Genomic DNA, 49,350 nt, shown 5'->3' with positions numbered 1-49,350 from the left:
GAGGGGGGGTGATAAAAAGCGTTGGCCGCCTGACTTGGGGGTCAGATGGCCAATGCGATATTGTTTTCGGCAGCGATTCGGCGCATGTTCATGATGGCGTAGCGCATACGTCCGAGAGCGGTGTTGATGCTGACGGAGGTGGCTTCGGCAATCTCCTTGAACGACATGTTGCGGTAGAAGCGCATCACAAGCACTTCGCGCTGAGCGTCGGGGAGGGCCATGACGATGCGCCGGAGATCGGTGTCGATCTGGGTGCTGACCAACGTGTCCTCTATGTTTCCGTCACAGAGGTCGCGGCGGTTAAGGATGTCGGTTCCTTCTTCGTCGGCCGAGACTGCATTCTCGATTTTCTCCTGACGGAAGAAATCGATGATGAGGTTGTGGGCTATACGGGTGAGCCAACCGGAAAATTTCCCGTGCTCCATGTAGCGTCCCTGTTTGATGGTCATGATGGCCTTAACGAAAGTTTCCTGAAAGATATCGTCGGCGACATCCTTGTTTTTCACAATGTGTAAGATATAGGAATAAACTTTCTGCTGATGGCGTTGCAGAAGCACGTCAAAAGCTTCGTTATTGTTGTTGGCGTAAGCGGCGACCAGATCACGGTCCGCAAGCTTAGTCAGTTGTTTCATCTTGTCTGATTTGATTGGTTAGAGTAGATTTGCTTCAATAGGCGCTGTGTTTAGTTAAAAATAATAAAAATGTTAAAATTTAAGGAGTGGTGTCACAATAAATTGGTTTTATCCTTTGCAAAAGTATTACTTTTAGCTCGTTTTTCCAATAGACTTGACATAATTTAACCACGAAAAACGTCTAACCCATACAATAAATCCGATGTTTTGGAGTATATGCGCGAAGAAATAAAATCCGGCTACTCTCACGAGTGGCCGGATCGTAACCTATGATTCACTTATTAGTTAACGTAGGTTGTCTTCTAACATAATGCAATAGTTTAGAATAATACGTTAATTTGTGAATTTTAGGGTTTCGCAAATTGTTATGTATCCGATTTAATTGCTGAAAACAAAGGTAGGCCTTTCTTTCGAGAAAGCCTACCTTCAGAGGTATGTTAAAAAGCATATCAACATGCTTTTTAACAATTATTTAATTTCTATAGACGAAAAAGTCGTTTGTTTGGCGGATTTTATAGTCTGAGCCGCTTTGTTGACGGCCGGTAGACAGATTATTTTCCGCCGGGAGTGTTGATTTCACCGCCCTTTGCTTTTTCGGGACGCGGGGTGAGGCCGTGGGCACGCAGGAGGGCGTCGACCTTGGGCTCATGGCCACGGAAGCGCTTGAAGAGTGTCATCGGGTCTTCGCTGCCACCCATCTCGAGAACATTTTCCTTGAATGACTTTGCAGTCTCGGGGTCGAAGATGCCCTTTTCGGTGAAAAGCTCGAAACCGTCGGTGTCGAGGACCTCGGCCCACATGTAGGTGTAGTAACCTGAAGCGTAACCGTCGCTGCCGAAGATGTGTTTGAAGTAGGGTGAACGGTAGCGGTAGGCGATTTCGTCGGGCTTGCCGAGTTTTTCGGCCACTTTCTTTTCGAAGGCATCCACGTCGATTTCCTCATTGTCGGAGGGATTGAGCGCTCCCCATTCGAGGTCGAGGAGGGCGGCGGTCACGCGTTCGGTCATCTCGAAGCCCTGGTTGTGGGTCGATGCGGCCTGAACCTTCTTCACGAGGCTTTCGGGGATGACTTCACCGGTCTTGTAGTGGAAGGCGTATTCCTTGAGAAGTTCGGGTTCGAGGGCCCAGTGCTCGGTAATCTGTGAGGGGAGCTCAACGAAGTCGCGGTCAACATTGGTACCGGCCTGGCTGCGGAGCTTTGCTTTGGTGAGCATACCGTGGAGACCGTGGCCGAACTCATGGAACATGGTGGCAACTTCGTCGAGTGTAAGGAGGGCAGGGGTGTCGCCGGTCGGACGGGTGAAGTTACCGACATTGTAAACGATGGGACGAGCGGAGGTGCCGTCGGCATCCTCGAATGCACTGCGGAATTCGCTCATCCATGCGCCCTGACGCTTGGAGGGACGGGGGAAGTAGTCGGTCATGAAGACAGCCACATGGTTGTTGTCCTTGTCCTTCATCTCGTAGACCTTAACCTCGGGGTTATATTTGGGCGCGTCGGGGAGTTCAGTGAATGTCACACCATAGAGACGCTCTGCGAGGGTGAAAATGCCTTTGCGGACATTGTCGACCGAGAAGTAGGCGCTGACTTCATTCTCGTCGAGGTCGAATTTCTTCTGGCGCACTTTTTCGGCATAGTAATAATAGTCCCAGGGTGCGAGCTTGAAGTTCTGGCCTGACTGGTTGATGAAAGTCTGCATTTCGGCAATCTCTTCATTGGCACGGTCCTTTGTCGGGCCCCATATCTGGAGAAGGAGGTTGCGGGCTGCGTCGGGAGTCTTTGCCATCACATTGTCGGTCATGTAAGCGGCAAAGGTGTCGAAGCCCAGAAGATGGGCTTTCTTTGCACGGGCCTTGATGAGTTTGCCGATGACGGGACGGTTGTCGTAGGGCGCTGAAGAGGCGAGGTTCATGTAGCCCTGATACATCTTTTCGCGGAGGTCGCGGTTGTCGGCATATTTGAGTACGGGCAGACGGCTGGGGGCGTGGAGGGTGAAGACCCATTTGCCATCCTTGCCACGCTTGGCTGCTTCCTCGGCTGCCGTGCTGACGATGCCGGCGGGAATGCCTGCGAGTTGCGATGCGTCGTCGACCACGATTTCAAAGCTGTTGGTGGATGCCAGGAGGTTTTTGTTGAAGGTGAGGAAGAGCTGTGTCAGCTCGTTGTTGAGGGCTTTGAGTTCGTTCTTCTTGTCGGCAGAAAGGAGAGCGCCGTTGCGGGTGAAGTCCTTATAGGCAAGTTCGACGGCGCGTTTCTGCGGGCCGTCAAGGCCGAGCTGGTCACGACGGTCGTAGAGGTATTTGACGCGCTGGAAAAGCTTGTCGTTCATCATGATTTCATCGGAGGCTGCCGATACCATGGGGTAGGCTTTCTCGGAGATGGCAAGCATGTGTTCGTTGTTGTCGGTCTCGTCGAGGGCGCCGAACACGAGCATCACCTTGTTGAGCAGTTCGCCGCTCTTCTCCATGGCGAGAATGGTGTTGTCGAATGTCGGAGTGGCCGGATTGTTGGCGATAGCCTCGATTTCGGCTTTTTTGTCGGCAATGCCTTTTTCGATTGCAGGCATGTAGTCCCCGTAGGAGATTTTCTCGAAGGGAGGAATGCCGAAGGGGGTGTCGTAGGGCACCATGAACGGATTCTGTCTGGTCTCTGCGCTCATGTCGGTCGGGGTGCTTAGTGCCATCGGAAGCAGCAATGCTCCGAGAGCAGCGGTTAAAAATTTGTTCATAGCGGATTGGTTATATTGGGTATTGATTGTTCGGTTGATTGGGCTGTCGGGGTTTATTTTCCCGCTTGGTCAAACAGGAATGTGGTCAGCAGCGGATTGTGGTCGCTTGAGGCGATGTCGCCTCTTTCGATGTCTACAGCCTTGAATGGTCCCTTGTAGAGAACCTGGTCGATGCGGAAGTAGAATTTATCGCCGTGGTAGGTGATTGTCGGGCCGAAGGCCGCGTCGGCGTATGCGTCGTGCATGTCTTTGCCACGGATAGTGCGGACAGCGTAGCAGTCGGGGATGTCGTTGAAGTCACCGGCTACAATGAAGGGGCCGCCAATCGAATCCACTACTTTGCGGACTTCACGGGCCTGGAAGGTGCGTGTGCGGAATGCGTCGGCAAGTTTGGTCAGAAGTTGCGATTTCACTTCCTTCAGTTCGCGTTTCAACTCCGACTTGTTTTCCGGGAGGTCAAGAGTCTCTTTATACAGCTCCTTGTCTTCCGGTGTCAGGCCGATGGATTTGAGGTGGACGTCCATAAGGTGGATGTCGCATCCTTTCACATTTATTTTAAAGCACCCCATCACATAGGCGGCTTTCGGGTCAACATTTATGTCGACTTCTTCCATCGGATATTTTGAGAATACGGAGAGTTGTTGTGAGATTCCGATGAAATGGTAAGGGTAGCGCGCATAGAGTGAGTCTATCTGCGCTTGGGTGATTTTCCATTGTTTGTCAGGCTTCAGAATTTCGAACTCCTGAAGGCTGACAATGTCGGCATCAGTCGAGAGTATGTAGTCGAGGGTCGCGTTCTGCTCAACCCCGGGGTAATCCTCTCCACGGAAATCCCACAGATGAAGCACGTTGTAGGTAAGGAATGTGAATGACTGCTCACGCTCTTCGGTGTTGAGGGTGCGGTTCCATATATGCATGGGTGAGAACACGAGGATTGACGGCATCGCGACAATCCATCCGGCTATCAGTATCCAGATGAGGCGGCGGTCGAAGAAGAGGTTGACGAGGAAAAGCGCCCCTCCGGCAATAAGCAGGAGCGGCAACACCATTGCTGCCATTGCGGCTATCACTCTTTCGTCGGGGTTGAAGGTGCCCCCGTAGGCCGAAAATACCGTTACCATTGCCACAAAAAGGTTCAGACCGACCCCGATGGCGAGGACGGTCGACTTCAATGGCTTGTGTGGACGGGGTAAATTCACTTTATTTTCCTGCTGACATCGAAGAGGCGTTGGCGCTCTTCGGGGGTTAAGGCTGAATAGCCTGATTTCTTGATTTTGTCGAGGATGCTGTCGAGGACTTCACGGTCGTTGTCGGTACATTTTGGACCGGCAGATCCGGATGAGGTCGATGAGGTGTAGGAAGCGCGGCCGGATGCATTGCGTGAAGCGGTCTCACCGGAGTGCTGTGTCGGGGTGCGTTTGGTGGTCAGGCTCCCCCAGATGGTGGATGCGAAGCGGTTCCAGAGATTGGCCATGCGGTCAAAGCTCTGGTTGAAGGGACGGGTGATGTCGTGGCCGCGCTTCATGCGCAAGGCATAGATCGCTCCGACGGCGACACCTCCGATGTGGGCTATCTCGCCTCCGGCGTTGCTACCGGTGACACCGATGAGCACCAGTCCGATTGTGGCGATGGCTATCCATTTCAATGAGATTGAGCCGATGAAAAGGAGGTGCATCCTGAAGTCGGGCATCAATATGGCTGTAGCCGTGACAATGGCTATCACAGAGGCGGATGAGCCGATGAGCATGGCGCTGTGGAATGCGAATATCGGCATGACGGCATAGCACAGAAGGAAAAGCAGGGCTCCACCGAGTCCACCGAGGACATAGAGTGCGAACAGTTGGCGTGAGTTTGCCACCATCATGAAGAGGGTGCCGAACCAATAGAGCCAGAGGAGATTGAAAAGGATATGGAAAACGTCGTATTGGGCGAACATGTAGGTCACCACTGTCCACGGTCTGGTCAGCAGTACGGCAGGGCTGCTCGGCAACTGGACGTAGGCCATTATCGTGTTGAGGAAATCGGGGTTTCCCGCAAACATGCAGACGATGGCCGAGAGACGCAGGAGCACGAAGACCCCGATGTTGATCCAGATTATTTTCATCAACATCGAGGATGCGTCGAACGAGCGGCGCATCTCGCGTATGGTATCAGTAACCCCCATGGAACGTCCCTTTCTTTTTCCAATAAAGGATGATGAGGAAACCGAATATCATGCCGCCGAGGTGGGCGAAGTGGGCGACTCCGTCTGCCTTGCCGGAGGCTTCGCTCAGACCGATGAGCAGCTCGATGGCACCCATGCCGATTACCATCCATTTGGCCTTCACGGGTACAGGAATGAAGAAGAGGTATAGAGGTGCGTTGGGGAAGAGCATACCGAATGCAAGCAGCACGCCGTAGACAGCTCCTGATGCTCCGATGGTGACGAAGATGTTGAGGTTGCGCGCAAGGGCAGCCTTGCCTTCGGGACTGAGGGTGAGTTGCTGGATGTATTCGCGGGCTTCAGGGAAATCAATGTGGTAACTTGCGGAGATAAGGCGCACGAAGGTGTCCTCCCAAGTCAGCATCCACACGAGTTCCTGAATCAATGCGGCTCCGACACCGCAGGAGATATAGTAGAATAGGAAACGTGCGCTACCGAGGGTGCGTTCGAGCGTCATGCCAAACATCCAGAGAGAGAACATATTGAAAAATATGTGTGCGAAACTCTGGGTGGAGTGCATGAACATGTAGGTTATGAGCTGCGCGGGGTTGAAGTCGGCAGCAAGGAAGTAGTGGAGACCTCCGAAGTTTTCAAGTCCAGTCCCGAGTTTCCCGGGCAAGACGAACATCGCCAGCCAGACTATCAGGTTGATGATAATCAGATTTTTTGTTACCGGCGGTATTTGTGAAAAAAATGATGAACCGTTGTGCATAAGTGCAAATTTACGAATTCCGCGTCGAAATATCCTCTTGCGGATGATGAAAAGTGATTTTCTCTAAACTTATAACGCTCCGGAGAGGTGAAATTTCAATGGAAAATCTCATGTTAACTTAATTTAACTAATAAAACGGGTGTAAAATTTGGAGGTGAAATAAAAAGTGCCTACCTTTGCACCACGAAAAACGACATCGCGGGGTGGAGCAGTGGTAGCTCGTTGGGCTCATAACCCAAAGGTCGCAGGTTCGAGTCCTGTCCCCGCCACCAAGACAAGCCTTCCGGTTCACAACGAACCGGAAGGCTTTTTTTCAATTTGTCCGACATGGGCATAATCCAATGAGCGCCACGAAAAGAGATACAAACGAACGAAATAGGGGGCAAGCCGTAATTACGGCGCATTAAATCCGTCAACATCTGAAAAGGGTACATAAAGACAGAATGTCAGAAGATACAAAAAGATTAATTTCAGCAAATCATACTTTTGTTTATTCTGTTCTGTCATATAACAATTTGTCATATTGCTCTAAGCTAATGCGGAACGCGTTATAGCGACTTTTGTATCTCTTTTCATCTTACATGAACCGGATTTTCGGATTGAACCCCAAATAGGGGGCAGTCTGTTTTTTCCGTGGAATTGTTAAAATCCGGAAGGCAGTAAGTGAGCTGCGAAGTCCAAATGATGATTCCATCACCAGCTTAAATAAAAATAACAAACGGGTAGTTATATAGCAGCAGCGGTATGATGGTAGCCCCATCACGAGTGACTATGAAAAATGGAGGCCGAAGGCCGGAATTTTTCATGGTCGCGAGGCATGGGGTAGATGATAAATTTCATATTATGGGCATCGAAGATGTCCGATAATGCAGTTGCAATACGCGTTGTATTGGTCTTGTGATTTTCTCGATTCTAAGATAAGAATGGAATATAGATGCCCCTCAATTATAGATCTGTAAATCCGGCGGAAAGACAATGTGAACTATTATCGGACATCTTCGATGCCCGTCATGAAAGAATCCGCCATAACCCCATGCCTCGCGTCAAATGAAAAATTCCGGCCTTCGGCCTCCATTTTTCATTGCCGCTCGTGATGGGGCTACCATCACACCGCTGCTGCGCAGCTTGCTGATTGCCATCCGGGGCCTCCTCTCGAGATAAGATTCTTCCCTGTTTTGTGGTTTGATTCTTCCTGCTTTGCGGTTTGATTCTTCCTGCTTTGCGGCTTGATTTTTCCTACTTTGCGGCTTGATTTTTCCTGCTTTGCGGCTTGATTCTTCCTACTTTGCGGTTTTATTTTTCCTGCTTTGCGGTTTTATTTTTCCTGCTTTGCGGTTTTATTTTTCCTGCTTTGTGGCTTGATTCTTCCTGCTTTGCGGTTTTATTTTTCCTGCTTCGTGATGGTATTTTCCCGTATCATAATGGAATTCTTCCAGATTATAAGAATCTATGCGTTTAATTTCAAACTGAAATTTTATCATATTTCGTGCTATGTTATTGTAATATAATCCATGGGACGTTATTGAAATATAAAAAGAATACATGGATCAATGTGGTTGGATGATGCCATGTATTCTATCATATAACAAATTTGTTTTGCTTCAAGCTAATGCGGAACGTGTTATAGGGACTTTTGTATGTGTTGTATGCTTTGCCTATGCGGGGGCAGGGGTTGTTTCTGCGGGTTATTTTTAGAGTTGTTGTCAGAGGGGTTGGTGAGGCGCTCAAAGTTGTACTCTATTGAGCCACGTTGGGGACCCCAGCCTAACCATTGGTCGATGAGGGTGCGGTCGGGACCGAAGAGGAAGAAGGTGGGATAGCTTACGACACCATATTTCAGGGATGTGTCTCCGGAGTGCCCTTTGCCATCCCAGATTGTGGGCCAGGTGGCTTTGTCAAGTTCATGAGTCTTGAGCATTGATTTACGGTCATTTTCTGTGGAATAGCTGACAAATGTCACGCGGTCGCCATATTTCTCCACGAATCCCGGGAGTTCATTTCTTGCTGCCGCTCTACATGCACTACAGCCAAGTGAATTGAATTCCACGAGGATGTAGGGTGTGGTGAATTGAGATAATTTTATCGGTGAGCCATCTGCGTTTTCTCCTTCAATGTCATAATCCAAGAGTTTGGCTCCGGGAGCGATTTGTGTGATGGAGATGAGCTTTTCGAGGTGAAGGTTTTCCGGAGATTTCTTCAGATTTGCGGGGACATTTGACGCGATTTCCTGGAGTTCGGATTGAGTGAAGAGCTCGGAGTTAATAAGACCGAGAGCATCGGGGGAGTCGGGATGCGACCTTATGAAGTTTTTACATTCATTAAAGTATTCATCCTGCAGACGCATGATTTCAGTCCTTGAAAAATGTACTTTAGCGTATGTTGCAGAATCCATATCAATGTTACCATCCTCTGTTTTAGGACATGAACTTAATAATTTCTGTTGAAGTTTGCGGTGATGCTCTCTGCATTTGGTGTTGGTCCAATAGAACTTAGTCCAGTAATCGTGGGCGGTGTCCCACGGCGCACCGGCAAATGTCACGCTGTCTGTCGAGAAGCCGTCGAGATATGAGGTGACACGGTGGTTTATTCCTTTGCCTGCATAGAAATTGATGAAGAAATGGTCTGTTTTCGGTTGATCAGGGTTCTTTCCTGTAAGATAAAATCTGACGGGATAATCTTCCGTGATGTCAATGTCGAAATGCAGACGATTATCCGACGTGTAGACTTTTTGTTTGTATTTGTCATCATGGCTTCCAAGTGTGAAGCGGACACTGTCTGGAATGTTTTTGAACTGAACGTCAAGTGTATAGGTCTGGGCTGATGCCGGCATTGAAGCAGAGAGCAATCCCATCGCGCAGATCGCGCAAGAAATGATAACGGATAGTTTCATGGTGAGAGGATGTTACTTTGATATAGCTGTATGCTTTCCCTGCGCGGAAGCAGGGGGTATACGGATTATTCCTGAGAGTTGTTGTCGGAGGCTTTGGTGAGGCTGGTGAATTGTGCTTCTATGCTGCCGGGACCCCAGCCTGACCATTGGTCGATGAGGGTGCGGTCGGGACCGAAGAGGAAGAAGGTTGGGTAGCCGGTCACTCCATATTTCATAGATGTGTCACTGGAGCGTCCACTTCCATTCCAGATTGTGGGCCAGGTGGCTTTGTCAAGTTCATGGGCCTTTAGCATTGATTTGCGGTCTTCATCCACGGAATAGCTGACAAAGGTCACGCGGTCGCCATATTTTTCCAAGAATCCGGGAAGTTCTTGTTTTGCAGCAGCTCTACATGCTCCGCAACCAAGAGAATTGAAATCCAAGAGGATGTAGGGTGTGGTGAATTGAGATAGTCTTATCGGCGAGCCATCTGCGTTTTCTCCTTCAATGTCATAGTCCGAGAGTTTAGCGCCGGGGACGATTCGTGTGATAGAAACCAGTTTTTCAAGGCGAAGGTTTTCCGGTGACTTCTTCAGAGCTACAGGGACCTTTGACGCTATTTCCTCAAGTTCGGATTGAGTGAAAGCGGGGTATCTCCATCCAAGTAAATCAAGGGCATCCGGCGAGTCGGGATGCGACATGATGAAGTTTTTGCATCCATCATAAAACTCATCCTGCAGACGCATAATCTCAGCCATTAATGATTTAGCTTTGGCTTGTGATATAGAATCCATTTCTATATAACCATCCTCTGTTTTAGGACGGGACATGAATAATTCATCACGAAGTTTGCTGTAGTGATTCTTGCATTTGGTGTTGGTATTGTGGAACTTTGTCCATTGATTGTGGGCAGCATCCCACGGCGCACCGGCAAATGTCACGCTGTCTGTCGAGAAGCCGTCGAGATATGAGGTGACACGGTGGTTTATTCCTTTGCCTGCATAGAAATTGATGAAGAAACGATCTGTTTTCGGTTGGTCGGGATTCTTGCCTATGAGATAGAATTCGACGGGATAATCTTCCGTGATGTCAATGTCGAAACGCAGACGATTGTCCGACGTGTAGACTTTTTGCTTGTATTTGTCATCATTGCTTCCAAGTGTGAAGCGGACACTGTCTGGGATGTTTTTGAACTGAACGTCAAGAGTGTAGGTCTGGGCTGATGCCGGCATTGGAGCAGAGAGCAAACCCATCGCGCAGAGCGCGCAAGAAATGATAACGGATAGTTTCATGGTGAGAGGATGTTACTTTGATATAGTTGTATTCGTGAAGTGTAATGAATTATATCGGCAAATATACAACTAAAACCCTATTGTGGCTAAATGAGATTATGGTTTTTCACCGAAATTTAAAATAAATTAACTTCGGATTTATTTCTTAGCCTGCGCTTATGTCGGCATGTTTTCACCGGATGGTATCGACGAGTTTAAGCAGTTTTGCAGTGGGAGTATCCGGGAAAATGGATGATAGTTGACCGATGATAAGTTCTCTCGATTCCTGAGGGTCACGACCTTCGCAGGCTGTGAGGATTTCCTCGCCATAAAGCGCTTCCGGAGTGGTATAGCGCGCCACTCCCCAGCCGTATGGTTCGCCGGAGCGGGAGATGTTGTATTCGAAATCGGCGATAACGATGCGCGTCGACATCTGCAATCCTGTAAGCGCGGGTTCGAGTCCTCCACGACGACGGTTGACGGCGACCGGAGCGGGTTCAAGTGTGTCTATCAGGTCGAATTTCCGACGCTTGTTGGCTGATTTAAGTCCGCAGAGGTCTTTAAGTTCTTTGGACAGGAGTGATTCGTGGGCGCGTATGGTATCGAGAATCATCCTTTCGCTGATTCCTGTTTCCGGATTTGATGCACCCGTATCGACAGGGCGGAGTGACCGACGGTAGTTGGCAAAGTCGGGAAACCAGTCAAGACTGATATACCCGGCTTTGCCGTTGAAAAATTTACCGTAGGCGCAGTTCAGATTCCTTATGACCGGACCTTTCCACTCCCAAGGCCCTTCTTCGTCGGAGAACCATAGGCGTGGGTCGACCATTTCCTGTATGGAAAATCCACGGATGGAGTTTCGGAAAAAGGGGAGGAAACCGAGCTGCATTATGCGCTCTTCAAGCTCTGAGGCTGAACGGAGCATATTTTTTAGTATAGAGGTTAAAGTATAGAGTATAGAGATTAAAGTATAGAGTATAGAGGCAGGGGGCAGATGCGCTCGAGGACGGTTGCCACGAAGAGTATAGAGATTAAAGTATAGAGTATAGAGGCGGGGTCAGATGCGCTCGAGGACGGTTGCCACGAGGTCCTGGACGGCTGTTTTGTAGTTGGGGTTGGCATCGTTGTTCATGCGGTTGGCGATGATTGAGCATACGGTCATCGCACGGTGTCCCATAAGGCGGCCGAGACCCTGGAGGGGTGCTGATTCCATCTCATAGTTTGTGACTTTGCGTCCATTGTGGCGGAATTCCTCGATACGGCGGTTGAGGTCGGGGTTGGCGAGAGGCAGACGCAGTTCGCGTCCCTGCGGACCGTAGAAGCCGACGGCAGAAATCGTGTTGCCGCGGACCATGTCGTCGCGTCCGATTTGATTCACAAGCTCTTCATCGGCATTGACAACGTAGGGTTTGGCCCAAAGCGGATTCCAGCCCACCGACTCGCAGAAGTCATGTTCGAAATCAAGGTCGGCCACAAGATCGCGTCCGGCATAATAGTTGAGCACACCGTCAAAACCTATGGCTTTTTCGGCAATAACGGGGGTGCCGAGTTTGAGTTCGGGCTGAAGTGCGCCGGAGGTGCCGATGCGGACAAGTGTCAGACGGCGCTTCTCGTCCTTAACCTCGCGGGTCTTGAAGTCCACGTTGGCGAGGGCATCGAGTTCGTTGATGACGATGTCGATGTTGTCGGGACCGATACCGTGTGACAGACACATGATAGGTTTGCCGTTGAATGTGCCGCCGATGGTGTGGAATTCGCGTGACGAAACTTCAAAATCAGTGGTGTCGAAGAATGAAGCGACCATGTTGACACGTGCGGGGTCACCCACAAGAATCACGCGGTCAGTGAGTTGTTCGGGACGAAGATGGAGGTGAAAAACCGACCCGTCAGGGTTGATTATTAGTTCGGATGGGGCTATGATTTTCTTTTCCATGGGGGTTATGGTTAGTTGTTAGTTTTGGGTTTTGAGTTTTGAGTTTTGAGTTGTGGGTTTTGGGTTGTCAGTTGTGAGTTTTGAGTTGTCAGTCCAATTGTCGTTGAAGGTATGAAGTGCGTTAATTCTCAATTAACAACTAAAAACTGAAAACTCACAACTGAAAACTAATAACTCACAACTACCTCAGCCTATACCTGCCGCCGGGAATGTTCATGATTAATGAACGGAATTCCATGTCAATGAGCATTGCCATGAGGCGGGGAATGGGTATGTCTATTCGGCTGCTGAGTTCCGGCAGAGTGACTTCGCCACGGTCGGTCATTATTCCGATAACCGCTTCCTCTTCCGGTGTAAGTGTCGGGAATAGGCTTGGAGTTTCGGGTTGCGCACTTACCGTTGGCCAGCCGAGGTGGGCGCAGAGGTCTGATGCCGAGGTTATGAGCGCTGCAACATTATTGGCAATCAAGGCGTTGCATCCGGCGGAGTATTTGTCGGAAATCCTCCCCGGCAGGGCGAAGACATCGCGATTGTAGCCGGAGGCAAGACGTGCTGTTACGAGTGCACCACCTTTGGATGCCGATTCCGCAACGATGAGTGCGTCCGACAGTCCTGCGACAATCCTGTTGCGGGCGAGGAAGTTGCCTTTGTGTACCTGAGCCGACGATGGGTAGTCGGTCAGAAGCATACCGTTGCCGTGTATCATATCTACCGCAACCCTTCGGTGTTGCGATGGATAGAGCGTGTTGAGGCCGTGGGCAAGTACGGCTATGGTCGGAAGTCCCGCTTTGAGGGCTGCACGATGGGACGCAATGTCTATTCCGTAGGCGAGTCCGCTGACAATTACAGGTTTTTCCGGCAGGAGTGTGGCTAGATCGTCGACAAGACGTTCGACGAAATCAATACCATAGGCAGTGGCGTGGCGAGTGCCGACAATCGATATGAAGCGGGAACGGTTGAGGTCGCAGTCCCCGAGACCGTAGAGCATCAGCGGTGCGTCGTCACATTCAAGAAGCCGTTGCGGATACCTCTCATCGCGGAAATATATGGCTGATATTGAGTTGCTGTCGATAAAAATTCTTTCGGCTGCGGCAGCGGAGAGCGCGTCGGCGCGCAAGGACGATTTGAACAGACGGTTTGAGAAACCCATCATGGCCGACAGTTGCGATTCGGAGAACGCAAAGAAATTTTCCTCCGAGCCGACACGGTCGAGAATCGACGTTGCCAGCGCGGGGGTGAGTGAGCGCAGCGAGGAGAAGGCTATGCGGTATGTCAGTTCATCATGGGTCATTGAGTCCGTTGGGGTGTATCCGTGGATTATAGGTATTCGCGGAAGGCTTCTGCGAGGATGTCGCCACGCGAGAGCCGACCGTTTTCAAGGCAGACGACTGTAACGAGCGCATGGACAACATGTGCGCCGTTTCCGGCGTTGTAGATGTCCTGCACGAAGATGAAACGCGCACCTTCGCGCTTCATGCTGAGACGCGACACCATGGTCTCGCCAAGTGTCAGCGAAGAGAGGTATTCAATTTCAATTTTGCGCACCACCGGATCCAATCCCTGTTCCTGCATGGCGCGGAAAGATGTTCCGGCGTGTTCGCAGAAGTCATGGCGGGTGATTTCGAGGTAGTGGAGATAGTTCGCGTTGTTGACTATGCCTTGTGAATCCACTTCATAGTCGCGAACTTTGATGGTCATTTCAAAATTCATAATCCTGTTTTTTCAATAAGGATGTGTATGGACTTAAGCGTTATAGAGATAGCGTTTGATTGAGCGTTTAGGCGTCTTTTCAAACTCATTGGCGATGAGCTGGATGCGGTCGATGCGTTCGTAGGGCGCGACAAGCTTGTTGAGGTCAGCGCGCACCTCTTCCATCAATTCCGGGAGCTTTTCGTTTGCCACACCGTCGCGGTCCATGGCCTCATAGTCGGGGTATACGAGGGCCATGAGGTGTTTTCCACGCTCGACAACGAGGCTTTCGGAAACGTAGGGCATATTGTTGAGTTTTGCTTCGATTTCCTCGGGATAGATGTTCTGTCCGCTTGCTCCGAGAATCATTGTCTTGTAGCGGCCACGGATAAAGATGGTGCGGTCGTGGGAGATGGTGCCCATGTCGCCTGTATGGAGCCAGCCTTCTGCGTCAAGCACGGCTTCGGTGGCCTCAGGGTTCTTGAAGTAGCCGCGCATCACGTTCTCGCCTCTGACACAGATTTCACCGGGGATGCGTTCGGGGTCAGTGCTGTCGGCAATCTTGCTTTCCATCGAAGGCAGTGTGCGGCCGGATGAGCTGACGAGGAACTGTCGCCAAGGGGTATAGCTGATTAGAGGACCGCATTCGGTCATGCCGTAGCCGACGGTGAAGGGGAATTTGATGCGGTGGAGAAATTCCTCGACTTCGCGGTTGAGGGGCGCACCTCCGACAATCACTTCCTCGAATTCACCTCCGAAGGCTTCCACAAGCTGGTTGCGTATCTTGCGGAAAATCACGGTTTTCAGTCCGGGTATCTTCAGCGCGCGCCTGATGGCGGGTTTCTCGATAATCGGACGCAGCTTGTTGCGGTAGATTTTTTCAAGGATGAGGGGGACGCAGATGATGAGGTTGGGTTTCACCTCTGCAAATGCTTTGAGCAGGAGTTTTGGGGTAGGCAGTTTGCCGAGGATTGTGACATGGGTGCCGACGGCAAGAGGGGTCAGCATGTCGAAGGCGCAACCGTAGGCATGGGCAAGCGGAAGGAACGACAGCGCGCGGGAACCGCGGAAGTGCAGACGTGAGCGCACTCCGAAACGGACATTGCCGCCAAGATTGCCGAGTGTCAGCATGACACCTTTCGAGAATCCTGTCGTGCCGGAGGTGTAGTTGATTTCGGCAAGCTCACCTTCATCAATGTCCGGATAGTCAATGTCGGCGGTCGTGAAGCCGTGGGGATACTTTTTGCGCATTTTTTCCGGCAGACGGGCGAGGAACTTCTCTGCAGCACGGTTGGTGACGGGATGCTCGGCGAGCACAGCGCGGCGGTCGAGCGAGAGGACAGCCTTGACCTGCGGAATCTTTTCAAACTCCATGTTGTCGAAGATGCTTTCATTGATGAAAAGCATCACACTGTCGGAGTGGTTGATTATATGTTGTGCATCCTGCACATTGAAATCGTGGAGAACGGGGACAACGACAGCTCCGTAGGTGAGGGTTGCCATGTAGACTACAACCCATGAGAATGAGTTCTTGCCCATCACTGCTATCTTGTCGCCACGTTTCACGCCACATTCCTTGAAGAGCAGATGGAGTGCGGCGATGCGTCGGGCCATATCGGCGTAGGTCATCGTCTGGCCTGAGCCAAACTCAGTCAGTGCGGGGAGTTCCCAATTTTTGCGGAAGCTCGAAGCGTATATCCGGAGTAGATTTTCGTTGCTCATAAATAAAATAGACTTTTAATCATATAACGCTGACTGACAAATCATTGTTTTTGCCTTCAGGCTCTTTGAAACGTGAATTTTCTGCTGAGGTTTGTTCCAATATACAAAATAACTAAAAATCACCCGAATATGCAAATTTTCCATTGTCGGTGAATTCGAGGATGGATGTTGAAATAAAAGAGCAAAGGAAACAAAATCTTTTAGGACATGTCCGTCAGGCGGATTGCCAAAGAGATTTTGTTTCCTTTGCTCTTTTATCCTTCAAGCCCGGTTTTCAGTGTTATTCCGGACGGAGGGTTATGTTTTGCAATGCAGTTTCCCGGCCTGTAGCCGTGGATTCTTACATTTTCTTGAGATACTCGCGGAGTGCTTCGTTCTCGGGGTCGATTTCGAGGAACTTCTCGAAGTAAGCGCGGGCCTGTTCCTTGTCGCCGGCCTTGAGATAGTAGTTGGCGAGGTTGTTGTATGCGCTCTTGTAAGCGTCGGCATACTTGGTCTTGTTGGCGGGATCCTCATCGTATGCGGCAATCATCTGCTGATAGGTCTCGACGAGGTCGGGAGTGATCTCAGCACCGTCGCGGATCATCATGAGGGTAGCCTTGTTGCGGTAGAGGGGACCCTTGTTGGCTGCTGCCTCGATGGCCATGTCGACATACTTGATACCGTTGTTGGCTGCTTCAGCACGTTCGGGAGAACCTTCGGGAAGCGATACACCGAGGTTTTTGTAACGGTTCGAGAGGATGAAGTAGTCGTTGAGAGAGGCATCGCCTGCGTCAACATATTTCTGCATGTACTCGACAGCCTTCTGGTAGTCTTCGAGGTCGGTGTACATTGAAGAGATATTGGCGAGAATCTGCTTGTTCTTTTCGGGGTTGAGCTCGTAGGCCTTGGTGTAGGCTTCGACAGCTTCCTGCGGACGCTGGAGTTCGCCGAGGATGTCACCGTAGGTGGTGTAGTCAGTAGCGGTAAACTTGGCGTCTGCATGAGCGAAGAGCTTCTTGGCTGCTTCCTCGGCACCGGTGAAGTCCTTGAGGGCTGCCTTGTTGAGCATCACCATGCGCTGCATGTATTCGTTGTCGGGGTCGGCTGCAAGCACCTGATTTGCGACATCGAGAGATTCCTGATACTTCTTGCCGAAGTAGAGGAGGCCCGAATAACGCTGCTCGTCACCCTGGAAGTGGTTGGGGTTCTTGATGTATTTGCCATACTGCTCGGCAGCTTTGGTGAACTGGTTGCCGTCGTAGTATTTCTCGGCAAGCTCGCTCTGTGCAAGAGCTGAGGTGGGGAGCTTCTCGTTGAGTTCGACAAGTTTGCCGATAGCGAAGTCAGGGTTCACCTTGTTGTAGAGGTTGGCATACTTGACGTAGGCCTGGGGATTGATGTCGCCACCTTCCTCGTCGTAGATGATAGCCTGCTCGTAGAAACCGGCAGCCTGACCGATGTCAGTGCCTTTTGCCATGTCGCCTTTGAGCACATAGATCTGAGCTTCCTTGTTCTTTGAGACTTTAAGGGCGTTGGTGATGTTCTTGTCGATTTCCTTTGCGTAGAGGGTAGGATCAACGTTGAAGTAAGCGCGTGCGATTGCAGCCATCACGGACGAATCCTTCTTGTTGCAGTCGAGTGCCTGCTTGAAATACTGCTCGGCATCTTTCTTGTTGCCGTTCTTAAGGGCAATCTGACCAAGACCTACATAGTTGTAAGCGTAGGTTGCGTCAGCCTGGACGCCTTTGTTGAAGTTTTCGGCTGCTGCTGCAGTGTTGTTGTTGTCAAGTTCGAGAGAGCCGAGGTAGAAGTAGGAGACGGCCTTTTTGGTGGAAGGATCGTTGAGTGTCTTTTCGAGGATTGTCTTGGCTTTGTCAAAACGCTCGGCGTTGTAGTAGTCAACACCGTCCTGATAGCCACCCTGGGCGGAAGCGGCGAGTGCCATGCCTCCGAGTACGAAGGAACATAAAGTACGGAATTTCATGTCGATGGGTTTATTATTTATTTCTTGTTATTTCGTGTTTGTGAATTGTTTTGCTCTTTTCTTGTCGGATATTTCCGGACCGGCGTAATAGCTTTCCATCAATGCAGGTCTGACGTATGGACATGACGATATGATGGACTTTTCGCAGGTCTATCATTATAAATTAACGCAAATTACGCCATTTTATTTCCAATATGCAAGAAAAAATGTCGCTAATCATTCGACGGCTACCATTCGCGGACGTAATGTGGCGGGCAGGATGCCTGTCATCTGGATGAGTTTCTGGCCTTGGAATCCTGTGACGAAGCTGAAGAAGCGGTGTGTGGTGGTGCCGCCGGGAGCTGTCGAGATCATCCATACCGAACGGAACAGAGGATAGCTTCCGTCAAAGATGTATGCCTGATATGGTTTGTAGGCCTGGACCACATCGTTACCACGGATTTTCAAGACTTTCACGTCCTGATTGAAGTCGAGCATGGTCGTGTCGCTCTTCTCGACGGCCTGCGCGAGTTCTTCAACCGATTTCTCACGGCCTTTCATGTCGCTTGATACCCAGCTCACGCCGATGACACCCATTGCATTCTTGTTTTCAGCCACGGCCTTGAACACGTCGGGGTTTGTCTTCACAGCGGCTACGTTCGGGCCGAACGGTTTGCCGTTCATGATTGAATCACGCATGTATTTGACGGTCGATGAGCCCTGATGGTCGAAAATGACTGAAATATTGCCAAGTTTGCAAGGCTCGACCTGATCCCATCGGGTCACCTCGCCTGAAAGGATTTCGGCAATCTCCTTGCGCGAGAGGATTTCCACCGGATTGGCCGGATTGACGATAATGGCAAGCGCGTCAACAGCGATGCGCTGCTGATGCACGAGCTTTTTATGGCTGCGCAGATAGCTGACCTCTTCATCGGTGAGCGGACGGGCCACGACTGCCGACTTCACGCTGCCCATGGCCATGATTGAATCTATGCAGGCATTCTCAGGAAGATAGTATGCCACGACATCTTCTTTGGGATAGATGTATTCGTAGACATTGATTTCCTGCTCCATGATGTTTTCAAACGATTCGTCACACGCAACTTTTGCCAATGGAGCCGGTTGCATTGACGACGACTTCTTGCCCCCGCAGGAACTGAGGAGGGCAAGAAGCGTGAGAGCCGTGACAGCGGCTATGCTTTTGAATGCTGTTGTCATTATCGTGTTATGTTATTATAAGGTGTAGCGGAGAGTGGGGGAGTGCTGGGCGTTTCCGGGGAGGGGAGAAAACCGACAGTTAATCTTCCCTTTCATTACCATATCCGGGGTCGATGCCCTTGAACTGGCGGTAGGCACGCCACAGACCGTAGGCTGTGAAGAGGCCACCGGCAACCCAACGTATCCATGTCCAGCTCGGGAAAAGGATGTCGAAGTAGCCACAGAAGAAGAGGATGCCAACACCGACATAGATAATTATCATTATAATACCAAAAATGTTGCGCATTGCAGCGGGAGTTCCGGTGGAGTTTCTTTGAGCACTCATAGCTTTATAGTTTAAAACGTTAATTTTGATTTAAGGCGGTCAGCGAGCTGAAACCGCATTTATAAAATTAACAATCGGTCATGACTAAAGTTCGCGCTTCCGATGGGAGAATATGCCTGTGCTACGGACGTTTGGCGCACAACATTCTCCATCAGTGCGGTCTAACGCTGTAAAATTAATGAAAAAATATTAAAATGTACGGCTTGCTTTGTCGAATTTGAAACCTTTAACACTTCCACGGCTTTTCACAATTGTATGTTTTGCTGTTGGAAGTAAACTTTTTGATCCTCTTGCTCCTTATTTCTTTAAACCCATTTTTAATTTTCTCACGCTAATTAGAACAACTATGAGACTTAAAAGAAAAATATTCAATGCGACCCTTATGTTGACCGTAGGTCTTTCGATGCCGGCAATGGTTTCGTGTGGCAACAGTTCAAAATCGACAGAGAGTCGTGACCCCGGTCAGGAACAAGCCGATATGAAGGGTGGCGGCCCAGGCGTTGACAAATCTTCCGACAATACCTTACAGGAAATGATCAAGACCGTGGCTCCAAAATTCGCTCAGGCGGAATATCAGGATGCAGAATCAGGTCAGACTATTAAATACAATCTCTTTGTCCCGCAGAATGTCGACACGACAAAGACTTATCCGCTCGTGCTTTTCATTGCCGATGCCTCGACTGTCGGTGATGATGCTACCAAACCGTTGACACAAGGCTATGGTGCCCTCGTCTGGGCTACTGATGATTGGCAGTCACTGCATCCCTGCTATGTGCTCGTTCCGCAGTTCCAAGGGGGCACTGTAAACGACAAGTATGAGCATAACAGCGAGGTTGATGCGGCAGTCCGTCTGCTCAAAAAGGTTACCGCCGATAATTATGTCGATTCCAACCGTCTCTACACCACAGGCCAGTCAATGGGAGGTATGATTTCGATGTATTACAATGTTGCCTATCCCGATCTTTTCGCTGCCTCTATTTTCGTCGACAGCCATTGGGACACCTCGACATTCGATCAGCTTGTCAAGCATAAATTCATCTATTTCATCGCCGGTGATAAGGGGAAGGCTTACCCGAACCTCAAACCTCTTGAGGCCGCCGCTGAAAAAGAGGGTGTGCAGTACACTTTTGCCGAATGGAGTGCGAGACTTCCGGAGCAGCGTCAGAGCGAACTTGCCGCTACTATGCTTGGAAAGGGAGCGCCTGTGAATATCTTTGAGTTTGAGACAGGCTCAGTTTTACCCGAAGGTGTCAAGGGTATGGACCACATGTATTCATTCGACTATGCCTACAAGATTCCTTCAGTGCGCGAATGGCTTTTCAAGCAGCATAAATAATCGCTAAATCATCTTATACGATATTAAAGGGTATATGAACCGACGGTCTGAATGGCCAAAGTTCATATATCCTTTTCTTTGTTATATCTGATGTTTGGAAAGATGGAATGCCAACCGAGGCGAGCCGTCGTGGGTGAATATGGTACCGCAATGGCTGAAACCAGAACGTGTTATCCAGTTCAGCATGGGGCGGTTGTCGGCATGGGTGTCGATGCGTATAGTATTGATTTTTGACAGGCAGTATTCAAGCGCACAATCTGCCACACCCTTGTGTGTTCCGGCCGACGCTATGCGGTGGATGGTCCCGTATGGAGAGCTGTCCGGCCATTGGCCGATGATATGGTTGTATGTGGGATCCGGACCGATGATGAGGCAGAATGTCCCGACAATCTTTCCGGCCTCGTCTGTGACTACATGGCAGACTCCCGCTTCAATATCCTCTTCAATGCGATGGCGTTCGGGATATGCACCTCCCCATTGATTGGGATTTCCCTCTTCGGCCATGAATTTTTTAGCACGGGCAAAGATAGTCATTATTATGTCGGTATCATTTGGACAGGCTTGTCGGACGGAAAGCATTCGGATTAGAGATTTATAGGGTTGAAGTGATGCAAAAATACGGAAATCTGTTGATTTGTCCGTATATTTGTATCAATAATTCACTATTAAAGCAATCTCATCAAATATGAAGCTTATTGAAGATCTCCATAAAGGGATATGGGTCTATGGATTCGGCGAAGAAATCCGCGACATGCTGCTTGCCAATGAAGATCGCTGTTTCCGTCTCAATTCCCTCTCACCGCTGAAGGTTTCGGAGCGCTCAGCTATTATCCGTGAGATGCTCGGCGGTATTGAGGAACCCTTCACAATCCACTCACCCTTCCGTTGCGATTTCGGTAAACACATTTTCATCGGTCGGAATTTTGTGGCCAATTTCAACCTTACCATTCTTGATGAAGCCATCGTGACCATAGGCGACAACGTCTTCATTGGTCCCAACTGCGGAATCTACACCATCAACCATGCCCTGCTTCCTGACCAGCGTAATGAGGGGGTGATGCGCGCCCTCCCTGTGACCATTGGTGACAATGTCTGGATTGCCTCCAACGTTATCATCCTTCCCGGCGTGACCATAGGCGAAGGCGCAGTCATCGGAGCAGGAAGCGTCGTGACAACCGACATTCCACCCTTCACCTTTGCCGTCGGCTCCCCCTGCCGTCCCCGCCGCCAAATCACCGAATCCGACCGCATCGACATGTTGGATTGATACTTACCAAAATATTTTTGATATCCTTGATAGTGGCGTTCTATTTGTTTAATGAATTTGGATATTGGGCTAAAGGAAAAAGAGAACAGAAATTAGCCTATTTGTGATTAATTTTAATTAGGTTAAATTAAACTTTTAATGTTCAAAAGAGGTTATATTTGCAAGCCCGTTTGTGTGTTGTAGAGACATTCGGGCATTTTGACGTTTCAACTAAGTTCCAAATATGCAAATCATGGCAACACGAAGATTTTTCCTCGCTTTACTTGGCCTGTGGGCATTCGGAGCGGTCGCCCAGACTGCCACCGTGCCTGAGGGGAGCGTGCTTTCGCTCGAACAGTGCCGCGAAATGGCGCTTTCCAACAATAAGAATCTGAGGAAGTCAGCTCAGCAAATCAAGGTGGCGGGTTATGAAAAGGACCAGGCTTTTGCCGCCTATCTCCCCGCTCTCGATTTTGCGGGTGGCTATATGTATAACCAGAAAGGGGTGTCGGTCTTCGGCTCGGACCAGCTTCTGCCTGTCAAGACATTCAATCTTGAAAAGCAGGACTATGAGTTCGGATTGGTGAAGAATCCGGTGACGGGTGAGCCTGTCCTCGTCGACGGTAAACCGATTCCCGAACAGATGGCTTATCTGCCCAAGGAGGCGTTGAGCTATGATCTCCACAATGTATTCTTCGGTGCCGTGACATTGACTCAGCCGATTTTCATGGGTGGCAAGATTGTGGCTATGAACAAGATAACAGGTTATGCCGAGGATCTTGCCCGTGCGATGCACGACAATACCGCGCAGGATGTTGTCTATGCCGTTGATGCCGCCTATTGGCAGGTGGTGTCGCTCAAGGCAAAGCAGAAGCTTGCTGTCAGCTATGTCAATCTTCTCGACACTCTCAGCCGCAATGTGTCGCTGATGGTGGAGCAGGGTGTGGCTACGAAGCGCGACCAGCTCACTGTAGATGTCAAGCTCAATTCGGCTCAGGTCGATCTCACCAAGGTCGACAATGGTCTGGTGCTCTCGCGCATGGCCCTTGCACAGGTCTGCGGTCTGCCGGTCCATTCGGTGTTCAGCCTCGCCGATGAGGATGCCGATGCGATTACTGCGACAGCTCCGATTGCCAAGTCATACAACATGCAGGAGGTCTATGCCTCCCGCGAGGACCTGCGTGCCCTCGAACTTGGGGTGAAGATATATAAGGAAAAGGAAAATGTGGCCCGCTCGTCGATGATGCCCAATCTGGCTCTCGTCGGCAGCTACTCCTTCTCGAACCCAAATATGTTCAACGGTTTCGAGAAGAAATTCAGCGGCATGTTCTCGGTCGGCGCCATGCTCACAGTGCCCATCTGGCACTGGGGTGGCAATTATAATAAGGTGCGTGCCGCCAAGGCTCAGACAGTCGCCGCCCGTCTCGAACTCGACAATGCTAAGGAACTTGTGGACCTGCAGGTAAACCAGGCTTCATTCAAGGCTCAGGAAGCGGTCAAGACCTTCAACATGACCGAGACCAATCTCGCAAAGGCCGATGAGAACCTCCGCTGCGCCAATCTCGGATTCCGCGACGGTGTGATGACGGTTGACAATGTGATGGAAGCCCAGACCGCATGGCTCAAGGCCCATTCCGAGAATGTCGACGCCCGCATCGACGTCTATCTCTGCGATGTGTATCTCAACAAGGTGCTCGGCCGTCTGGACGTGAGCGCGCCGGTTGTAAAATAAGAAAGAAAAAACAGAAAAATCAACCTTATAAATCCTCTGAATCATGTCAGATACAAAGAATAGCCCCGCTGCCAATCCCGAACAGCGCGAAAACAAGATTCTCATGGTGGCCATGGGTGTCATGATGGTCATCTGTATAGTGCTTGCAATCCTCGGTTTCTGCTTCCTAAACAAGCCTAAGGAAATCGTCGAAGGTCAGGCCGATGCCACTTCCATCCGTATTTCCGGCAAGCTCCCGGGACGAGTGATGAAGATATATGTCCATGAGGGAGACCAGGTCAAGGCGGGCGACACGCTTGTCCATATCCATTCATCGCTTGCCGATGCGAAGCTGATGCAGGCCGAAGGCATGGAGACTGTGGCCCGTACGCAGAATCAGAAGGTGGATGCCGGTACCCGCAAGCAGATTGTGCAGGCCGCCCGCGACCTCGTAAGTCAGGCTGAGGCCGGGGTCGACATCACAAAGAAGACCTATACCCGAATGGAGAACCTGTTCAAGGAGGGTGTCATCTCCGAGCAGAAGCGCGATGAGGCAAAAGCTGCCTACGATGCCGCTGTGGCTGCCCACAAGGCTGCCCAGAGCCAGCTCGACCTCGCAGTTTCGGGTGCGCAGAAAGAGGATAAGGAGAGTGCTGCCGCGCTGGTCGATGTGGCCAAGGGCGGAGTGGCTGAGGTACAGAGCCTTCTCGAAGACCAGTATCTCATTGCTCCCTGCGACGGTCAGATTGATGCTGTCTATCCCGAGGAGAGCGAACTCGTCTCATTGGGTGCGCCTATCATGAGCCTCCTCAAACTGAAAGACAAATGGGTCACCTTCAATGTCCGCGAGGAGTTGCTCAACGACATGCCGATGGGTGGAGAAATCGAAATCATGATTCCCGCTCTTGACCAAAAGAAGGTGAAGGCAAAGATCTACTATATCCGCGACCTCGGCAGCTATGCAACATGGCAGGCCACCAAGGCTACCGGCCAGTGGGACAGCAAGACCTTCGAGGTCAAGGCCCGCACCATCGACACCATTCCGGCACTGCGCCCCGGCATGAGTGTGGTCTACTTCAAATAATATATGGTCATACAGAGGTTGCGGTACAGGCCGGGAATCCCCCGTCATATCAGCCGCAACACTCTCTAAAAACTTGTAACAGCCATGCTCTTACAGATAATAAAACGCGAACTCCGCCGGATCACATCACGCAAGATATACATTGTCATGATGCTGATCGTGCCCCTCGGCTTCACCTTCTTCTTCCTGAACCTGATGAATGAAGGATTGCCGTTGAAGATTCCTGTGGGTATGGTCGACATGGACCATACGTCCCTCTCGCGTCAGGTGGGCCGTGCGCTCAATGCCAGTGAGCTCATCGACATCTCGGCTGCGCCACAGGACTTCCATGAGGCGATGAGGCAGGTGAAGAGCGGTGAGACCTACGGGTTCTTCTATATCCCGCGTGAATTTCAGAAGCAATCCCTCTCCGGGGAGACCCCCACACTCTCCTTCTACTCCAACATGACAATCTTTGTCCCCGGTTCGCTTTCGTTCAAGGGCTTCAAGACCATCGCCGTCACTACGAGCGGTGGAATTGTCAAGACCACCCTCGTCGGGCTGGGAGTAGGGGAGAACCTGGCCGGTTCGCTTCTGCAACCGGTGGTCATACGGTCGCATCCGCTCAACAACCCCTGGCTCAACTATTCTATCTACCTCTCTCAGTCGTTCATTCCCTGTCTGCTTGCGCTCGTCGTTCTCCTTATGACTGTGTTCAGCATCTGTCAGGAGAAGAAGGCCGGGACATCAGTCGAATGGCTTGCCATGGCTAAGGGTAACATGGCCGTTGCGCTTCTCGGAAAGCTACTGCCGCAGACAGTGATATTCACAATAGTGGGAGTGACGATGCAGGCGATAATGTTCGGCTTCATGCACTTCCCGATGAACTGCCATCCGCTCAACATGATTTTTGCGATGCTCCTGTTGGTCATGGCCTCGCAGGCGTTCGCTACATTCATCGCCGAGATGCTTCCCAATCTCCGCATTGGCATGAGCATCGTGTCGCTCACGGGTATCCTCTGCTTCTCGGTGGCCGGATTCTCATTCCCGGTTGAAAAGATGTATGGCGGAGTGGCCATCTTCTCCTACCTTGTCCCCATCCGTTACTACTTCCTGATTTATATTGACCAGGCGCTCAACGGAATTCCTTTCTACTATTCACGATTCTACTATATTGCCCTTCTTGCCTTCCTGCTTCTCCCCGTGCTGGGACTGCGACGTCTTGCCAAGCAACTCGCACATCCCGTCTATGTGGCATGATCATCGTCCGAAGGTGCTGATAAAGATACGCTCCTATGAACTGGTTTAAAAGTCTATTCAGAGTCTGGCGACGGGAAACACGCCTTGTGTTTACCGATGTGGGTGTGCTTCTGTTTTTCTTCGCGCTGCCCATCGCATATCCTGTCGTCTACACGCTCATATATAATCCCGAGATTGTGAAGAAAATCGACACCGTTGTGGTTGATCATTCGCGCAGCTCGGAGAGCCGTGAGCTCGTGCGGGAGCTCGGTGCCTCGCAGTCTATAAATGTCATCGGCTACGCTTCCGACCTCAATGAGGCGAAGCGCGCATGGCATGAGAAGAAATGCTACGGCCTTGTGGAGATTCCTGCTGACTATGCCACCTGTATCGGACGCGGAGAGCAGACTGTGGTGCAGTTCTACAGCGACATCTCGCTGCTGCTGCGCTATCGCCAGTATCTCACATCAATCACCGATGTGCAGATGAACGAGACCATGCGCATCACATCCGACCGCCTTGCCATGGGGGGATTGCTTACAAGCAATATCCACGGTCTTCCCGTAAACTCACAGGCTAATTTCCTCGGCGACGTGACCCAGGGTTTCGCATCCTTCGTCATGCCGGGTATAGTCGTGCTCATACTTCAGCAGAGTATGCTCTTAGGTATCACGATGATTGCCGGAACTGCGCGTGACCGCCGTCGCAAGAATGGTGGCATTGACCCTCTCGACTATAATGCCGGACCGCTCGCCACGGTGCTTGGAAAATCGCTGTGCTACATGATGGTCTATCTTCCGCTCAGCTACTATATCCTTGAGATCATACCCTATATGTTTGCGCTTCCCCACGTCGGGACTTTCTGGAACTTCATGCCGGTGGTGTTTGTGGTACTTTTGGCTACAACTTTCCTCGGACAGACCATACAGGTGTTTGTGCGCGAGCGCGAGACGAGTCTGCTTGTGGTGGTCTTCACTTCGGTTGTGTTCCTCTTCCTCTCGGGACTCACATGGCCGCGCTATGCTTTCAATAAGTTCTGGTATATGATTTCCGAGCTCATTCCGTCGACCCTCGGCATTGAGGCGCTCATCCGCATCAACAGCAACGGTTCGACCATTTCGGATCTCGGGTCGTATTACTACGGATTGTGGATATTGGCCGGCATATATTTCATCACCGCACTTCTCCTGCGCTACTTCGCCACCCGCCCGCTCAACCCCCATACCTCCACCGAGAATGCAAGGGTGTAAATGCCGGAAGGGTACATAAGGTTTCGGCCGGAAGGGTACATAGGGTTTCGGTCGGAAGGGTACATAAGGACATAAGGCCAGAAGGGACATAAGGATTTTTCAGCTATTCGAACTACTGGAATAAAAATCAGCTATTCGAACTACTGGAATAAAAATCAGCTATTCGAATTACTGAAATAAAAATTCGGATTATTGAATAAACTTATGTCCCTTCTGGCCTTATGTCCTTATGTACCCTTCCGGCCGAAACCTTATGTACCCTTCCTGCAACTTCCTTGGATATATATTCGTTAGAATCTCATTCCGACTATGAGGTTGAGGGAGGAGAAGGTGCTGAAGTGGGTGAAGCTTGAATTGTAGTAGAGGGAGCCGTGGGAGCGGACCTGTGCCGACGCGAAAAGCGCACCGTGGTTGTAGACACAGCTGAGCGACAGCCTGTAGCTGTTGGCAAGCATGTTGCGCACCCCGTCAGTCGCGTCCTCGTATGTGCGTTTGTAGCCGAGAGCGCCCATCACCGTCATGTTGAGCAGCCATCTGCGCGGTTTCAATACCCAGTTTCGCGCATAGCCACCGAGCACAGCGATGTCTCGGTAGTGGAAAGTGTAGCTCGGATTGTCGAGCGGAAGGGCTTGCAACATATCCGGTGGGAGATTCTCGAAGTTCATGTGGATGTTCTGTTCTCCGAGATTTATGCCCGCGATGGCCGTTCCGGCTGTGCGGAGCTGATATTTTGAAAATGTATAGGCCGCCGCGTGGGAATACTTGTAATGGTTGAAGAAATAGTATGCGTCGAGATTGGTAGTGGTGATGTTTACGTCGTCGAAATCGTAGTGGATGTTTTTACCGTCGTTGAAATCACCGAAACGGGTCAGTATCATACCTCCCTCGGATGATACCTTGCTGTAGTTGATGAAGAAGCGGGAGCAGGTGAAGTCGAAATTGAATGTATGGCGCTTGGTGTCGCGGTCAAAGAGCTTATCCATGTTCCACATGTAGCCTATGCTGACCGCCATGAAGCTCAGGTAGCCGCCCGCGTCAGAAAAAAGGTTGGAGTGCATGTTGATGAGCGAGTTTTTCGGAAAGAGCATTGTCTGCGTCTCGATCCATCCGTAGCCCTTGCCCTGCAGCTTCCAGTTTTTGCCGGTTCCGACGACATAGTTGGTATCGTAGGAGTTGAAGGTCTTGTCGCCCCAGTTGTAGACATTGAGGGCGAAGCGGGGAAATGCCGGATAACATACGGTTGTGTCGTGGATTCGGAAGCCGTTGTCGATGAGCTGGCGTATCCATCGGGTGGAACTTTTCGGCATCGTGTCACACGGATTGCACTGCGCATGACTCTCCACACCCATGATCATTGACAAGACCATGCATGACACAATAATAATATGTCTCGCGAAATATCTCAGCATAGTGTTGAAATGGAAGAATTGCATTTCCGCATAGAAAGCGTGCAACAAGTCAATCTCAATAATATCCCTCTAAATCTACTGCAAAATTAGCGAAAAATCTTGCAACTTGTCAGGCTTTATGGTAAATTTGCTAAATCTATGGCCTATACGCCTAATATATACACTTGATTCATGCGCACACCAATCATTCTTCCGTTGATTCTCTGTATCCTTTTCGGGTGCATTGCCGCATCGTGCCGTGGTGGGATGGATGATTTTGACGCGCGTCTTTCGGATGTGGAGGAAATGATGGAGACCAATCCGGATTCGGCTTACAGAATGCTCCAAGATGGTTCGATGGTAGAACTTATGCACAGAGGCTCGAAACGCCAATATGCCTTGTTTTGCCTACTGTTGGTCAAATCAAAATTGGCGGTGTCCAAGGAGATTCAGGATGCCTATCATCTCAGCATGGCATTGGACTATTTCGAAGAGGAGGGCCCATCTGTGAACTATGCGGAGGCATTGCTGCTCCAAAGTTATTTCTTTAGAAGTCAAGGCGGATATGCTTTCGCGGTAGTTCCGGCCATGCAGGCATATCGCATGGCTGAGTTTTTGAACGACATGCGTCTTAAGGCAAGCGCTGCCGAGGAGGTGGCCGCTATCTATCGCGATACGCACCATCCGGTGGATGCTGAGAAATATAGCCGGCTCGCATCGGAATCTTACGGGAAGACGGGTGATGGTCATGCTCTCCTCGTTTCCAAAGCGAAATTGGCTTTTGATTGTGTCCACTCCTATTGGCCTTCGGAGTGCGGGGAACTTCTTGCGGAAATAGATTCCGTTGGTGTGGATAGTGACGAGCTGAAGAGTCTTGTAGCCGAGGCGTATATGCTTATGTATATGAGCAAGGGGGAATATGAGAAAGTGGAGGCTTACGGGGACACGGTTTTGATGTATGGCCCGATTTTGCGCTCACGTTCCGAAGTCTATTCGGAGCTTGCCGGAGTGAAGATGGAATTAGGCCGATTCGGAGAGGCGGACTCATTGCTTGACTCAGCGTTTGCCGGTCTCGGAAGCCTGAATGATTCATTGTGTTATTATTCTGTCCTCGGCGAGTTGCGGCAAAAAAGAGGCGACCACCATGCTGCATTCGAGTGTCTGGAAAAGGAAAACTCTATTATGAGCGAATTGCGGAAAGATGAGGGGCGTGTCTTCCTGATGCAGAGCATGGGGATTGAAGATCAACTTGAAAAAGCGGTCGCGCGCGATGGCAGGTATAAAAGGATGCTGAAGGCATCTTTGGTTTTGCTTGGTGTTGTGTTTGTGGGTGCTATTCTGCTCTATATCTATATGGTGCGGAAGAAGAGGGCTGAAATGGGACGGCAAATGGCCGAGATAATCCTTCTGTCACGGAAATTGGAAGGAACGGCCGAGGATAATGCATCCCTTTCAATCAAGTTGGCCACACGTCAGCAGAAGGTGGACCGTCTGTCATCACGCTTATCGAGCCGTGAGAATGAGATTGGAGGTCTTGTTTCTGAGCTGGAGTTCAACAAGGCGGAAAACGTAAAGCTCGCCCGGCTTGTCGATGGTCTGCTGCGCAGCCGTTTCTCGCATCTGAATGCCATCATCAGCGAGTATGCGCGCCAGCAGGAATCGGAGGATGATTATAAGATATTCTACAAAAATGTGGCCTACGAACTTGACAAGCTCAGGCAACCGAAAAGCTTTCAGGAAATCGAACGCATGGTTGATGAGTGTAAGGATGGAATCATCGCCAAAATCCGGACGCAGCTACCGGGACTGAGGGAGAAGGATGTGACTTTTATCACTCTTTCCATTGCCGGATTGAGCGCCCGTGCGATTGGTCTCTTCCTTGGCGTTCATCCCAATTCGACCTACAAGCGGAGAAGGCAGTTGATTAAATATATCTCAGAATCCAATGCTCCGGACAAGGATTGGTTTGTCGATGAATTGGATATTTGATTGGTATTCAGTGCTTTAATTGCTGTTTAGCGAACAGCTTGATTGTCAGCGGATTAATGATGGATTAAAATCTGTTGTGTATGGTGGTCGCTAATATATTGATACTTAATCAGTTATATGCGGAGCGGATTAAAATAAATCAATTGCGAAATTGGGATTATTCATCATTGACTATCTAACTTTGCGTTGGATAATAACCAATTTAAAATATGATAGTTATGGAATACATTGGATTAGGTCTATTATGGCTCCTTGCTTTGGTGATGGCATTCGGGCCGATGGTCTATGGCATCAGTCTTTGTCTTAAAAACGACCGTCTGTCGGGGACAATGAAAAATCTCTGGTGCCTGGCTTTTATATTTTCAAGTTTCATGGCCTTGGTGGTGTATCTGTCGCTCTACAAATCGCAGCCTGATTCCGAGGATGACTGCTGAAAAGCCCTCTGTGGTTCGTTCAGATGTCGGTTTCGGATTGTCGTGGGGTAAATTGTTGAAAACTTGCTGAAAAATCCGTTGCTTAACCGCTTGTGGATTCGAATTTTATTGCTACCTTTGCAGCGCTTTGCGGGTTCGCGCCCGCGAGCGTAGAATTAACCTTATTTATTAACCCCATTTTTTAATGACTGAAGAAGTAAAAAACTCCCCGATCGCTGACTTCGATTGGGAAGCCTACGCAAACGGTGAGACCAAGGGTGAAAAGACCCGTGAGGAACTCACCAAAACCTATGATGAATCGCTCAACACCGTGCGTGACAAGGACGTAATCGAAGGTACCATCATCTCGCTCAACAAGCGTGAGGCAGTGGTTAACATCGGCTACAAGAGCGACGGCATCATCCCCATGAGCGAATTCCGCTACAACCCCGACATCAAGGTGGGCGACACCGTTGAAGTCTTCATCGAAAACCAGGAAGACAAAAAAGGCCAGCTCATCCTTTCTCACCGCAAAGCCCGTGCAGCCCGCTCTTGGGACCGCATCAACGAGGCTCTCGAGAAAGACGAAGTCATCAAGGGCTACATCAAGTGCCGCACCAAGGGTGGCATGATTGTCGACGTATTCGGCATCGAAGCCTTCCTCCCCGGCTCACAGATTGACGTTAAGCCCATCCGCGACTACGACATCTTCGTTGGCAAGACAATGGAGTTCAAGGTCGTGAAGATCAACCAAGAATTCAAGAACGTGGTTGTCAGCCACAAGGCACTCATCGAAGCCGAACTCGAGCAGCAGAAGCGCGAAATCATCGCCAAGCTCGAGAAGGGTCAGGTGCTCGAAGGTTCTGTCAAGAACATCACCAGCTACGGTGTGTTCATCGACCTCGGCGGCGTAGACGGCCTCATCCACATTACTGACCTCTCCTGGGGCCGCGTAAGCCACCCCGAGGAAGTTGTTCAGCTCGACCAGAAGCTCAATGTCGTTATCCTCGACTTCGACGACGAGAAGAAGCGCATTGCCCTCGGTCTCAAGCAGCTCCAGCCCCATCCCTGGGATGCCCTCGACGCAAACCTCAAGGTTGGCGACAAGGTTAAGGGCCGCGTAGTAGTCATGGCTGACTACGGCGCATTCGTTGAAATCGCCCCCGGCGTTGAAGGTCTCATCCACGTCAGCGAAATGTCTTGGAGCCAGCACCTCCGCTCAGCTCAGGACTTCCTCAAAGTTGGCGACGAAATCGAAGCTGTCATCCTCACCCTCGACCGCGAGGATCGCAAGATGTCGCTCGGTCTCAAGCAGCTCAAGAACGATCCCTGGGAGAACATCGAAACCAAATACCCCGTTGGAAGCAAGCACACTGCAAAAGTGCGCAACTTCACTAACTTCGGCGTATTCGTTGAAATCGAGGAAGGCGTTGACGGTCTCATCCACATCAGCGACCTCTCTTGGACCAAGAAGGTTAAGCACCCCAGCGAGTTCACTCAGATCGGTGCTGACATCGACGTTCAGGTTCTCGAAATCGACAAGGACAACCGTCGTCTCTCTCTCGGCCACAAGCAGCTCGAAGAGAATCCCTGGGACGTATTTGAAACTGTCTTCACCGTTGGTTCAATCCACGAAGGCACCATCATCGAGATGGTTGAGAAGGGCGCAGTCATCGCTCTCCCCTACGGTGTTGAAGGCTTCGCTACTCCCAAGCACCTTGTGAAGGAAGACGGCTCTAAGGCTCAGGTTGACGAGAAGCTCAACTTCAAGGTTATCGAGTTCAACAAGGACAGCAAGCGCATCATCCTCTCCCACAGCCGCATCTTCGAAGATGAGCAGAAGGGCGAGCGCGCTGAAGCTCCCAAGAAGGCAGCCGGCAACCGTCGCGGTGGCAACCGTCGTCAGGAAGAGGCTCCCGCTCTCAACACTCCCCTTGAGAAGACCACTCTCGGCGACCTCGAGGCTCTCGCTGAACTCAAGCAGAAGTTCGCAAGCAAGTAATCGTTGAAAATATCAACCATACTTCCGGCAGGAATCGTGCAACCCACGGTTCCTGCTTTTTTTACGCCTGAGGTTTGATTGTGGCCGTGTCTGATGCGTACGGAGCGTGTCATATAGATTAAGGTATGTATTTATGGTGGTTAGCCGCTTTTTTCTTTTCAATTAAATGTGTAACTTTGCGTGTCATAAATAACCCTAAACGCGTTGACATGAAAAAGAATATCTTCATAATAATGCTTGCCGTGTTTGCCGGCATTGCAGTGGCAGCTTGTGGCGGTTCGAAGAAGAGCGAGGCCGCACCCATGGCCGAGGAGGTCGAGGTGCAGAAATCGCAGCTCGAACAGGCTCTGACTTCCGGAAATCTGAAACAGGCGTCGGTGATGGCCGACAGCATGTCGCTCTTCGTCGATGATTTCACGCCCGAACAGACCGTTCAGGTGCTGACGGCTTTCGTCACCCTCCACAATGATGCCACGAAGAAGCACGAATCGCGTCGCGACCTGGAGACACTGCGCAAATTTGTGGATGTCTACGACATTGCGCTCAGTGTCAATCCCAAGGATACCCGTGCGGCTTTCCAGAAGGCATATTCCAAGAATCCGTCGCTTGATTTCGACTCTATCGCCAAGGCTTTCCGCGCTAAACTCAGGGACTATGATGCGATGCAGGACGGTTCGCTTGTGAGTGCGCCCGAAGAGCCGGTGGATACTACTCCGGCCAAGGTTGACACTGTCCCGGCTCCCCAACCGGTCGAAATACCGCTTGAACTCCGCCCGGCGGAATAGGATACGATTCATGATTCATGATGCATAATTCATGATTCATGATTTTCTTGCACTGAAAAATTTAACTTTCATAACTCAAACCTTCCCATGCAGGATTTTTTGAAGAAATACCGCTCGATTCTCACTTTTGTAGGCGGTCTTGCAATCATAGCCATCATCGCATTCGCTTTTTTCTATCCCGATGCCTCTGAGGGCAATCAGTTGCAGCAACACGACATGCAGCAGGGTATAGCCATCGGTCAGGAGGCCAAGGCTTACGCCGAGCAGACCGGCGAAGTGTCGCGCTGGACCAATTCTCTCTTCTCCGGAATGCCCACATTCCAGATTTCACCGTCCTATCCTTCGAGCGGACTCTACAAGTGGATAAACACCGTCATGGCCCTCGGACTTCCGTCCCCCTCCTCGCTGATAGCGATGATGATGGTCGGTTTCTTCATCCTGCTTCTTGCAATGAAGATGCGCTGGTATGTGGCGCTCATCGGTGCCATAGCCTACGGATTCTCATCCTATTTTGTAATCATCATCGGTGCCGGACATATCTGGAAGTTCGTCACCCTTGCCTATATCCCCCCGACAATTGCCGGTATAATCCTCTGCTATCGTGGTCGCTATCTGCTCGGCGGTTCGCTTGCCGCTCTTTTTGCAATGATGCAGATTGCATCAAACCACGTCCAGATGACCTACTACTTCCTTTTCGTCATCCTCGGCATCGTGATTGCCTGTCTGATTTCGGCTGTCCGTGAGAAAAAGATGCGTCAGTGGGCCATCGCGACAGGCGTGCTTGTCGTTGCCGGAGGTCTGGCCGTAGCAGCCAATTCTCCGAGTCTCTATCTCACATACGAGTATGCCAAGGAGACAATGCGTGGCCGTCACAGCGAGCTTTCTTCGGGCAATCAACCCGGAACATCGGCCACTGCAGGTCTCGACAAAGACTACATCACTCAATACAGCTATCAACCCTCCGAGACCTTCTCTCTGGTCATCCCCAACGTCAAGGGCGGTGCTTCCGCAAAACCCGAGAAAGGACGTATGGTGGCCATGAGCCTCGTTGACCTCCCCGATGCACAGCAGATGGTGAACGAAGGCAAGCTCGATGCGATGCAGCAGCAATATCTCGGCTACATGAGCCAGTATTTCGGCGACCCTGAGGGAACCAACGGCCCTGTCTATGTCGGAGCCTTGATTTTCGTCTTCTTCATCCTTGGTTGCTTCATCGTGCGTGGCCCGATGAAATGGGTACTTCTCATTCTGACTGTCTTCTCCATAGTGCTTGCATGGGGTAAACATGCCATGGTATTCACTGATTTCATGCTCACGGTCGCTCCGATGTATTCCAAGTTCCGCACTGTCGAGAGTATCCTTGTCATCGCTGAGTTTACCATGCCCCTTCTTGCAGTCATGGCCCTGCAGCAGCTCCTTTCCGAGAGCAATGCCTGGGAGCGCTACCGCAAACAGGTGTGGTGGAGCTTCGGAATCACCCTTGCCATTTGCGCCATCGGTTTCTGTGTGCCGGAATTCTACGGCAGCGTCATTTCAGACAATGACCGCGAGATTGACAACTATATCACAAGCGCACTCATGCAGCAGGGCTATGATGCGTCGACCGCCCGCCAGTTCAGCCTCCAGAATCCTGCCATCTACTCGGCTGTCGAGAGTCTGCGCATCGGACTGATAAGCGCGGATGCACTGCGCAGTTTCATGATTGTGGCCATCGGAGCCTTGATTATCGCGGGATTCATGCGCGCTAAGCTTTCGGCGGGTGTGACCGCCGTCATAATCGGTGTGCTCGTGCTCGGCGACCTCTATTCTGTCAACAAGCGTTATGTCAACCATGACAGCTTCGTTGCAAAGCAGCTCATTGTGGGTGCGCCCATAGCCAAGACGCCTGTCGACGAGGCCATCCTCCAGGATACGACTATGAACTATCGAGTGCTCGATATTCCCCGCTTCAACAGTGCCGATCCGTCGTATTACCATAAGATGATTGGTGGCTACCACGCTGCGAAGCTCACCCGCTATCAGGACCTGATTGACCGTCATCTTTCACATTTCCAGCGCGGTGCGGAGACCGATGCCGACTGGAATGTGGCTAATATGCTCAATGCCCGCTATGTGGTCAGCCTTGACGGTCAGGTGCTCCGCAATCCTGAGGCTTACGGCAATGCGTGGTTTGTCGAGCATGTAGACTATGTCAACAGTCCCGATGCAGAGATGGAAGCTCTGTCATCCATCGACCCACGTTCGGTTGCCGTAGCCGACAAGAAGTTTGAATCTGTCCTCGGCCAGTCCGCCGCCGTAAATCCCGGTGATACGATTGTCGAGACCTTCTATGCTCCCAACCGCCTGAGCTACCGCAGCCACAGCACCACCGGAGGAGTAGCCGTATTCTCCGAGGTGTTCTTCCCCTGGGGATGGACAGCGACAATAGACGGAAAGCCGGCTGAAATCGGTCGCGTCGACTATGTCCTTCGTGCCATGCGCGTGCCTGCCGGAGACCATGAGATTGTCATGACATTCGATCCGCCGTCGCTCCACACGACCGATACTTTGGCAACCGTTGCCATTATACTTATATATATAGCTCTCGCTGTTGCTGCGGGGCTTGCTGTAAGGCGCTTTGCTGCCAAGAAACCCGATGGGGAAGGTAAGTAGGCTCTATCGGTCCGTCCCCGGTTTCAGACGGTTGAAACGGGCATGGCGTAGCCGTGGATTCGGCATACACTCACCATTTGCTTTCCGCTTCGTCACGACCGTTCTCAGGCAGAAAGGTGAATACTATGGCTATTCCGTGCTGCGGGAATCTTGTCCGGGAAAGCGTGAGTTCCGCAAAGCTTCGTTGCTGTTTCGCCTCGTCTGTGAGTTTATACCGGATGCGGTGATTCTTGACCCGGAGCTGGGTCCGTCCATGCAGTCGGCTGTGAGGATAGCCGATTCGCGCGTCCGTGTGCTTGCTCCCTCGGCTGTCGACGAGGCTCTGCTTCTCCCCGAGCGGGTGATGCTCGTGTGTGGTGCGTCGTTCATATATCGGACAAACGACAGGTCTTCCCGCGAATCGGAAATCATATCGACCGTGATGGATAATGGCGGGACAGTGGTAGTCTTCGGGCTTGACCGCAAGGATTTCCCAACCGTTAAATCGCGTATGAAAGGTGGAATGACCTTTACAGACAGGCATACATACATCTTTGTGAACCGTCACGATCTCCCGCGTCAGGACTTCGAAGTTAACTTTTAGACACACTCTTAAGTGAATGATAAATATCGGCCGATGCGTTCGATAGTTGATGTGGAAAAGGTCTTGCAGTCCTACCGGCTCTATCTTCAGATGGAGAAGGGGATGTCTGCCAACACCCGCGAGGCATATTGCAGGGATGTGGACAAGCTCTTGTCATATCTTGCATCGTCGGGCGTGGCTTTGCGCGACGTTACCGTCGACACCTTGCGATATTTCATCGGTGAACTCCATGACCTCGGCATCGCCGAGCGCTCTCAGGCCAGAATCGTGTCGGGAATGCGCTCGTTTTTCCGCTTTCTCAGCCTTGAAGACTATCTGAACCCGGACCCGACCGAGATGCTCGAATCGCCGAAAATCGGTCTGCATCTGCCCGAAGTGCTGACTATAGAGGAAATCAACTCAATGATAGCCGCCATCGACCCCATGAAGGCTGAGGCACAGAGAGACCGTGCGATAATGGAGACACTCTACGGTTGCGGCTTGCGTGTGAGCGAACTTGTCAACCTTGAAGTGTCGAAAATCTTTGGTGAGGAGGGCTATATTGTGGTGCGTGGCAAGGGGAACAAGGAACGCATGGTGCCCATCTCTGAGGTGGCGCTTGATGAGATTGCCGACTACCTCTTTGACCGCGATACCCTCGACATCAAGCCCGATTGTGCCAACATTCTCTTCCTCAACCGCAGGGGCGGGAAACTTACCCGCATGAGAATCTTCCAGATAGTGAAATCGCTTGCCGAGACAGCCGGAATACGCAAAAACATCTCGCCCCACACACTTCGTCACTCCTTCGCCACCCATCTTCTCGAAGGAGGAGCGAACCTCCGCGCCATCCAGCAGATGCTCGGTCATGAAAGCATCGCGACGACCCAGATTTACATTCACCTCGACAGCTCCACCCTCCGTTCCGACATCCTCACCTACCACCCCCGCAACCACCGTCCGAACCCCGAATGTCATTAGTCAATTAATGTTAAATGGATTGGGGGTTTGGATTATTGTGACTACCTTTGCAGTAGTCAACCATTAGGGTTGGCTGACTTTTTAAGACATTTGCTAATCATCGCATCCGTTAGGGTCTCGTAGCCGCAAGCCTCGGGATTCCTTATTTTTTAACTGTCCCCGGAGAAAATTCATCTCTCTTTCCTCTCGCGCCGCCATCCTTCGGGAAGGCCGGTTTAACTATGCTTAATTAACAATATAACCAAATAAAACCCAAACGTTTATACTACCATGGCTATAACTTACATGACCAAGGAAGGTTACAAGAAAAAAATGGAAGAAATCGCGTTTCTCGAATCAGTGGAACGCCCCCGCATATCTGCAGCTATCGCTGAAGCCCGTGACAAGGGCGACCTCTCGGAGAATTCCGAATATGATGCCGCCAAGGAGGCTCAGGGTATGCTTGAAATGAAGATCGCACAGCTCAAAGACCTCGTGGCCAACTCGCGTATCATCGACGAGAGCAAGCTCAACAACGAGGAAGTGCAGATTCTCAACCGCGTTAAGATTAAGAACGTGGCTAACGGCATGGTGATGGAATACACCATTGTTGCCGACTCGGAGGCTGACCTCAAGGAGAAGAAAATCGGTTCGAGCACTCCCATCGCTCAGGGCCTTCTCGGTCACAAGCTCGGCGAACAGGTTGAAATCAAGGTGCCCGCCGGTCTCATGAAGTTCGAGATTGTTGAAATCAATTTCTAATCAGACACCCCGAAAGACGAGCGTTATGGCAACAATTTTCAGCAAGATCGCAGCCGGCGAGATTCCTTCATACCGCATCGCGGCCGACGAGCGTCACTATGCCTTCCTCGACATCAATCCCGTGGCCCCCGGCCATGTGCTTGTGATTCCCCGCAAGGAGGATGACTATATCTTCAACCTTTCCGACGACGACTACTCCGCGCTGACACTCTTCGCCAAGCGTGTCGCAAAGGCCATCGAGGCTGCCATCCCCTGCAAGCGCGTGGGTGTTGCGGTCATCGGTCTTGAAGTGCCTCACACACATATCCATCTCATTCCCATCAACTCGGAAGCCGATATGGATTTTCACAACAAGACCCAGCTTCCCCCCGAAGAGATGGAGGCGATTGCCAAGAGCATTTCGGCCAAATATTCCGAACTTTATCCTGAAGATTAAAGACGGCTGCGCAATGGGCAGAAGCAAGGTAAAATGTTGGATTGAAGCGATGAGGCTCCGCACTCTCCCCGTCTCGCTTGCGGGAGTGATTTATGCGGTCGGACTGGGAATCACAACCTGGCGTTTCCGCCTCGTCCCTGCAATCCTGTGTCTGCTTTTCGCACTTCTGGCGCAGATAGCATCCAATTTCGCCAACGAATATTACGACTTCAAGCGCGGTTTTGACCGCGTCGGTCGTGACGGACCACGGCGTGGTGTGACCGAAGGTGACATCACGCCGTCGGCTATGAAAGTGGCCACCTTCGCCACCCTTGCCGTCGCATGTGCGGTCGGATGCGTGCTTGTCGCTCTCTTCGGAGAGTGGTGGATGTATGCCGTCGGGGTCCTTACGGCTCTCGGCGTCATGGCCTACAGCACAGGGCCTTATCCGCTTTCGCATCATGGGCTCGGAGAGGTTGCCGTTGTATTCTTCTTCGGCATAATTCCCGTCTGCCTCACATATATGCTGATGGGTGGCCCGTGGGGCTGGTGGCTGCTTGCCGCTTCCGTCGGAATGGGACTGATGGGCGCCAATGTGCTTATCGTGAACAATTACCGTGACATCGATGATGACCGCGCCGTCGGGAAGCAGACGCTTGCCGTAAGGCTCGGACGCAGGTCGATGGGTGCGATTTACTATGCCAACGGCATTCTTGCCGTCATCCTCACGCTTCCGGCATGGCTTGCTTCAAGCGCGTTGTGGTGGCTTGTTCCTGCCATCTATCTTGTCGGTCATACGGCCCTTTGGCTGCGTCTGACCCGCCTCAGCGGCCCGGCTCTGAATCCGATGCTTGGAATGACTGCGGTGTTGATGCTCGTCTACGCCGTAGGATTCCTGCTGACAGTCTGCCTTTCATGATTGTCCGGCCGGCTTCGGATGGAATTCTTCAATACATAAAGTAAACTCCTCAAACCCAATCACTGCCGCAGGGCAGACTCATCATACAATGAACAATTTCTACGCATGGTGTAAACGCTATCTCTCCTTCACGCTGCTTGCCTCACTGACGGTGGCGGCCCTTGTCCTTTTTGTCAATGAAAACTCGCTGATGCGCACCGTTGAGCAGGAGAGCCGTATCACGGAACTTGAAGCGGCCATAAGTGAGGCCACCGATACTCTCGAATATTACCGCAAGCTCAACCATTCGCTCGACACCGACAAGGAGACTATGGAGAGAATAGTCCGTGAACAGTACCACATGCAACATCCCGATGAAGATGTCTACATCTATGAGTAAAAAGACAAAATCCAATAATCCCTCTGTCCCGGCCGCTTCGCAGGGACGTGAGACCCTGTCGACAGTCCTTGTGACCGTCGGACTCCTTGCCATAATGGTCGCGGCTGTCCTTCCGCTTCTCCGTGTCGCTCAGGATTGGGCGCGTTATCTCTATGCCGCGGGAGCAGTCATCCTTCTTGTCGGACGTTTTGTCGCTCCGGCTGTGAAGAATGCACCTGTTCGCCTGCGCCGTCTTCTTCATATCGAGATATGGACAGCCATCATCTTCATGGTAGGCGCTGTTTTTCTCTTCCTTCCCTCCGCCGGAGCAAAAGACTGGATAGCCTTCACCCTTGCCGGTGGTTTCCTCACGCTCTACACCTCAATCATGATTCCGCGTCAGAAACTGGACTGAAAACGGAGGTGCTGTTAGCCGGAAAATCAAAAAACATCTTAATTTGCAGGGAAATTGCAGCATTTTAAGTAATTTTGCTCCCAAATCATCACAAATGGCCAATTACTTGACTATAGACCAGGGTAATTCCCAAGCGAAAATCTCGCTTTGGAATGACATGCAGCTCGTTGACACAGTCATCGAAGAGCGTCTCACACCCTCCTTTGTCGAGGATTTCGTGAACCGTCGCCCACTTTCGGGTGCCATATATTGCTCTGTGGTCCAGAATAATGGACCGGTCATCAACAAACTCAGCCATCTCGCGAGGTGTGTCTATCGCCTGAGTGCCTCGACCCCTCTGCCGATAAAAATAGGCTACGGAACCCCGCAGACCCTCGGATGTGACCGCATAGCGGCGGCCGTCGGTGCATGGAGTGAATTTCCCAGACGCAATATCCTCGTGGTCGATGCCGGAACTGCGGCTACCTACGATTTTGTCGATTCCGAGGGTGTCTACCGCGGAGGCAACATTGCCCCGGGTATCAGTATGCAGTTGAAAGCCCTCAACCACTTCACCGCGCGTCTTCCGCTCCTGCCGTTTCCGGAACACATGTCAACCCTCCACGACTCGCTCCTTGGCCATGACACTACGGAGGCCATGACCCTCGGAGCCATCTACAGCGTGGTGGCTTCAATCGGATATTATCGCAGCCGTCTCCCCGAGGACACCGTCGTGGTGCTCGGCGGTGGATGCGGCCGTCATCTTGCACCCCTCTGCGATTTTGATACCCATGTCGATGAGCATCTTGCCAGCAGAGGCTTAAACAGAATTTTGCTATACAATGAAAATTAAGACTTATCTCATCCTCGCCATTCTCGCGGTCTTCACGGCTTCAGGCCTTTCCGCCCAGAACACAACCAGTCCTTACTCGAAGTTCGGCTACGGCCTTCTCCGCGACAACGCCACATCGGCACAGCGTCAGATGGGTGGTGTCGGCTACGCAATGCGTTCCGGCCGCCAAGTCAATGTCATGAACCCTGCAGCCTACGCCGCCATGGACTCGCTGACATTCATTTTCGATATGGGTACTGACGCTTCGCTATTCTGGCGCAAGGACAACACCGGCAAGGACCATGACTGGGGTGGCGGTCTCGACTATGTGACCATGCAGTTTCCGGTCAGCAAGATAATCGGTGTCAGCGCCGGTATCCTTCCTTATTCATCGGTCGGCTATTCATTCGGCTCTGAAATCAGCAACGGTGCGTCGTCACATCAGGGCACCGGCGGTCTCAACCAGCTCTATCTCGGAGCGGGTATCATGCCGCTCAAGAACCTTTCGGTAGGTTTCAATATCAGCTACCTTTTCGGTAACATCTACAATGATGTCTATGTGGCACAGACCGGCAGCTCGACCCAGTCGCTCTTCGAGCAGGTGATGGAGGTGAAGGACTATCATCTGCAGTTCGGTCTGCAATACCGCCTGCGTCTGTCGCGCAAGAATGCAGTGACATTCGGTCTGACCTACACTCCCTCGAAAACGCTTCTCGGCAAGACGTACGTCCTCAAATATCACGATACATCCAACGCTGCCCCCGACACCATCGCCCCGGGCATCGTGAAACTCCGTGACAAATTCTCGCTTCCCGACACATGGGGTGCCGGCATCGCTTACGAGTGGAACGACCGTCTGCTTGCTGAAGTCGACTTCACCTATCAGAACTGGTCGAAGGTGAAATATAGCCAGATTGAGAACTTCTCCGCCACAAAATTCTCCAACCGTTGGCGTGTAGGCGCAGGTTTGAGCTATCAGCCTGACTACCGTGGCGGTTATTTCAAGCGTATGAGCTATCGTCTCGGCGGTTTCTACAACCGTGACTATGTGATGGTAGAGGGTAACCATGTGAAGGACTATGGTGTTTCGTGTGGTTTCGGTTTCCCGGCCTATCAGAAGACCGTCGTCAACCTCGGTTTTGAATACTCGCAGCGTCAGGCCACTCCCAATCCATTGCTGAAGGAGAAATATTTCCATATCACCCTCGGCATCAACTTCAATGAGGTCTGGTTCTTCCAGAGAAAACTGCGTTAATCCTTTTCCGGCGATTCAGATGATGAATAGTGAAGCTTCGGTCAACCGGATGCGTCTGTTGCCTTTTGTCACTGCCATTGCGATTGCTTCGGTGACGGTCGCCGTGACCGGTTGCAAGGAGAGTGATCCGGTGGGTATGGGCAACGTCGATGTGGCCCACACACCGACCATGCTGACGCGCGATGTCGAGACTCTGATTTCGGATTCCGGTGTGACGCGTTTCCGAATCGTCACACCTATCTGGTATGTCTATGACGAGGTCGAGGAGCCTTACTGGCGTTTCCCGGAAGGTCTGAATCTTGAGAAATTCGACAATTTCTTCCGCCGTGAGGCAACTGTCGAGGCCGATTCGGCAACCTATCTGAAAAACAGACAGATATGGCAGTTGGACGGGAACGTCAACATCACCAATGTGATGAACGAGAAATTCCTGACCAACCAGCTCTTCTGGGATCAGCGTCTCCACAAGCTTTACTCCGACTCATTCATCCACATCGAGCGTCCCGACAAGGTGCTTGAAGGCTACGGATTTGATTCGAACGAACAACTGACGCGCTACACAATCCGCAACGTTTCCGGTATCTTCCCTGCAAATGCGTTCCGTGGCGACGGTAAGGCTGCTCCTGCCGATGAACCGGATGTGGAAGAGGAGGAAGTCATCGATGAGGACAGCACGCAAGCTAACGACAGCATCAAAACTGCAAATACGAAATGACACTTACTGCCTGGCTTATACTATCAATAGTCTCGCTTTGCTTCTCGGCCCTCTTCTCTGGAGTCGAGATTGCATATATATCGGCTGACCGTGTCCGTGTCGGTCTTGACACAAACCGCGGCGGTTTAATCAACCGCATCATCGGCCGCTACTACTCCAATGCGGATTTCTTTATCTCCACCATCCTTGTCGGCAACAACATTGTCCTTGTCATCTACGGTATGGGTGCCGCCGCGCTTCTCGAACCGTGGATTGAGACACATGTGTCGGCGAATCAGGCTGTGATACTCATACTTCAGACACTGATTTCTACGTTGGTGATTCTGTTCACGGGCGAGTTCCTGCCAAAGTCGGTGTTCCGCATCAATCCCAACACTTCGCTGAAGATTGCTGCGCTTCCGGTCTATTTCTTCTATATCATCCTCTATCCGATAGCATGGTTCACCTCATGGCTCTCAAAGATGTTGATGAAGCTTGCCGGAATCAAAGCGGAGGATACGCGTCTGGGTGTCCTTTCGATTACCGATCTCAACGATTATCTTGAAACCAAGATTGACGACCTGGAGAATCCCCAGGAAGTGGAGGTGGAGAACGAGGTGAAGATTTTCCACAACGCCCTCGACTTCTCGACCACCCAGCTCCGCGACTGTATGGCTCCGCGCAATGAGCTTGTGGCTGTTGACATCGACTCCACTACGCGCGAAGAACTGTCGGAACTTTTCACCTCCTCGGGCCGTAGCAAGATTCTTGTCTACAAGGAGGATATTGACAATGTCGTGGGCTATGTCCACGTTTCGGAACTTTTCGATCCGCAGAGGGATTGGAAAGATAATATCAAGGAGGTGCTCTATGCTCCCGAAACTCTCCTTGCCAACACCATGATGCGCCGCTTGCTGAGCGAGAAGCGTTCGATGGCTGTCGTGGTCGATGAGTTTGGCGGTACAGCCGGACTTGTCACTCTTGAAGACCTCGTAGAAGAAATCTTCGGTGACATTCAGGATGAGCATGACAAGAATGGACTTATCGCCAATGAAGTGTCGCCGGGTGTGTTCGAGTTCTCGGGCCGAATCGAGGTGCGCACGCTCCGCGACGATTTCCGCCTCGATATTCCGGAGGATGACGAGTATCAGACCCTTGCGGGCTATATTATCCATGAGACCGGTTCGCTCCCGCAGCAGGATGAGCGAATTGAAATCGACGGCCTCATCTTCACCATCGAGGCCCGCAGCGCCACCCGCCTCGACCTTATCCGCGTCGAAACCTCAACACAGGAGGGATAATACCATCTAAGCTTAGAAAGGTACAGAAGTCGCCGCCTGAGAAGGGTACATAAGGCTTGGGCTGAGAAGGGTACATAAGGACATAAGGTCAGAAGGGACATAATAATTATAAAGATAAATATATAAAGATAAATATATAAATGACGTGAGTTCAATATGAGAACTCACGTCATTTATTTCACAATATATTGAGTCACAATATATTAAATCGCAACATATTAAGCCCCAATATATTATATTGCAATAATTTATTACGTTTCTTCTGAAATTTATTATGTCACTTCTGACCTTATGTCCTTATGTACCCTTCTCAGCCGAGCTTTCTGTACCCTTCTCAGACGGAGTATTTTCTAATCCACGAGGGAGGCGATTTGGGCGGGGGTAAGGCCGTTGGCTTTGAGGACTTCCGAGGCATCGTAGCGGTCAAGGAACTCTTTCTTGAGACCGAGGGTGACGACGTTGACAGGTGAATTGCCCAGATAGGCTGCAACCTTCTGTCCGAAGCCACCGTCGAGGATGCCGTCTTCGAGAGTGATGACAGTCTTGTAGTTTTTCAGCGAGTCAAGACACTCCGTGTCGAGTTGCGAGAGGTTTCGGGGATTGATTAGTGTGGGTTGTTTTCCCTGATTGCGCAATACAGTCGATGCCTGTGTGGCTATGCCGAAGAAATCACCGGCTCCGATGATAGCCACATCCTTGCCCTCCTCGACTATGTCGTATTTGAAGAAATCAACGTCAACGGGACGGTCGGAATGGACCACATCGCCTCCGGGAGTGCGGATGATGACGGGATAGTCCGTCTGGTCAATAGCCCAGTCGAGCATAGAGAGATATTCCTCAGCGGAGGTCGGGGCGAGGAAGACGAAATTCGGAATGTTTGACATCATCGCGATGTCGAAGAATCCGAGGTGGGTCATGTCGGGTATGCCCCATACACCTCCCGCAAAGTCCACAATCACGGCAGGGAGATTGTTGATGGCAATATCGTGCGAGAGCTGGTCGTAGGAGCGCTGGATGAAGGTCGCCATGACTCCGAACACCGGACGGCACTTGCCCTTGGCCATTCCAGCCGCGAGTGCTGTGGCTCCCTGCTCGCAGATACCTGCATCGATGAACTGTCGCCCTGCAATCTGACGGCGGTCAGGTGTGAAACCGATAGCACCCGGGGTGCCGGCGGTGATGACAGCCACCTTGGGGTCGGCGTGCATACGGATGAGCAGATGGCGTGCGAAAATGTCGGTGTAGTCCTCGCTGTCGTCGGGTGAGAGCGGAGAACCTGTCTTGAGGTTGAAGGGAGCGGTGTAGTGAAAGGCTTCCTTGTTGGCCTCGGCGACTGGCAGACCCTCGCCCTTCATTGTGTTGATGTGGACAAGGACAGCATGGTCGGCGTCGCGCGCGGCTTCAAACGCCTTGATGAGCGCCTGAAGATTGTTGCCCTCCTCGACATAGATATACTGATAGCCAAGGGCACGGAAAATATTGTTTGTGGCAGTGCCGTTGGATTTACGGAGCTGCGCGAGATGGTCGTAGAGAGCACCGTGGTTCTCGGCAATCGACATCTGATTGTCGTTGAGGATGACGATGAAGTTGCTGCCGAGGGTGGGGGCGAAGTCAAGACCTTCGAGAGCCTCGCCGCCGCCGAGGGACGCATCGCCGATGAAGGCAACGACATTCTCCTTTCCGCCTTCGAGGTCGCGTGCCTTGGCAAGACCTGCGGCAAGGGCGATGGAGGTGGAGGTATGGCCAACTTCGAAGAGGTCATAGTCGCTTTCGCGCGGACAGGTGTAGCCTGTCACGTCGTCGTAGTGCGCGGGGTCGATGAAGGCTTCGATTCGGCCTGTGAGCATCTTGTGGACGTAGCTTTGATGGCTTACGTCAAACACTATTTTATCCTTCGGAGCATCGAAGACATAGTGAAGCGCTACGGTCGCCTCGACCACACCGAGGTTTGGCCCGACGTGACCGCCGTGGGCCGAAAGCTTCTTCAGCAGGTTGGCGCGCAGCTCCTCGCTCAGATCCTTCAGCTCTGTCAGATTGAGATTCTTTATGTCGGCAGGGGAGTGGAGTGATTTAAGATCTATTTCCATAATTATATTCTGATGATTATATATGTATTGTCCGGCAATGTCTATATGACCGCATGATATTGCCACTACAAAATTAACATATCCATGATTGAAATGTTTTACCATTCGTGGAGAGATAAATACCAAAATTGCCGTAAATTTGCACAACCAAAGCCCTGAAGAAATGACAACCGACACACTGACCCTTGAAGAATTCACCGCCCGGCTCTCGTCGCTCATATCATCCGACTCATCCCTGCGCAACGTCTGGGTGACAGCCGAGACCTCGGATGTCCGCCGCGCCGCCCACTGCTATCTGGAGCTGATTCAGAAGCATCCGACAACGGGTGAGCCCGTGGCGCGTGTCCGCGCCACCATCTGGCGCTCCGCTTTCGCGCGCATCGAGAGCGATTTCATGGCTGCGACCGGAAGCCGTCTGGCAAGCGGCATGAAGGTGAGGGTGCTTGTCTCGGTCAACTATCATCCTGCCTACGGACTGTCGCTCAACATTACCGACATCGACCCTGTCTATACGATGGGCGACCTCGTGAGGCTGCGCATGGAGATTCTCTCGCGTCTGCAGAAGGAGGGAGTGTTGGAGCTGAACCGTTCGCTCGATTGGCCCGACGTCCCGTTGCGCATAGCCGTCATCTCGGCTCAGGGAGCGGCGGGCTACGGTGACTTTGTCCATCAGCTCTACACCAATCCGCGCTGCCTGCGGTTCACCACGCGTCTTTTTCCCGCACTGATGCAGGGACGCGAGGCTCCCGCATCAATCATCGCCGCGCTCGAAGATATTGCTGCCGAGGAGGAGAACTGGGACGGCGTGGTGATTATCCGTGGCGGCGGGGCCACGAGCGATCTCGCATCCTTCGAGAACTATGATCTTGCTGCCAACATCGCGCAGTTCCCATTGCCTGTCATTATAGGTATAGGCCACGAACGCGACGTGACGGTGTTGGACTATGTGGCCAACATGCGTGTCAAGACCCCGACGGCTGCGGCGGAGTGGCTTGTCAACCGTGGAAGCTGTGCGCTCGACCGCCTCGACTCGCTTGCCTCGGAGATTCACCACACGGCTTCGGCCATCATCGCCGGTTCGCGCGAGCAGCTTGCCTACATATCCGCCCGTCTGCCCTATCTTCCGCAAGTGGCCATCGACAACTGGCGCAAGCGGCTCGACCGCTCGATGCTGAAACTGGCTGAGACCGCGCGCGGGAGGCTCAGGCCGGAGCAATCGCGCCTCGACATGCTTGCCGAGCGCCTGACGGTGAGCGGTGCGGCCATCATCGAGCGCCGTCGCCACCGTCTCGATTCCATCGCCGAGCTGATAGAGGTGCTGTCGCCTGTCGCGACACTGCGCCGTGGCTATTCGATAACGCGTGTGGATGGCCGTGCCGTCGTCTCTGTCGAAGGGCTCCGACCGGGGACGGTCATTGAGACAACTCTTGCCGACGGTGTCGTAAGCTCTAACATTCTTTAATCTCCTTTAAGACGGTTGCGGGCAACCCAACGTTGCCGACGGGTGTTATAGGAGTATCACTAACCAATAAAGAATACGATTATGAGCTCCATGCAACAAAACATAGCCGACCGCGCGGGTGAACTCTCCGCACAAGCCGCAAAAGTAAGTGCCGAAGCAGCCGAAGTGGCAGCTAAGGCTCAGTTTAATGCCGACAAACAGGAAATCGAACAGACAGCCGCCGAAGCCAAGGCTCAGGCTGCCGAAAACATGGCGGAAGCCAAGGAAACATTGGCCGACAAGCTTGCAGATGCAAAGGATAATTTTGCCGACAAGATGTCTGACGCTAAGGACACGCTGTCCGACAAAATGGCCGATGCGAAGGATACGATTTCCGACAAGGTCGACGACCTGAAGGAAAAGGCTTCTCCGCTGCTCGACAAAATCAAATCGGGAGCGGCAAGCGCCCTCAATTCGATAGCCGACACGGCGTCGAATCTCGCCGACAAGCTTGATTGACACTCGCCTCGGAGGGGATGGCCGTCTCAGGGATTGCAGACAGGTATATGTGTCCATAAAGGAAACGGAAGTTACCTTGTCGCCATCTCGCGGACTCCTCCCGACCGAATTTGAAAAAGATTAGATTCTCTCTAATATCATAAATTTACACACTCATTTCCAATCCGTCCGCCCCGAATCCACCACCCGGAGCGGACGGAATTTTTTTGCTATGTACGCCCCCGGCAGAAGTGTCGCCACCCCATGTCTCGGCACGGAGTGCATATTGAAAACCACCGGTTCCAAGGCTCAAATCCTACCATAACGGTGCATGAAATCAGTCAACATCTGAAGAGGGTACAGAACGACAGAAGGTCAGAAGATACAAAAAGGTTAGTTTCAGTAAATTATACTTCTGTTGCTTTTGTCTATTATGTTCTTTTGTATCTTTTTTTCACCGTGCATGGACAGGTCTCGAAATAAGGGTGTGCTGCTGGAAGAAGCCGGGGCTTGAGAAAGAAAATCGGGCCTCTTCCGGGTTGTCCGGAAG

The 49,350-nt window shown here is 51.4% G+C and carries 42 protein-coding genes and 1 tRNA gene; 25 read left to right on the top strand and 18 right to left on the bottom strand.

Going from position 1 to position 49,350, the window contains the following annotated elements:
- Nucleotides 1-41: 41 nt before the first annotated feature.
- The 5 genes from QZ310_RS08280 to QZ310_RS08260 all read right to left on the bottom strand — a co-directional run bounded on the left by QZ310_RS08280 (nucleotide 42) and on the right by QZ310_RS08260 (nucleotide 6,276).
- Complete coding sequence (locus QZ310_RS08280; protein WP_297072035.1) at nucleotides 42-632, bottom strand: sigma-70 family RNA polymerase sigma factor; 591 nt, start codon at nucleotides 630-632, stop codon at nucleotides 42-44.
- A 551-nt stretch (nucleotides 633-1,183) separates the two neighbouring features.
- A complete protein-coding gene (locus QZ310_RS08275) occupies nucleotides 1,184-3,361 on the bottom strand; it encodes a M3 family metallopeptidase (protein ID WP_297072034.1) in 2,178 nt (725 codons plus the stop codon).
- Nucleotides 3,362-3,414: 53 nt separating this feature from the next.
- A complete protein-coding gene (locus QZ310_RS08270) occupies nucleotides 3,415-4,560 on the bottom strand; it encodes an endonuclease/exonuclease/phosphatase family protein (RefSeq protein ID WP_297072033.1) in 1,146 nt (381 codons plus the stop codon).
- Entirely contained in the window at nucleotides 4,557-5,525 is a 969-nt protein-coding gene (locus QZ310_RS08265) for a rhomboid family intramembrane serine protease (protein WP_297072032.1), read from the bottom strand. Before QZ310_RS08265 ends, QZ310_RS08270 begins: the two co-directional genes overlap by 4 nt.
- Nucleotides 5,512-6,276: a rhomboid family intramembrane serine protease gene (locus QZ310_RS08260; RefSeq protein WP_297072031.1), complete on the bottom strand. Its 765-nt coding sequence runs from the start codon at nucleotides 6,274-6,276 to the stop codon at nucleotides 5,512-5,514. Before QZ310_RS08260 ends, QZ310_RS08265 begins: the two co-directional genes overlap by 14 nt.
- A 197-nt stretch (nucleotides 6,277-6,473) precedes the next feature.
- Between QZ310_RS08260 and QZ310_RS08255 the strand changes: the two genes are divergently transcribed.
- Nucleotides 6,474-6,548 (top strand) — tRNA-Met (locus QZ310_RS08255).
- Nucleotides 6,549-7,897: 1,349 nt separating this feature from the next.
- Here the strand turns inward: QZ310_RS08255 and QZ310_RS08250 are convergent.
- From QZ310_RS08250 to QZ310_RS08205, 10 genes are all read right to left on the bottom strand, one after another.
- Nucleotides 7,898-9,166, bottom strand: a complete 1,269-nt coding sequence (locus tag QZ310_RS08250; RefSeq protein ID WP_297072030.1) for a peroxiredoxin — start codon at nucleotides 9,164-9,166, stop codon at nucleotides 7,898-7,900.
- A 65-nt stretch (nucleotides 9,167-9,231) separates the two neighbouring features.
- Nucleotides 9,232-10,437 carry a TlpA disulfide reductase family protein gene (locus QZ310_RS08245; protein ID WP_297072029.1) on the bottom strand — a complete coding sequence of 402 codons (1,206 nt, stop codon included), beginning with the start codon at nucleotides 10,435-10,437 and terminating at the stop codon, nucleotides 9,232-9,234.
- Nucleotides 10,438-10,609: 172 nt separating this feature from the next.
- Nucleotides 10,610-11,341, bottom strand: coding sequence for a hypothetical protein (locus QZ310_RS08240; RefSeq protein WP_297072028.1), 732 nt, complete (start codon nucleotides 11,339-11,341; stop codon nucleotides 10,610-10,612).
- Between the two features lie 132 nt (nucleotides 11,342-11,473).
- Nucleotides 11,474-12,349: a nucleoside phosphorylase gene (locus QZ310_RS08235; RefSeq protein WP_297072027.1), complete on the bottom strand. Its 876-nt coding sequence runs from the start codon at nucleotides 12,347-12,349 to the stop codon at nucleotides 11,474-11,476.
- 181 nt (nucleotides 12,350-12,530) lie between these two features.
- Entirely contained in the window at nucleotides 12,531-13,640 is a 1,110-nt protein-coding gene (gene dprA, locus QZ310_RS08230; protein ID WP_297072026.1) for a DNA-processing protein DprA, read from the bottom strand.
- A 26-nt stretch (nucleotides 13,641-13,666) separates the two neighbouring features.
- On the bottom strand, nucleotides 13,667-14,059 hold the full coding sequence (locus QZ310_RS08225; protein WP_297072025.1) for a thioesterase family protein: 393 nt from the start codon (nucleotides 14,057-14,059) through the stop codon (nucleotides 13,667-13,669).
- Nucleotides 14,060-14,092: 33 nt separating this feature from the next.
- Complete coding sequence (locus tag QZ310_RS08220) at nucleotides 14,093-15,760, bottom strand: AMP-binding protein (protein WP_297072024.1); 1,668 nt, start codon at nucleotides 15,758-15,760, stop codon at nucleotides 14,093-14,095.
- A gap of 340 nt (nucleotides 15,761-16,100) precedes the next feature.
- Nucleotides 16,101-17,726 carry a tetratricopeptide repeat protein gene (locus QZ310_RS08215; RefSeq protein ID WP_297072023.1) on the bottom strand — a complete coding sequence of 542 codons (1,626 nt, stop codon included), beginning with the start codon at nucleotides 17,724-17,726 and terminating at the stop codon, nucleotides 16,101-16,103.
- A gap of 216 nt (nucleotides 17,727-17,942) precedes the next feature.
- On the bottom strand, nucleotides 17,943-18,923 hold the full coding sequence (locus QZ310_RS08210) for a substrate-binding domain-containing protein (RefSeq protein WP_297072022.1): 981 nt from the start codon (nucleotides 18,921-18,923) through the stop codon (nucleotides 17,943-17,945).
- A gap of 79 nt (nucleotides 18,924-19,002) precedes the next feature.
- Nucleotides 19,003-19,248, bottom strand: a complete 246-nt coding sequence (locus QZ310_RS08205; protein WP_297072021.1) for a hypothetical protein — start codon at nucleotides 19,246-19,248, stop codon at nucleotides 19,003-19,005.
- Between the two features lie 346 nt (nucleotides 19,249-19,594).
- Here QZ310_RS08205 and QZ310_RS08200 point away from each other — a divergent pair, with 346 nt between their 5' ends.
- Nucleotides 19,595-20,584: a prolyl oligopeptidase family serine peptidase gene (locus QZ310_RS08200; protein WP_297072020.1), complete on the top strand. Its 990-nt coding sequence runs from the start codon at nucleotides 19,595-19,597 to the stop codon at nucleotides 20,582-20,584.
- Between the two features lie 81 nt (nucleotides 20,585-20,665).
- On the opposite strand, the gene QZ310_RS08195 is transcribed toward QZ310_RS08200, so the two are convergent.
- A complete protein-coding gene (locus QZ310_RS08195; protein WP_297072019.1) occupies nucleotides 20,666-21,118 on the bottom strand; it encodes a GNAT family N-acetyltransferase in 453 nt (150 codons plus the stop codon).
- Between the two features lie 151 nt (nucleotides 21,119-21,269).
- On the opposite strand from QZ310_RS08195, the gene QZ310_RS08190 reads away from it, so the two are divergent.
- The 5 genes from QZ310_RS08190 to QZ310_RS08170 all read left to right on the top strand — a co-directional run bounded on the left by QZ310_RS08190 (nucleotide 21,270) and on the right by QZ310_RS08170 (nucleotide 27,093).
- Entirely contained in the window at nucleotides 21,270-21,851 is a 582-nt protein-coding gene (locus tag QZ310_RS08190; RefSeq protein ID WP_297072018.1) for a sugar O-acetyltransferase, read from the top strand.
- A gap of 232 nt (nucleotides 21,852-22,083) precedes the next feature.
- On the top strand, nucleotides 22,084-23,562 hold the full coding sequence (locus tag QZ310_RS08185; protein WP_297072017.1) for a TolC family protein: 1,479 nt from the start codon (nucleotides 22,084-22,086) through the stop codon (nucleotides 23,560-23,562).
- A gap of 43 nt (nucleotides 23,563-23,605) precedes the next feature.
- Nucleotides 23,606-24,625: an efflux RND transporter periplasmic adaptor subunit gene (locus QZ310_RS08180; protein ID WP_297072016.1), complete on the top strand. Its 1,020-nt coding sequence runs from the start codon at nucleotides 23,606-23,608 to the stop codon at nucleotides 24,623-24,625.
- 84 nt (nucleotides 24,626-24,709) lie between these two features.
- Nucleotides 24,710-25,864 carry an ABC transporter permease gene (locus QZ310_RS08175; protein WP_297072015.1) on the top strand — a complete coding sequence of 385 codons (1,155 nt, stop codon included), beginning with the start codon at nucleotides 24,710-24,712 and terminating at the stop codon, nucleotides 25,862-25,864.
- 35 nt (nucleotides 25,865-25,899) lie between these two features.
- Nucleotides 25,900-27,093 carry an ABC transporter permease gene (locus QZ310_RS08170; protein WP_297072014.1) on the top strand — a complete coding sequence of 398 codons (1,194 nt, stop codon included), beginning with the start codon at nucleotides 25,900-25,902 and terminating at the stop codon, nucleotides 27,091-27,093.
- A 290-nt stretch (nucleotides 27,094-27,383) separates the two neighbouring features.
- Here QZ310_RS08170 and QZ310_RS08165 read toward each other — a convergent pair whose 3' ends face one another.
- On the bottom strand, nucleotides 27,384-28,448 hold the full coding sequence (locus QZ310_RS08165) for a DUF4421 domain-containing protein (RefSeq protein ID WP_297072037.1): 1,065 nt from the start codon (nucleotides 28,446-28,448) through the stop codon (nucleotides 27,384-27,386).
- Between the two features lie 225 nt (nucleotides 28,449-28,673).
- On the opposite strand from QZ310_RS08165, the gene QZ310_RS08160 reads away from it, so the two are divergent.
- The 16 genes from QZ310_RS08160 to QZ310_RS08085 all read left to right on the top strand — a co-directional run bounded on the left by QZ310_RS08160 (nucleotide 28,674) and on the right by QZ310_RS08085 (nucleotide 44,774).
- Complete coding sequence (locus QZ310_RS08160) at nucleotides 28,674-30,470, top strand: hypothetical protein (protein WP_297072013.1); 1,797 nt, start codon at nucleotides 28,674-28,676, stop codon at nucleotides 30,468-30,470.
- Nucleotides 30,471-30,688: 218 nt separating this feature from the next.
- A complete protein-coding gene (locus tag QZ310_RS08155; protein ID WP_297072012.1) occupies nucleotides 30,689-30,904 on the top strand; it encodes a hypothetical protein in 216 nt (71 codons plus the stop codon).
- Nucleotides 30,905-31,088: 184 nt separating this feature from the next.
- Complete coding sequence (gene rpsA / locus QZ310_RS08150) at nucleotides 31,089-32,885, top strand: 30S ribosomal protein S1 (RefSeq protein ID WP_297072011.1); 1,797 nt, start codon at nucleotides 31,089-31,091, stop codon at nucleotides 32,883-32,885.
- 209 nt (nucleotides 32,886-33,094) lie between these two features.
- Complete coding sequence (locus tag QZ310_RS08145; RefSeq protein ID WP_297072010.1) at nucleotides 33,095-33,670, top strand: hypothetical protein; 576 nt, start codon at nucleotides 33,095-33,097, stop codon at nucleotides 33,668-33,670.
- A gap of 87 nt (nucleotides 33,671-33,757) precedes the next feature.
- On the top strand, nucleotides 33,758-36,322 hold the full coding sequence (locus tag QZ310_RS08140) for a hypothetical protein (RefSeq protein WP_297072009.1): 2,565 nt from the start codon (nucleotides 33,758-33,760) through the stop codon (nucleotides 36,320-36,322).
- Nucleotides 36,306-36,905, top strand: coding sequence for a hypothetical protein (locus QZ310_RS08135; protein ID WP_297072008.1), 600 nt, complete (start codon nucleotides 36,306-36,308; stop codon nucleotides 36,903-36,905). Before QZ310_RS08140 ends, QZ310_RS08135 begins: the two co-directional genes overlap by 17 nt.
- A 33-nt stretch (nucleotides 36,906-36,938) precedes the next feature.
- Entirely contained in the window at nucleotides 36,939-37,865 is a 927-nt protein-coding gene (gene xerD / locus QZ310_RS08130) for a site-specific tyrosine recombinase XerD (protein ID WP_297072007.1), read from the top strand.
- Nucleotides 37,866-38,135: 270 nt separating this feature from the next.
- Nucleotides 38,136-38,606 (top strand): transcription elongation factor GreA, encoded by a 471-nt coding sequence (gene greA / locus QZ310_RS08125; protein ID WP_297072006.1) that lies wholly within the window; start codon nucleotides 38,136-38,138, stop codon nucleotides 38,604-38,606.
- A gap of 25 nt (nucleotides 38,607-38,631) precedes the next feature.
- Nucleotides 38,632-39,042, top strand: coding sequence for an HIT family protein (locus QZ310_RS08120; protein WP_297072005.1), 411 nt, complete (start codon nucleotides 38,632-38,634; stop codon nucleotides 39,040-39,042).
- A 13-nt stretch (nucleotides 39,043-39,055) separates the two neighbouring features.
- Nucleotides 39,056-39,940, top strand: a complete 885-nt coding sequence (menA, locus tag QZ310_RS08115; RefSeq protein WP_297072004.1) for a 1,4-dihydroxy-2-naphthoate octaprenyltransferase — start codon at nucleotides 39,056-39,058, stop codon at nucleotides 39,938-39,940.
- An 88-nt stretch (nucleotides 39,941-40,028) separates the two neighbouring features.
- A complete protein-coding gene (locus tag QZ310_RS08110) occupies nucleotides 40,029-40,319 on the top strand; it encodes a septum formation initiator family protein (RefSeq protein ID WP_297072003.1) in 291 nt (96 codons plus the stop codon).
- Nucleotides 40,312-40,713 (top strand): hypothetical protein, encoded by a 402-nt coding sequence (locus QZ310_RS08105; protein WP_297072002.1) that lies wholly within the window; start codon nucleotides 40,312-40,314, stop codon nucleotides 40,711-40,713. Before QZ310_RS08110 ends, QZ310_RS08105 begins: the two co-directional genes overlap by 8 nt.
- Nucleotides 40,714-40,807: 94 nt before the next feature.
- On the top strand, nucleotides 40,808-41,545 hold the full coding sequence (locus QZ310_RS08100; RefSeq protein ID WP_297072001.1) for a type III pantothenate kinase: 738 nt from the start codon (nucleotides 40,808-40,810) through the stop codon (nucleotides 41,543-41,545).
- Entirely contained in the window at nucleotides 41,535-42,779 is a 1,245-nt protein-coding gene (locus QZ310_RS08095) for a hypothetical protein (protein ID WP_297072000.1), read from the top strand. Before QZ310_RS08100 ends, QZ310_RS08095 begins: the two co-directional genes overlap by 11 nt.
- Nucleotides 42,780-42,798: 19 nt before the next feature.
- Nucleotides 42,799-43,494: an LPS export ABC transporter periplasmic protein LptC gene (gene lptC, locus QZ310_RS08090; protein ID WP_297071999.1), complete on the top strand. Its 696-nt coding sequence runs from the start codon at nucleotides 42,799-42,801 to the stop codon at nucleotides 43,492-43,494.
- Nucleotides 43,491-44,774 (top strand): hemolysin family protein, encoded by a 1,284-nt coding sequence (locus QZ310_RS08085; protein WP_297071998.1) that lies wholly within the window; start codon nucleotides 43,491-43,493, stop codon nucleotides 44,772-44,774. Before lptC ends, QZ310_RS08085 begins: the two co-directional genes overlap by 4 nt.
- Before the next feature lie 350 nt (nucleotides 44,775-45,124).
- On the opposite strand, the gene QZ310_RS08080 is transcribed toward QZ310_RS08085, so the two are convergent.
- A complete protein-coding gene (locus QZ310_RS08080; protein WP_297072036.1) occupies nucleotides 45,125-46,855 on the bottom strand; it encodes a 1-deoxy-D-xylulose-5-phosphate synthase in 1,731 nt (576 codons plus the stop codon).
- 169 nt (nucleotides 46,856-47,024) lie between these two features.
- On the opposite strand from QZ310_RS08080, the gene xseA reads away from it, so the two are divergent.
- Together xseA and QZ310_RS08070 are read left to right on the top strand one after the other, a co-directional pair.
- Nucleotides 47,025-48,323 (top strand): exodeoxyribonuclease VII large subunit, encoded by a 1,299-nt coding sequence (gene xseA, locus QZ310_RS08075; protein ID WP_297071997.1) that lies wholly within the window; start codon nucleotides 47,025-47,027, stop codon nucleotides 48,321-48,323.
- A 90-nt stretch (nucleotides 48,324-48,413) separates the two neighbouring features.
- On the top strand, nucleotides 48,414-48,821 hold the full coding sequence (locus tag QZ310_RS08070; RefSeq protein WP_297071996.1) for a hypothetical protein: 408 nt from the start codon (nucleotides 48,414-48,416) through the stop codon (nucleotides 48,819-48,821).
- Nucleotides 48,822-49,350 lie beyond the last annotated feature (529 nt).

It is taken from the genome of uncultured Duncaniella sp. (genome assembly GCF_910577345.1).
In the GTDB taxonomy this organism is placed as follows: Bacteria; Bacteroidota; Bacteroidia; order Bacteroidales; family Muribaculaceae; genus Duncaniella.
This window is presented reverse-complemented; position numbering and strand designations above follow the sequence as displayed.

Excerpts from the sequence above, each read along its gene's own strand:
- QZ310_RS08280 (WP_297072035.1), bottom strand. The coding sequence starts at position 632 with ATGAAACAACTGACTAAGCTTGCGGACCGTGATCTGGTCGCCGCTTAC.
- QZ310_RS08275 (WP_297072034.1), bottom strand. The coding sequence starts at position 3,361 with ATGAACAAATTTTTAACCGCTGCTCTCGGAGCATTGCTGCTTCCGATG.
- QZ310_RS08265 (WP_297072032.1), bottom strand. The coding sequence starts at position 5,525 with ATGGGGGTTACTGATACCATACGCGAGATGCGCCGCTCGTTCGACGCA.
- QZ310_RS08260 (WP_297072031.1), bottom strand. The coding sequence starts at position 6,276 with ATGCACAACGGTTCATCATTTTTTTCACAAATACCGCCGGTAACAAAA.
- QZ310_RS08250 (WP_297072030.1), bottom strand. The coding sequence starts at position 9,166 with ATGAAACTATCCGTTATCATTTCTTGCGCGATCTGCGCGATGGGATTG.
- QZ310_RS08245 (WP_297072029.1), bottom strand. The coding sequence starts at position 10,437 with ATGAAACTATCCGTTATCATTTCTTGCGCGCTCTGCGCGATGGGTTTG.
- QZ310_RS08240 (WP_297072028.1), bottom strand. The coding sequence starts at position 11,341 with ATGCTCCGTTCAGCCTCAGAGCTTGAAGAGCGCATAATGCAGCTCGGT.
- QZ310_RS08235 (WP_297072027.1), bottom strand. The coding sequence starts at position 12,349 with ATGGAAAAGAAAATCATAGCCCCATCCGAACTAATAATCAACCCTGAC.
- dprA (WP_297072026.1), bottom strand. The coding sequence starts at position 13,640 with ATGACCCATGATGAACTGACATACCGCATAGCCTTCTCCTCGCTGCGC.
- QZ310_RS08225 (WP_297072025.1), bottom strand. The coding sequence starts at position 14,059 with ATGAATTTTGAAATGACCATCAAAGTTCGCGACTATGAAGTGGATTCA.
- QZ310_RS08220 (WP_297072024.1), bottom strand. The coding sequence starts at position 15,760 with ATGAGCAACGAAAATCTACTCCGGATATACGCTTCGAGCTTCCGCAAA.
- QZ310_RS08215 (WP_297072023.1), bottom strand. The coding sequence starts at position 17,726 with ATGAAATTCCGTACTTTATGTTCCTTCGTACTCGGAGGCATGGCACTC.
- QZ310_RS08210 (WP_297072022.1), bottom strand. The coding sequence starts at position 18,923 with ATGACAACAGCATTCAAAAGCATAGCCGCTGTCACGGCTCTCACGCTT.
- QZ310_RS08205 (WP_297072021.1), bottom strand. The coding sequence starts at position 19,248 with ATGAGTGCTCAAAGAAACTCCACCGGAACTCCCGCTGCAATGCGCAAC.
- QZ310_RS08200 (WP_297072020.1), top strand. The coding sequence starts at position 19,595 with ATGAGACTTAAAAGAAAAATATTCAATGCGACCCTTATGTTGACCGTA.
- QZ310_RS08195 (WP_297072019.1), bottom strand. The coding sequence starts at position 21,118 with ATGACTATCTTTGCCCGTGCTAAAAAATTCATGGCCGAAGAGGGAAAT.
- QZ310_RS08190 (WP_297072018.1), top strand. The coding sequence starts at position 21,270 with ATGAAGCTTATTGAAGATCTCCATAAAGGGATATGGGTCTATGGATTC.
- QZ310_RS08185 (WP_297072017.1), top strand. The coding sequence starts at position 22,084 with ATGGCAACACGAAGATTTTTCCTCGCTTTACTTGGCCTGTGGGCATTC.
- QZ310_RS08180 (WP_297072016.1), top strand. The coding sequence starts at position 23,606 with ATGTCAGATACAAAGAATAGCCCCGCTGCCAATCCCGAACAGCGCGAA.
- QZ310_RS08175 (WP_297072015.1), top strand. The coding sequence starts at position 24,710 with ATGCTCTTACAGATAATAAAACGCGAACTCCGCCGGATCACATCACGC.
- QZ310_RS08170 (WP_297072014.1), top strand. The coding sequence starts at position 25,900 with ATGAACTGGTTTAAAAGTCTATTCAGAGTCTGGCGACGGGAAACACGC.
- QZ310_RS08165 (WP_297072037.1), bottom strand. The coding sequence starts at position 28,448 with ATGATCATGGGTGTGGAGAGTCATGCGCAGTGCAATCCGTGTGACACG.
- QZ310_RS08160 (WP_297072013.1), top strand. The coding sequence starts at position 28,674 with ATGCGCACACCAATCATTCTTCCGTTGATTCTCTGTATCCTTTTCGGG.
- QZ310_RS08155 (WP_297072012.1), top strand. The coding sequence starts at position 30,689 with ATGGAATACATTGGATTAGGTCTATTATGGCTCCTTGCTTTGGTGATG.
- rpsA (WP_297072011.1), top strand. The coding sequence starts at position 31,089 with ATGACTGAAGAAGTAAAAAACTCCCCGATCGCTGACTTCGATTGGGAA.
- QZ310_RS08145 (WP_297072010.1), top strand. The coding sequence starts at position 33,095 with ATGAAAAAGAATATCTTCATAATAATGCTTGCCGTGTTTGCCGGCATT.
- QZ310_RS08140 (WP_297072009.1), top strand. The coding sequence starts at position 33,758 with ATGCAGGATTTTTTGAAGAAATACCGCTCGATTCTCACTTTTGTAGGC.
- QZ310_RS08135 (WP_297072008.1), top strand. The coding sequence starts at position 36,306 with ATGGGGAAGGTAAGTAGGCTCTATCGGTCCGTCCCCGGTTTCAGACGG.
- xerD (WP_297072007.1), top strand. The coding sequence starts at position 36,939 with ATGCGTTCGATAGTTGATGTGGAAAAGGTCTTGCAGTCCTACCGGCTC.
- greA (WP_297072006.1), top strand. The coding sequence starts at position 38,136 with ATGGCTATAACTTACATGACCAAGGAAGGTTACAAGAAAAAAATGGAA.
- QZ310_RS08120 (WP_297072005.1), top strand. The coding sequence starts at position 38,632 with ATGGCAACAATTTTCAGCAAGATCGCAGCCGGCGAGATTCCTTCATAC.
- menA (WP_297072004.1), top strand. The coding sequence starts at position 39,056 with ATGGGCAGAAGCAAGGTAAAATGTTGGATTGAAGCGATGAGGCTCCGC.
- QZ310_RS08110 (WP_297072003.1), top strand. The coding sequence starts at position 40,029 with ATGAACAATTTCTACGCATGGTGTAAACGCTATCTCTCCTTCACGCTG.
- QZ310_RS08105 (WP_297072002.1), top strand. The coding sequence starts at position 40,312 with ATGAGTAAAAAGACAAAATCCAATAATCCCTCTGTCCCGGCCGCTTCG.
- QZ310_RS08100 (WP_297072001.1), top strand. The coding sequence starts at position 40,808 with ATGGCCAATTACTTGACTATAGACCAGGGTAATTCCCAAGCGAAAATC.
- QZ310_RS08095 (WP_297072000.1), top strand. The coding sequence starts at position 41,535 with ATGAAAATTAAGACTTATCTCATCCTCGCCATTCTCGCGGTCTTCACG.
- lptC (WP_297071999.1), top strand. The coding sequence starts at position 42,799 with ATGATGAATAGTGAAGCTTCGGTCAACCGGATGCGTCTGTTGCCTTTT.
- QZ310_RS08085 (WP_297071998.1), top strand. The coding sequence starts at position 43,491 with ATGACACTTACTGCCTGGCTTATACTATCAATAGTCTCGCTTTGCTTC.
- xseA (WP_297071997.1), top strand. The coding sequence starts at position 47,025 with ATGACAACCGACACACTGACCCTTGAAGAATTCACCGCCCGGCTCTCG.
- QZ310_RS08070 (WP_297071996.1), top strand. The coding sequence starts at position 48,414 with ATGCAACAAAACATAGCCGACCGCGCGGGTGAACTCTCCGCACAAGCC.